Annotated in this window: 55 protein-coding genes and 2 pseudogenes; 22 read left to right on the forward strand and 35 right to left on the reverse strand. The window is 37.3% G+C overall.

Going from position 1 to position 57671, the window contains the following annotated elements:
• Window positions 1–529: 529 nt before the first annotated feature.
• Window positions 530–1477 carry a transaldolase gene (tal, locus tag BMX01_RS04060; RefSeq protein WP_064082248.1) on the forward strand — a complete coding sequence of 316 codons (948 nt, stop codon included), beginning with the start codon at window positions 530–532 and terminating at the stop codon, window positions 1475–1477.
• Between the two features lie 98 nt (window positions 1478–1575).
• Here tal and trmL read toward each other — a convergent pair whose 3' ends face one another.
• Both trmL and rlmKL read right to left on the reverse strand, forming a co-directional pair.
• The gene (trmL, locus tag BMX01_RS04065; RefSeq protein ID WP_064082249.1) at window positions 1576–2055 is read right to left on the reverse strand and encodes a tRNA (uridine(34)/cytosine(34)/5-carboxymethylaminomethyluridine(34)-2'-O)-methyltransferase TrmL; all 480 of its coding nucleotides are present in this window, start codon (window positions 2053–2055) and stop codon (window positions 1576–1578) included.
• A 36-nt stretch (window positions 2056–2091) separates the two neighbouring features.
• A complete protein-coding gene (gene rlmKL, locus BMX01_RS04070; protein ID WP_064082250.1) occupies window positions 2092–4230 on the reverse strand; it encodes a bifunctional 23S rRNA (guanine(2069)-N(7))-methyltransferase RlmK/23S rRNA (guanine(2445)-N(2))-methyltransferase RlmL in 2139 nt (712 codons plus the stop codon).
• A gap of 201 nt (window positions 4231–4431) precedes the next feature.
• Between rlmKL and BMX01_RS04075 the strand changes: the two genes are divergently transcribed.
• On the forward strand, window positions 4432–5073 hold the full coding sequence (locus BMX01_RS04075; protein WP_064082251.1) for a response regulator: 642 nt from the start codon (window positions 4432–4434) through the stop codon (window positions 5071–5073).
• 61 nt (window positions 5074–5134) lie between these two features.
• Complete coding sequence (locus tag BMX01_RS04080) at window positions 5135–5395, forward strand: YfhL family 4Fe-4S dicluster ferredoxin (protein WP_010944336.1); 261 nt, start codon at window positions 5135–5137, stop codon at window positions 5393–5395.
• Window positions 5396–5451: 56 nt separating this feature from the next.
• Here the strand turns inward: BMX01_RS04080 and ygfZ are convergent, their stop codons facing one another.
• Together ygfZ and BMX01_RS04090 are read right to left on the reverse strand one after the other, a co-directional pair.
• Complete coding sequence (ygfZ, locus tag BMX01_RS04085; protein WP_064082252.1) at window positions 5452–6339, reverse strand: CAF17-like 4Fe-4S cluster assembly/insertion protein YgfZ; 888 nt, start codon at window positions 6337–6339, stop codon at window positions 5452–5454.
• A gap of 7 nt (window positions 6340–6346) precedes the next feature.
• Complete coding sequence (locus BMX01_RS04090) at window positions 6347–7210, reverse strand: YicC/YloC family endoribonuclease (protein WP_064082253.1); 864 nt, start codon at window positions 7208–7210, stop codon at window positions 6347–6349.
• Window positions 7211–7360: 150 nt separating this feature from the next.
• On the opposite strand from BMX01_RS04090, the gene rph reads away from it, so the two are divergent.
• Window positions 7361–8077 carry a ribonuclease PH gene (rph, locus tag BMX01_RS04095; RefSeq protein WP_064082254.1) on the forward strand — a complete coding sequence of 239 codons (717 nt, stop codon included), beginning with the start codon at window positions 7361–7363 and terminating at the stop codon, window positions 8075–8077.
• Between the two features lie 39 nt (window positions 8078–8116).
• Here the strand turns inward: rph and BMX01_RS04100 are convergent, their stop codons facing one another.
• The 3 genes from BMX01_RS04100 to BMX01_RS04110 all read right to left on the reverse strand — a co-directional run bounded on the left by BMX01_RS04100 (window position 8117) and on the right by BMX01_RS04110 (window position 11234).
• Window positions 8117–8380, reverse strand: a complete 264-nt coding sequence (locus tag BMX01_RS04100; RefSeq protein WP_064082255.1) for a GrxA family glutaredoxin — start codon at window positions 8378–8380, stop codon at window positions 8117–8119.
• 118 nt (window positions 8381–8498) lie between these two features.
• Window positions 8499–10346: a translational GTPase TypA gene (typA, locus tag BMX01_RS04105; protein ID WP_064083414.1), complete on the reverse strand. Its 1848-nt coding sequence runs from the start codon at window positions 10344–10346 to the stop codon at window positions 8499–8501.
• Between the two features lie 183 nt (window positions 10347–10529).
• Window positions 10530–11234 (reverse strand): YggS family pyridoxal phosphate-dependent enzyme, encoded by a 705-nt coding sequence (locus BMX01_RS04110; RefSeq protein WP_064082257.1) that lies wholly within the window; start codon window positions 11232–11234, stop codon window positions 10530–10532.
• Between the two features lie 54 nt (window positions 11235–11288).
• Here BMX01_RS04110 and BMX01_RS04115 point away from each other — a divergent pair, with 54 nt between their 5' ends.
• Entirely contained in the window at window positions 11289–11825 is a 537-nt protein-coding gene (locus tag BMX01_RS04115) for a KdsC family phosphatase (protein ID WP_074647819.1), read from the forward strand.
• A gap of 348 nt (window positions 11826–12173) precedes the next feature.
• Here BMX01_RS04115 and BMX01_RS04120 read toward each other — a convergent pair whose 3' ends face one another.
• From BMX01_RS04120 to nadR, 13 genes and pseudogenes are all read right to left on the reverse strand, one after another.
• Complete coding sequence (locus BMX01_RS04120) at window positions 12174–12479, reverse strand: hypothetical protein (protein WP_231087421.1); 306 nt, start codon at window positions 12477–12479, stop codon at window positions 12174–12176.
• 54 nt (window positions 12480–12533) lie between these two features.
• Window positions 12534–12877: pseudogene (locus BMX01_RS07955) on the reverse strand (transposase); the annotation flags it as partial.
• Window positions 12878–13083: 206 nt separating this feature from the next.
• Window positions 13084–13512, reverse strand: coding sequence for a hypothetical protein (locus BMX01_RS04130; protein WP_064082259.1), 429 nt, complete (start codon window positions 13510–13512; stop codon window positions 13084–13086).
• A gap of 59 nt (window positions 13513–13571) precedes the next feature.
• Window positions 13572–14093, reverse strand: a complete 522-nt coding sequence (locus BMX01_RS04135; protein WP_064082260.1) for a fimbrial protein — start codon at window positions 14091–14093, stop codon at window positions 13572–13574.
• A 57-nt stretch (window positions 14094–14150) separates the two neighbouring features.
• Window positions 14151–14897 carry a fimbria/pilus periplasmic chaperone gene (locus BMX01_RS04140; protein ID WP_064082261.1) on the reverse strand — a complete coding sequence of 249 codons (747 nt, stop codon included), beginning with the start codon at window positions 14895–14897 and terminating at the stop codon, window positions 14151–14153.
• A gap of 51 nt (window positions 14898–14948) precedes the next feature.
• Window positions 14949–16772 (reverse strand): fimbria/pilus outer membrane usher protein, encoded by a 1824-nt coding sequence (locus tag BMX01_RS04145; protein ID WP_197719026.1) that lies wholly within the window; start codon window positions 16770–16772, stop codon window positions 14949–14951.
• Complete coding sequence (locus BMX01_RS07855) at window positions 16720–17451, reverse strand: FimD/PapC N-terminal domain-containing protein (protein WP_197719027.1); 732 nt, start codon at window positions 17449–17451, stop codon at window positions 16720–16722. The genes BMX01_RS04145 and BMX01_RS07855 overlap by 53 nt, the downstream gene beginning before the upstream one ends.
• 43 nt (window positions 17452–17494) lie before the next feature.
• Window positions 17495–17995 carry a fimbrial protein gene (locus BMX01_RS04150; protein WP_064083413.1) on the reverse strand — a complete coding sequence of 167 codons (501 nt, stop codon included), beginning with the start codon at window positions 17993–17995 and terminating at the stop codon, window positions 17495–17497.
• 38 nt (window positions 17996–18033) lie between these two features.
• A complete protein-coding gene (locus BMX01_RS04155; RefSeq protein ID WP_232008221.1) occupies window positions 18034–18546 on the reverse strand; it encodes a fimbrial protein in 513 nt (170 codons plus the stop codon).
• A gap of 735 nt (window positions 18547–19281) precedes the next feature.
• On the reverse strand, window positions 19282–19803 hold the full coding sequence (locus BMX01_RS04160; protein WP_064082264.1) for a porin family protein: 522 nt from the start codon (window positions 19801–19803) through the stop codon (window positions 19282–19284).
• A 135-nt stretch (window positions 19804–19938) separates the two neighbouring features.
• Window positions 19939–20652 (reverse strand): two-component system response regulator ArcA, encoded by a 714-nt coding sequence (gene arcA, locus BMX01_RS04165; RefSeq protein ID WP_064082265.1) that lies wholly within the window; start codon window positions 20650–20652, stop codon window positions 19939–19941.
• A 197-nt stretch (window positions 20653–20849) separates the two neighbouring features.
• Window positions 20850–21554 (reverse strand): annotated as a pseudogene (locus tag BMX01_RS04170) (metallophosphoesterase family protein).
• Window positions 21551–22834, reverse strand: coding sequence for a multifunctional transcriptional regulator/nicotinamide-nucleotide adenylyltransferase/ribosylnicotinamide kinase NadR (gene nadR / locus BMX01_RS04175; protein ID WP_064082266.1), 1284 nt, complete (start codon window positions 22832–22834; stop codon window positions 21551–21553). The pseudogene BMX01_RS04170 and the gene nadR overlap by 4 nt, the downstream one beginning before the upstream one ends.
• Before the next feature lie 320 nt (window positions 22835–23154).
• On the opposite strand from nadR, the gene ribF reads away from it, so the two are divergent.
• The 4 genes from ribF (at window position 23155) to rlmB (ending at window position 29204) form a co-directional block, all read left to right on the forward strand.
• Window positions 23155–24123, forward strand: a complete 969-nt coding sequence (gene ribF / locus BMX01_RS04180) for a bifunctional riboflavin kinase/FAD synthetase (protein WP_064082267.1) — start codon at window positions 23155–23157, stop codon at window positions 24121–24123.
• A 34-nt stretch (window positions 24124–24157) separates the two neighbouring features.
• Entirely contained in the window at window positions 24158–26965 is a 2808-nt protein-coding gene (gene ileS / locus BMX01_RS04185; RefSeq protein WP_074647825.1) for an isoleucine--tRNA ligase, read from the forward strand.
• A 101-nt stretch (window positions 26966–27066) separates the two neighbouring features.
• The gene (gene pssA, locus BMX01_RS04190; protein ID WP_064082269.1) at window positions 27067–28431 is read left to right on the forward strand and encodes a CDP-diacylglycerol--serine O-phosphatidyltransferase; all 1365 of its coding nucleotides are present in this window, start codon (window positions 27067–27069) and stop codon (window positions 28429–28431) included.
• A 32-nt stretch (window positions 28432–28463) separates the two neighbouring features.
• Window positions 28464–29204 carry a 23S rRNA (guanosine(2251)-2'-O)-methyltransferase RlmB gene (gene rlmB, locus BMX01_RS04195; protein ID WP_064083412.1) on the forward strand — a complete coding sequence of 247 codons (741 nt, stop codon included), beginning with the start codon at window positions 28464–28466 and terminating at the stop codon, window positions 29202–29204.
• 83 nt (window positions 29205–29287) lie between these two features.
• On the opposite strand, the gene cgtA is transcribed toward rlmB, so the two are convergent.
• Both cgtA and argS read right to left on the reverse strand, forming a co-directional pair.
• A complete protein-coding gene (cgtA, locus tag BMX01_RS04200; protein WP_064082271.1) occupies window positions 29288–30463 on the reverse strand; it encodes an Obg family GTPase CgtA in 1176 nt (391 codons plus the stop codon).
• Between the two features lie 106 nt (window positions 30464–30569).
• Entirely contained in the window at window positions 30570–32297 is a 1728-nt protein-coding gene (gene argS / locus BMX01_RS04205) for an arginine--tRNA ligase (RefSeq protein WP_064082272.1), read from the reverse strand.
• Window positions 32298–32396: 99 nt separating this feature from the next.
• On the opposite strand from argS, the gene BMX01_RS04210 reads away from it, so the two are divergent.
• Entirely contained in the window at window positions 32397–32993 is a 597-nt protein-coding gene (locus tag BMX01_RS04210) for a VOC family protein (RefSeq protein ID WP_064082273.1), read from the forward strand.
• A gap of 23 nt (window positions 32994–33016) precedes the next feature.
• Window positions 33017–33487, forward strand: coding sequence for an outer membrane lipoprotein (locus BMX01_RS04215; protein WP_064082274.1), 471 nt, complete (start codon window positions 33017–33019; stop codon window positions 33485–33487).
• Between the two features lie 68 nt (window positions 33488–33555).
• Here the strand turns inward: BMX01_RS04215 and mdh are convergent, their stop codons facing one another.
• The gene (gene mdh / locus BMX01_RS04220) at window positions 33556–34509 is read right to left on the reverse strand and encodes a malate dehydrogenase (RefSeq protein WP_064082275.1); all 954 of its coding nucleotides are present in this window, start codon (window positions 34507–34509) and stop codon (window positions 33556–33558) included.
• Between the two features lie 189 nt (window positions 34510–34698).
• Here mdh and argR point away from each other — a divergent pair, with 189 nt between their 5' ends.
• Window positions 34699–35160, forward strand: coding sequence for a transcriptional regulator ArgR (gene argR / locus BMX01_RS04225; protein ID WP_064082276.1), 462 nt, complete (start codon window positions 34699–34701; stop codon window positions 35158–35160).
• A complete protein-coding gene (locus tag BMX01_RS04230; protein ID WP_064082277.1) occupies window positions 35160–36053 on the forward strand; it encodes a TIGR01777 family oxidoreductase in 894 nt (297 codons plus the stop codon). Before argR ends, BMX01_RS04230 begins: the two co-directional genes overlap by 1 nt.
• Before the next feature lie 44 nt (window positions 36054–36097).
• Here BMX01_RS04230 and BMX01_RS04235 read toward each other — a convergent pair whose 3' ends face one another.
• A complete protein-coding gene (locus BMX01_RS04235; protein WP_064082278.1) occupies window positions 36098–37504 on the reverse strand; it encodes a DegQ family serine endoprotease in 1407 nt (468 codons plus the stop codon).
• A gap of 249 nt (window positions 37505–37753) precedes the next feature.
• Here BMX01_RS04235 and BMX01_RS04240 point away from each other — a divergent pair, with 249 nt between their 5' ends.
• From BMX01_RS04240 to murA, 7 genes are all read left to right on the forward strand, one after another.
• The gene (locus BMX01_RS04240) at window positions 37754–38557 is read left to right on the forward strand and encodes an ATP-binding cassette domain-containing protein (RefSeq protein ID WP_064082279.1); all 804 of its coding nucleotides are present in this window, start codon (window positions 37754–37756) and stop codon (window positions 38555–38557) included.
• Window positions 38550–39326: a lipid asymmetry maintenance ABC transporter permease subunit MlaE gene (gene mlaE, locus BMX01_RS04245; RefSeq protein WP_064082280.1), complete on the forward strand. Its 777-nt coding sequence runs from the start codon at window positions 38550–38552 to the stop codon at window positions 39324–39326. Before BMX01_RS04240 ends, mlaE begins: the two co-directional genes overlap by 8 nt.
• A gap of 20 nt (window positions 39327–39346) precedes the next feature.
• The gene (gene mlaD / locus BMX01_RS04250) at window positions 39347–39832 is read left to right on the forward strand and encodes an outer membrane lipid asymmetry maintenance protein MlaD (RefSeq protein ID WP_064082281.1); all 486 of its coding nucleotides are present in this window, start codon (window positions 39347–39349) and stop codon (window positions 39830–39832) included.
• A gap of 100 nt (window positions 39833–39932) precedes the next feature.
• Window positions 39933–40571, forward strand: coding sequence for a phospholipid-binding protein MlaC (gene mlaC, locus BMX01_RS04255; RefSeq protein ID WP_064082282.1), 639 nt, complete (start codon window positions 39933–39935; stop codon window positions 40569–40571).
• A gap of 8 nt (window positions 40572–40579) precedes the next feature.
• Window positions 40580–40921: an STAS domain-containing protein gene (locus BMX01_RS04260; RefSeq protein ID WP_064082283.1), complete on the forward strand. Its 342-nt coding sequence runs from the start codon at window positions 40580–40582 to the stop codon at window positions 40919–40921.
• Window positions 40922–40929: 8 nt separating this feature from the next.
• Entirely contained in the window at window positions 40930–41190 is a 261-nt protein-coding gene (locus BMX01_RS04265; protein ID WP_064082284.1) for a BolA family protein, read from the forward strand.
• 101 nt (window positions 41191–41291) lie between these two features.
• Window positions 41292–42560: a UDP-N-acetylglucosamine 1-carboxyvinyltransferase gene (gene murA, locus BMX01_RS04270; protein ID WP_064082285.1), complete on the forward strand. Its 1269-nt coding sequence runs from the start codon at window positions 41292–41294 to the stop codon at window positions 42558–42560.
• Window positions 42561–42677: 117 nt separating this feature from the next.
• Here the strand turns inward: murA and BMX01_RS04275 are convergent, their stop codons facing one another.
• Entirely contained in the window at window positions 42678–43535 is an 858-nt protein-coding gene (locus tag BMX01_RS04275) for a phosphoribosylaminoimidazolesuccinocarboxamide synthase (protein ID WP_064082286.1), read from the reverse strand.
• A 182-nt stretch (window positions 43536–43717) separates the two neighbouring features.
• On the opposite strand from BMX01_RS04275, the gene BMX01_RS04280 reads away from it, so the two are divergent.
• Together BMX01_RS04280 and map are read left to right on the forward strand one after the other, a co-directional pair.
• Window positions 43718–44383: a 7-cyano-7-deazaguanine/7-aminomethyl-7-deazaguanine transporter gene (locus BMX01_RS04280; RefSeq protein ID WP_064082287.1), complete on the forward strand. Its 666-nt coding sequence runs from the start codon at window positions 43718–43720 to the stop codon at window positions 44381–44383.
• An 88-nt stretch (window positions 44384–44471) separates the two neighbouring features.
• Window positions 44472–45278, forward strand: coding sequence for a type I methionyl aminopeptidase (map, locus tag BMX01_RS04285; RefSeq protein ID WP_064082288.1), 807 nt, complete (start codon window positions 44472–44474; stop codon window positions 45276–45278).
• 55 nt (window positions 45279–45333) lie between these two features.
• Here the strand turns inward: map and BMX01_RS04290 are convergent, their stop codons facing one another.
• The 10 genes from BMX01_RS04290 to BMX01_RS04335 all read right to left on the reverse strand — a co-directional run bounded on the left by BMX01_RS04290 (window position 45334) and on the right by BMX01_RS04335 (window position 57454).
• Window positions 45334–45828, reverse strand: a complete 495-nt coding sequence (locus tag BMX01_RS04290) for a thioredoxin family protein (RefSeq protein WP_064082289.1) — start codon at window positions 45826–45828, stop codon at window positions 45334–45336.
• 40 nt (window positions 45829–45868) lie between these two features.
• On the reverse strand, window positions 45869–47047 hold the full coding sequence (ftsW, locus tag BMX01_RS04295; protein ID WP_064083018.1) for a putative lipid II flippase FtsW: 1179 nt from the start codon (window positions 47045–47047) through the stop codon (window positions 45869–45871).
• Between the two features lie 18 nt (window positions 47048–47065).
• Window positions 47066–48370, reverse strand: a complete 1305-nt coding sequence (murD, locus tag BMX01_RS04300) for a UDP-N-acetylmuramoyl-L-alanine--D-glutamate ligase (RefSeq protein WP_074647827.1) — start codon at window positions 48368–48370, stop codon at window positions 47066–47068.
• Between the two features lie 82 nt (window positions 48371–48452).
• Window positions 48453–49535, reverse strand: a complete 1083-nt coding sequence (gene mraY, locus BMX01_RS04305) for a phospho-N-acetylmuramoyl-pentapeptide-transferase (protein ID WP_074647830.1) — start codon at window positions 49533–49535, stop codon at window positions 48453–48455.
• Entirely contained in the window at window positions 49535–50938 is a 1404-nt protein-coding gene (gene murF / locus BMX01_RS04310; RefSeq protein WP_064082291.1) for a UDP-N-acetylmuramoyl-tripeptide--D-alanyl-D-alanine ligase, read from the reverse strand. The genes mraY and murF overlap by 1 nt, the downstream gene beginning before the upstream one ends.
• A gap of 43 nt (window positions 50939–50981) precedes the next feature.
• Window positions 50982–52487 (reverse strand): UDP-N-acetylmuramoyl-L-alanyl-D-glutamate--2,6-diaminopimelate ligase, encoded by a 1506-nt coding sequence (murE, locus tag BMX01_RS04315; RefSeq protein ID WP_064082292.1) that lies wholly within the window; start codon window positions 52485–52487, stop codon window positions 50982–50984.
• A gap of 22 nt (window positions 52488–52509) precedes the next feature.
• Entirely contained in the window at window positions 52510–54555 is a 2046-nt protein-coding gene (locus BMX01_RS04320; RefSeq protein WP_064083410.1) for a penicillin-binding transpeptidase domain-containing protein, read from the reverse strand.
• Between the two features lie 5 nt (window positions 54556–54560).
• The gene (gene ftsL, locus BMX01_RS04325; RefSeq protein WP_064082294.1) at window positions 54561–54875 is read right to left on the reverse strand and encodes a cell division protein FtsL; all 315 of its coding nucleotides are present in this window, start codon (window positions 54873–54875) and stop codon (window positions 54561–54563) included.
• A gap of 12 nt (window positions 54876–54887) precedes the next feature.
• A complete protein-coding gene (rsmH, locus tag BMX01_RS04330; RefSeq protein WP_064082295.1) occupies window positions 54888–55829 on the reverse strand; it encodes a 16S rRNA (cytosine(1402)-N(4))-methyltransferase RsmH in 942 nt (313 codons plus the stop codon).
• 290 nt (window positions 55830–56119) lie between these two features.
• Window positions 56120–57454 (reverse strand): anaerobic C4-dicarboxylate transporter, encoded by a 1335-nt coding sequence (locus BMX01_RS04335; RefSeq protein WP_064082296.1) that lies wholly within the window; start codon window positions 57452–57454, stop codon window positions 56120–56122.
• Window positions 57455–57671: the final 217 nt, after the last annotated feature.

Below are 57671 nucleotides of genomic sequence, written 5' to 3' on the forward strand. Positions count from 1 at the left end.
CAAACTCTTCAATTTAAAAAGTTTAATCGCTCAATAACTGCTTAGCTTAGTTCACTTCTCTTCTCTTTCATTTCACTTGAAAGTAAAACAAAAGGAATTAAATTAATATGAATTTCTAGTTTAAGCACTTATTAAGACTTCAAGTTTTTATAAAACATATAAAATTAAGTCAATCAACAAGTGCCCACACAGATTGTCTGATTCGTTGTTAAAGAGCAAAATAAAACGACGCACCGCTCAATCTAGCTTAACAGCTCACAACGGTGCGTCGTTGTGTGTCGCCCATTATAGGATATCTTTCCCTTTTTGCAAATACTTTTTTTGAGAAAAATTAAAAAAATTGATTGCGTGCTTAAATAATCGACATTTTTTTAAATTTTTATTTAAAACATATAGATTTAAGGTCTATAAAGTGTGTGATAATTAGCGGTGTTAATCGTGCCATTTTCCTTTTTTGAATAAGTTATTATATTACTGTATGATAGTTCTATACCCTACACATTTTATCTAATAATTAAGAGGAAATTCTATGAATCAATTAGATGCTTTACGCGAAATGACTGTGGTTGTTGCTGATACTGGCGATATAGAAGCCATTAGACAATATCAGCCTCAAGATGCTACCACTAATCCCTCGTTAATTTTAAGTGCTTCTGCATTATCACAATATGCGCCTTTAATTGATGATGCAATTCGTTACGCAAAATCAAAAAGTGGCAATAAGGCTCAACAGTTAGTTGATGCTGAAGATAAGCTTGCAGTTAATATTGGTCTGGAAATTTTGAAAATTGTTCCCGGACGAATTTCAACTGAGGTAGATGCTAGATTTTCTTACGATACTGAAAAAACAATTGCTAAGGCACGTAAGTTGATTGGCTTATATAATGAAGCGGGTGTTGCTAATAATCGTATTTTGATCAAAATAGCGGCTACTTGGCAAGGTATCCGTGCTGCTGAAATATTAGAAAAAGAGGGAATTAATTGTAATTTAACATTATTATTCTCTCAAGCACAAGCCAGAGCCTGTGCTGAGGCGGGCGTTTACTTGATTTCACCATTTGTTGGGCGTATCTTAGACTGGTATAAAGCAAATGAGAAAAAGGAATATGCCGCGGCAGAAGATCCGGGCGTTATTTCGGTCACCACTATTTATAACTACTATAAGCAGTACAATTATAAGACTATTGTTATGGGAGCAAGCTTCCGAAATGTAGGTGAAATTACTGAAATTGCAGGCTGTGATCGTTTAACTATTGCTCCGCCATTATTAAAAGCATTAGCGGAAAGCAATGATACATTGGTGCGTAAGTTAGATTATCAAGGTGAGATTTTAGATCGCCCTGCGCCTTTAAGCGAAGCTGAATTTTATTGGCAACATAACCAAGATCCTATGGCCGTGGATAAATTAGCCGAAGGTATCCGTAAATTTGCGATTGACCAAGAAAAATTAGAAGAGATGCTTTCAGCAAAACTGTAATTTTATAAATATTTCAAATAATTAATCGTTGGGATTTTTATTTGTTTTCAGAAGCGGTCTTTTTTGCAAAAATAATCACAAAAAGACCACTTATTTATTTAAATGGCCTGTCTTGCTACAGCACCTTGATAACCAAATTGTCGCCAAGCTTCATACACGACTACTGCCACGGTATTTGATAAATTCATACTTCGACTATCTTTACACATAGGTACTCGGATTTTTTGTGACATTGGCAGAGTCTCTAAAATAGCGGTTGGAATTCCGCGACTTTCTGGACCAAACATCAAAAAATCGCCTTGTTCGTATTGTACTTGGCTATGATTTGCTTCACCTTTAGTAGTTAATGCAAATAAACGTTTAGGCTTTGCACGAGCAAGAAAATCATCAAAATGAGTATATTTTTGAATATCGACAAATTCATGATAATCCAAACCAGAACGTTTTAATTTTTTATCATCCCAAGTAAAACCAAAGGGTTCAATCATATGCAATCGAAAACCACAATTTGCACATAATCGAATAATATTCCCACTATTTTGTGGAATTTCAGGCTCAAATAACACAATATCTAACATTTTTTACCTTGTCATTTTTGATTACTATGTGTTCTGTTAATTTTCAATATGACGAATAATCCAACAATTATGAATATGTGGATTGCGTTCAAAATCTAACGGTAATGTTTTATATGAGATATTCTCTGCTACAAAGCCTAATGCTGTTAGCCCATTAAAATCCATTTTAAAACCACGTTTATTATTAGAAAATACAATCATACCGTCGGAGGTTAAAATACGTTTTAGCTGTGTCATTAATTTAATATGATCTCGCTGTACGTCCCAACTGTCTTCCATTCTTTTTGAATTTGAGAAGGTCGGCGGATCAACAAAAATCAATTCAAAACGTTCTCGACACTCTGCTAACCATTGTAAACAATCCGCTTGAAACAAACGATGGTTATGTGATTTCAATCCATTTAACTCAAGATTTTGCTCAGCCCAATTAAGGTAAGTATTTGACATATCTACAGATGTTGTTGCTTTAGCACCATTTAATGCAGCGTGGATCGTAGCAGATCCTGTATAGGCAAATAAGTTTAAAAACGTTTTACCTTTTGCCATTTGACCAACCATTTTACGAGTGCGCCGGTGATCTAAAAAGATGCCTGTATCAAGATAATCTGTCAAATTAACCCATAATTTTGCGCCGTATTCGTTAACATAGAAATACTCTCCTTTATTAGCTAATTTTTCGTATTGATTAGTTCCTTTCTGCTTTTGTCTTACTTTCAATACTAATTTATTAGTTTCAATACCTGTTACATGCAAAGTAGCTGTTACTGCGTCTAATAACCGTTGTCTGGCTTTATTTTGCTCAATACTTTTTGGTGCAGTATATTCTTGAATCACAATATGATCGCTATATCTATCTACTGCAAAATTATATTCAGGTAAATCTGCATCATATAAACGATAGGCATCAAGCTGCTGTTGCTTAGCCCATTTTTCAATCTTTTTGATATTTTTGGTTAACCGATTAGCGAAATCAGATGCAACTTGAGTATTTTGTGCAACGCTACTTTCTGAGATTTGTTGATTATGAATAGCATGCTCAGCTATTTGATAATTTTTTTGCAAACAATCAAGCGGTCCACTTTTGGCTTTAAATTGTCGTGTAGATCTTAAACGTAAACAGTTCAATAATGACGGTTCACCGCTAAAAATGGAAACATTCCAACCAGCAAATTGCTGTTTTAATCGTTGACCAAATACAGAATAAATCGCAATCAAGGCGGGCGTTGTGCCTAACCGTTCACCATATGGTGGATTAGATACCAATGTACCTTTCTGATCTAGGCACGGATTTTTTAACGCTGCAATATCCGCTTGTTGCCAATAAATCAAATGCGCTACGCCGGCATTTTGAGCATTCTGTTTTGCTTTAGCAAGGACGCGATGGTCCAAGTCAAAACCATAAAAAAGCGGGTCAATTTGGGTATTTTTCTGCGAATGTGCTTCTTCTAATACTTGTTGCCATGTCGCTTGCTGATGCCCTTTCCAAGCGTTGAACCCCCAATATTTACGCTGTAATTGTGGTGCGATACCCGCTTGCATTTGAGCTGCTTCAATCAATAGCGTGCCTGATCCACACATAGGATCAACTAATGGCGTTCCTTTTTGCCAACCTGAACGTAACACAATGATTGCAGCAAGGGTTTCACGTAATGGTGCTTTACCGCTATCTTCACGATAGCCTCGCATATGTAATGCTTCGCCACTTAAGTCTAGCGATACAATTAGCTTCTCACGATCTAAATAAACATGAATACGAATATCCGCCCGATCTTTATCTACAATAGGGCGAGCGAATCCTTTACGTTCAAAATAATCAACGATACCGTCTTTAACACGCATAGCTCCGAATTGCGTATTCCTAATTTCACGGTTAGTGCCATTGAAATCAACATAAAAAGTATCGCGTGGATCAAAAATGTCTGCCCAGTTAATAGCTATAATTGTGGCATAGAGATCTAAATCACTGAAAATTTTAGTGCTGACTAGCGGTAATAAAATACGTGAAGCCAAACGGCTATGTAATAATGCTTGATAGGCGCCTTTTTGATTAGTCGTAAAATGGACACCGCCTTGCACCACTTTACCGTCTGCGCCACAAATTTGTTCAAGCTCTATTTTAAGCATTTCTTCAAAACCACGTGCAGCGGTGGCAAAATAAGTTATTTGATTGCTCATGATCATCATTCTTTTAGCTAAAATTCATCGTTATTATAACGGAACAAGCGATCTAATAGTTGAAAAGTTTTACCACTGTGCATTAAATTTTACTCGCCAAATTTAGCTCGGAGCAAAAATCCGCTAAATTACTTAAAATAGGAGACTTGTTTCGCTAAAATGGTATAAGCAGAATTTTGGCTATTTTCAGTGGAGACACCAATGACCGAATCTTATAAAATCCTCTTAATTGATGATCACCCTTTAATGCGTCAAGGCATACGCCAAATTTTAGAATTAGAAGATAATTTTACGATTGTTGGTGAGGCAAGCAATGGGAATGATGGCATTGCATTAGCTCTTGATACAGATCCTAATTTGATTATTTTAGATCTAAATATGAAAGGCATTTCAGGTTTAGATACATTACGCGCATTAAGAAAACAGGGCGTTGATAGCCGTATTATTGTCTTAACTGTTTCAGATGAACAATCGGATATTTTTGCATTAATGGATGCAGGTGTTGATGGTTATTTATTAAAAGACAGTGATACCTCAGAGTTACGTGAAAACATTCGTAAAGCAGTACTCGGCGAAACCGTACTCAGCGATAGTATCCGAGCCCATTTATTAAATCGGCGTCCAGAAAATGATCCTTTAAGCATATTAACCGATCGTGAGCGTGATGTATTACAATGGATTGCAACCGGTATGTCTAATAAGCAAATTGCCGGCCAATTATTTATTTCTGAAGAAACGGTAAAAGTGCATATTCGTAATTTATTACGTAAATTAAATGTCCATTCACGTGTCGCGGCAACCATACTCTATTTAGAGCAACAACAGCTAAAGCAAGTAAAATAATGCCTATTTTTTAATTTGCCTGTATAATTGGTCACTTTTTAAAATCGAGCAATAGGAAATTATGGCACTACTGATTACTCATAAATGCACAAACTGTGATATGTGCTTACCTGAGTGTCCGAATGAAGCAATTTCAATCGGCGATGATGTGTATGTAATTGATCCGATATTATGCACTGAATGTGTTGGACATTATGAAAAACCCACTTGTCAAAAAGTTTGCCCGATCACGAATTGTATTATTGCTGATCCAGATCACCGCGAAAGCCAAGATGAATTATGGGAAAAATTTGTAATGATCCATCATCCCGATAAACTCTAAGCTCAATCACAAACGGAGATGGTTAGCCCCACTCCGTTTTTAGCTAGCGATCTTATTTACCCTTCTACAATTGAATAAGGTAAATCACACATTTTCAATTCAATACCATTAACACGAAAACGAGTATTTGTTTCAATATCTTTATTCATCACCACTTGCAACCACAGGCTATGTTGATGAACAACACTCATTAATATCCGACCTGTTGCCCGCCAATTTTCAGATAACAATATCTCTATAGATTCTGCAATTTGTGGTAATGCAACTTGCCCATCAAATACGCCCACTAGAGTAAACATAGCGCGTTTGTTTACGCCACGATATTTAGCTCTCGCAACCGTCTCTTGCCCCATGTAGCAACCTTTAGTAAAGGAAATTGCATTTTCAATTGCGTGTAAATTGACCGCTTGAGGAATAAATTCAAATTGGTTTGCTTTTAATAAAATAGGGATACCGTCTTGAATATCAATCAAATCCCAAAGTGAGCAATCACTATTAGTTACTAAATCTTCTCCCCAAATAATTGCGCGTTTTTGAGCTTGATTCAGTAACAAAGCGGTCGAATTTTCGCTTATTTTGGCTAATTGCTCATGACCTGTCACACCATATAACGGCGTAGTTAATGGGGTAAAGGCCACTTTTGAGAACACTGCATATTTTTTTAATTGCACCAAAGCTTCAGCGAGCAAATCATTATGTATAATCATAAAAAATTGTTGCTCGGAGGCGCGATATATACGAAATAACGCTCTTATTTTGCCTTTTGGATCGCAATGGCAAGTCAATGTATGTTCACCAATTGCTAATTTGAGCACATCACACGTCAACTGACCTTGCAAATATGACGCCGCATCAACACCGGCAATTTCAATTAAGCGATAATCACTCAGTTCAACACAAAGATTAGGGTAACTGTTACTCATTTTGCTACATTCACACGTCATAAAGCACCTACTCTAAATTCTGAATTTGTTCACGCATTTGCTCAATTAATACTTTTAATTCTACGGCAGAATTAGTCACGTCTGCATTAATCGATTTTGAAGCAAGTGTATTTGATTCTCGGTTCAATTCTTGCATCATAAAATCTAATTTACGCCCTACCGCACCACCTCGTTGCAAAATAGCCATCGTTTCTTTAACGTGCAATTGCAAGCGATCTAATTCTTCTGCCACATCAACACGCTGTGCCATTAATACTATTTCTTGTTCTAAACGTTGGGATTCAAGCTGTAAATTTAATTCATCAAAACGTTGTTGTAATTTCTCTTTTTGCCATTGCAAAATGGCCGGCATTTGTGCTTGCACTTGTGTTGCAATCTGACTAATTGAATCTAACCGCTGTTGAATTAATTGCTGTAAATTAGCGCCTTCACGAGCACGCATCGCAATAAAATCCGCTAGAATTTCCTCAAAACCTGCACATAAATCTTGGCCAATTTGATCCAAATCTTGTGTTTGGCTATCAACTACACCGGGATAACGTAACAAATCAACCAGATTAATCTGACCGCCACCGGCAAGTGTCTGCAACGTTTGCAAAGAGCCAATCACTTTTTCTGCATAATCTTTATTTAGCGAAAGTTCTTTATCCTGACTATTAGTCAATTCTATACGTAAACTACATTCTACTTTACCGCGTGTTAATGCTGAACGCAGGCGTTCACGTAGGCTCATTTCTAAATGGCGAAATTGTTCAGGTAAGCGAAAATAAGTTTCTAAAAAACGTTGATTGACTGAACGCATTTCCCATACTGCATTTCCCCATTCTTTTTTCAATTCTAAATGGGCAAAGGCTGTCATACTATAAATCATTTGAGGATCCTTTTTTATTTGTGGATATATATTAAAAGCTTAGTGCTATACTAACCTTTTATCAATTATATCAATCATTACAAAATGTCCCCATTGTACTGTTTTATTTGTTAGAATGGTGCAAAATTTTACTAAAAAGGAATAAAAACAATGCGTCCCAATCATCGCGAAAATAATCAAATTCGCCCGGTAAAAATTACACGCCATTATACTCGCTACGCCGAGGGATCGGTGTTAATTGAATTCGGTGAGCCCAAAGTATTATGCAATGCCAGCATAGAAGAATCTGTTCCACGCTTTCTGAAAGGACAACAGCAAGGTTGGGTAACTGCGGAATATGGTATGTTACCACGTGCTACCCACAGCAGAAACCAACGTGAAGCCGCTAAAGGGAAACAAAGTGGAAGAACCATGGAAATCCAACGCTTAATTGCCCGCGCTTTACGTGCCGTAGTAGATTTGGAAGCATTAGGTGAGCGGACTATCACCATCGATTGTGATGTTATTCAAGCAGATGGTGGCACACGTACTGCCGCTATTACCGGTGCTTGTGTCGCACTACAAGATGCAATTCATAAATTAATCGCTGATGGAGTACTGAAAACCAATCCACTGAAAGGATTAGTCGCTGCGATTTCTGTCGGTATTGTTGAAAATGAAGCTGTCTGCGATTTAGAATACGTAGAAGATGCTAAAGCGGAAACTGATATGAATGTTGTGATGGTGGAAGACGGTCGATTAGTTGAAGTACAAGGCACAGCTGAAGGCGAACCTTTTTCACATATGGAATTACTGCAATTATTAGATCTTGCTGATCAAGGTATCAATCAATTATTTGAGTTTCAACGCCAAGCATTAGCGGAATAAACCATTACGCAAAGGCGAGCATAAAACTCGCCTTATTCATTATAATTCAATATCAAATTTTTGTTTTACTAACTGCTGGAATTCAGTACAACCGCCAACAGCTTGATCATCTAAGAAAATTTGTGGTACCGTATCCACCGCTTTGCCAACACGAACGGATAAATCCTGCTTTGAAATGCCTTCTGCAATCATATCAATAAATTTAAACTCAAAATCAGCTAATTCAATTGCCATTTTTTCTGCTAACTGTTTAGCTCGAACACAATATGGGCAACTTAAACGACCATAAATTTCCACCAACATTATCCATTCCTCATCAAAAATAAATCGACTCTTTTATCCCCAAGCGGGCTAATTTCAGCCACTTTTTGTAAAAAAATAAAAAAATGCCCGCTTGCAACGGGCACTGATATCACTTTAATTAACGTGTACTTGTGCTACTAGTCGTACGACTTGCACGTTTACGATCATTCTCAGTTAATAGTCGTTTACGGATTCGCACAGATTGTGGCGTTACTTCTACTAACTCATCATCATCAATAAATTCTAATGCTTGTTCCAACGTCATTTTAACCGGTGTAGTTAACACAATCGCATCATCTTTGCCTGATGCGCGCATATTTGTTAGTTTTTTACCTTGTAAACAATTTACAGTTAGATCATTTGAACGGCTATGAATACCAATAATTTGGCCTTCATATATATCTACACCGTGCTCAATCATCAACTTACCACGTTCTTGTAAACCAAATAGCGCATAAGCTAACGCTTTACCGGTAGCATTTGAAATTAATACACCATTTTTACGCTGACCAATTTCACCTGGCTTAACATCATCATAATGGCTAAAACTTGAATAAAGTAAACCGGTTCCCGATGTCATTGTCATAAATTCATTACGGAAACCAATTAAACCACGGCTTGGAATCACATATTCTAAGCGAGTACGTCCCTTACCATCTGGGATCATATCTTTGACCTCACCTTTACGAATACCTAATGCTTCCATCACTGAACCTTGATGTTGTTCTTCAATATCAATCGTAACTTGCTCAAAAGGCTCTTGTTTCTTACCGTTTTCTTCTTTATAGATTACTTTGGGGCGTGATACGGCTAATTCATAGCCTTCACGGCGCATATTTTCAATTAATACCGATAAATGTAATTCACCACGGCCTGAAACACGGAACTCATCAGGGTTCGGAGTTTCTTCTACGCGTAATGCCACGTTATGCACTAGCTCTTTGTTCAAGCGCTCTAAAATTTGGCGAGAAGTGACAAATTTCCCTTCCTGACCACAGAATGGTGAAGTATTAACACAGAAGAACATTGTTACTGTTGGCTCATCAACCGTCAAGGCAGGTAGCATTTCAACATTATTAATATCACAAATCGTGTCTGAAATATTTAACTCACCTAAACCTGTAATGGCAATAATATCACCGGCAAAAGCTTCCGTGGCTTCATAACGTTGTAAACCTAAATGGCCTAACACTTGCCCTACTTTACCATTACGCGTTTTTCCATTTGCATCAATCACCGTAATAGTTTGATTCGGTTTAATTGAACCACGCTTAATACGGCCAATACCAATAACACCAACATAATTATTATAATCTAGTTGTGAAATTTGCATTTGGAATGGCGCATCTAATTCAACTGACGGGACTTGTACGTGTTTCACAATCGCTTCAAATAACGGCGTCATATCTTCCGCAAGTGCTTCGTATTCAAGGCCTGCTACGCCCATTAAGGCTGATGCATAAATAATCGGGAAGTCCAATTGCTCATCAGTTGCACCTAAGTTAACAAATAAATCAAATACTTGATCAACAACCCAATCTGGTCTAGCGCCTGGTCGGTCAACTTTATTGATCACCACAATAGGTTTTAGACCATGTGCAAACGCTTTTTGTGTTACAAACCGCGTCTGTGGCATTGGGCCATCAAAGGCATCTACCACCAATAACACTGAGTCTACCATTGAAAGTACACGTTCTACCTCACCACCAAAATCGGCGTGTCCCGGTGTATCTACAATATTGATACGGTAATCGTTCCAATTGATTGCCGTATTTTTCGCTAAAATTGTAATACCACGTTCTTTCTCAAGATCGTTACTGTCCATCACACGTTCATCAGCATCACCACGCGTTTCGCCTAATGTGCCTGACTGTTGTAAAAGTTTATCTACAAGGGTAGTTTTACCGTGATCGACGTGAGCAATAATTGCGATATTACGCAATTTATTAATATCTAAATGTTGCATTGAAATGTCTTAATTGAGTTGAATATAGAGTGTGCATTCTACACACCATGAAAATCTTAGGGGGGAGATTAGCTCACCCTGCATTGTGATCAAGATCACAATTTATGCAAAAGCAAGATTATACAGCCTTTTTTGTTTATTGACTATGATTTAAGCGGCCCAATTTAGTAAAAAACTTGCAAATCAAACCGCTTTCGCGGAATAATCGCGTACACCAAAAATTGCGGTGCCAATCCTTACCATTGTTGAACCACATTCAATTGCACTTAACATATCGTCACTCATCCCCATTGATAACGTATCTACTTGTGCAAACTTAGCTTTCAAGCAATCGAAAAGCTGTTGCATTTGCTGGAAAACGGCTTTTTGCTGAGCAATATCTACCGCTGGTTTAGGAATAGCCATTAAACCTCGTAAACATAAATGAGGCAATGCATTAATAGCTTCAGCAAAATTCATAATTTGCTGCGGTGTAATGCCCGCTTTAGAAGCTTCATCACTAATATTGATTTGAATTAATACATTTAATGGCGCCAAATCAGCAGGACGTTGTAAGTTTAGCCGTTCTGCGATTTTCAAACGATCTAAGGTTTGCAACCAATCAAAATTCTCAGCCACTAAGCGGGTTTTATTCGACTGTAAAGGACCAATAAAATGCCATTCTAATCGCTTGCTTTTATTCTGTTGGTTAAAATAACTTATTTTCTCAATCGCTTCTTGCACATAATTTTCGCCAAATGCCGTTTGTCCGGCTGCAATCGCGGCTTCGATAGCCTCGATGGACTTGGTTTTAGAAACTGCTAATAAGCGGACATTTTTACGCTCAAACTGCCGGCAAATTTGCTGAATTTGTTGTCGAACAGTAGATAAATTCTCAGAAACTGACATATTGCACCTCAATACGTTATAATAGCCAAATCATAGCATATTAAGGATCGAAAAATGGATTTAAGCAAGATTAAATTAGTGATTACTGATGTTGATGGCATATTAACCGACGGCGGTTTATATTACACCACAGAAGGGGAAATAATGAAGCGTTTTCACGTGCACGATGGTTTAGGAATAAAAATGCTACAAGCCTGTGGTATTCAAGTGGCAATCCTGTCTGGAGGCGATTCTACCTTGTTACGCAAACGCATTGAAGTATTAAAAGTCTCGCTATTTCAGCTCGGGAAAATGGAAAAACGCTCGGCTTGTTTTGAATTAATGCAACAAGCGGGTGTTATGCCTGAACAAACTGCATTTATTGGTGACGATACTTTAGATCTGCCCGCTTTTCAAGTATGCGGATTAGCAATTGCTACTCATAATGCGCATGACTATATCAAAAAGCAGGCTGATTGGATATTAACCAACGCCGGTGGAGAAGGTGCCTTTCGTGAGGTGTCAGACAGAATCCTCGAAGCACAAGGCTTTGCTGATATTTTTAATAGCGCTGAGGGTTTTCTAACGATCACCGAAAAAATGGCACAATAATTTCGAATAGCAGAGAAAGCGATCATTTTTGCAAAAAATTGCGGCGGTATTATGTAGCAGTTGCACAAAACCTAAATTCAACTTTAATCGCATAAAAAATACCTTTACCCATTTATACAGGTAAAGGTATTTTACTTTATTTTAAGCACTAAAATGAATTAAGTGCCAATATTAACTAAGTACTTCCAATTCCTCTTTAGTTAAAGGGGGAGCACTTCTTCTTTCCTTTTCTCGTCTTTCTCGAATTTTATTTCTTCCATAATGCAGGGGTAAGCACTTTCTGCGGAAGTGATATAGTCTTGTTGAGTAAGTTGTTTTCGGACTTTTTGCAGACAATTTAAATGTAGTTTATCTTCTGCAAAACCCATTGGAAGTGCGACCGATCGTTGTTTCATTAAACTGTAGTTCAAAAATAGCAATAACCACTTGTTTATTATCAATTTCAGATGCTCCATAAATAATATGGTATTCAAAAGGGCGTGTGGCTATCGCCTTACTGATTTTTTGTAAAGTATCATAAAGTAATGGGTAGCCATCATCTGATATATCGGAATACATTGTGGCTAATTCTTTCATAAAGCACTTAAATTCTTCATAATCCATTACAGCTAAATCCGTATTAATCTGTGAGTTTTCCATATTACGTATTTTCATTGTGTTACCTAGATTGTTATGCTGCGATTAAATAATGTGAATCGTTTAGAACGTTGATACTTCGTGAGAAAGCTCAATGGCAGATAATCCTTTTCTTTTAAGTGCAAAATAACGTAAGGCTTTTAATATCTTCCGCAGTGATAATTTAGCAAGGTGAAATATTGTGCCTGCAGTAATTGAAAAGCGATAGCAACAATGCTTACATTGCCATTGTTGGCGAGTATTAATGAAGTAGGCTTCGTGTCTAAAGTGACAATGCGGACATCCAATATCATTTATATTATCAGCATTGCCCCAACGAGAGTTTTCAGCAACGACAAAATTTCGACATCAGAAAGCTCGTCCATTTGTATAGACAAGTGGCGTGCCTTTGCCGATAGCGAAAAATGCTGCGCCATAGGAAACAAAATCCCCTCATTAAAACTCTTAAATTTTTAAACCTTTTATGGCTTAAAAAGTAAAAATCCTAATGAGGGGACTATTCTCTGTGGGCAAAAATGTAAAATAAAGAGAGGGGCTTGTCAAGCACTTTCTTTTGTCAAGTGTTTTTTTTAAAATTTTTGCATTTCCAATAAAGGTCAGTTTAAATAAGGTCTGAATGTTGTCAAGGAAAATTTTTCAATGTGTTTAATTGATTGTATTTTAAACAATATAAGGACGAGTTTTTCGAAATTTGATGTACACCAAAAGCACTCCAGCCTATATATATTTCATTACCATATTGCCCTGTACCGGAAAATTCACAGCCATATTTTTCATAAAATTTTGAATCAAGATTAAAACTAATACCTCCCTGTAATTGATAAGGTATTTCATAAATGATATGTTTTTTACCATCTGGCCCCTTACTATTAAAAGAAAATGAAGGCTTTCCAGAATCCACATACACTAGCGAAGCATTTATTCCGTAATCGGTAGGGGTAGATTGTCCTCCAAATCGGATATTATAAATGCCTCTCGATTGTATAGTCGCAGCAAATAAATAGTCTGAAGTGAATAATATCCATATAAAATAATTTTTTATAAATTTCATAAAAATCTCCGTTTAGGCACCACTTATAAAATAATAGGTTCAATATCACATACATAAACTTAATAATATTCAAGAACCATTGATGCCGAAGCAGTAAAAGGGCCTATATCCAATTTAGCATATTGATTAACTACAGGAACTACACTTAGTTTTTGCTTGCTATGTTCCGTAATAGTTGAAGAAAAATTAAACGGATAGGGGACTCCATTGCGTTTAATCATTAACCCCAAGTTGCTGTTGCTAGTCGCTAGTAAAGTAACTCCATATTCACTTGAAACAAAATCTGCTCCATTGTTTCTTCCAAAATATAACGAATATTGTGTATTAGCAGGATCATTACATTGCAAATCAAAAGGGATTACTTTCTCATAAGCTTTTCCATTAATATTTTTTGGGCTCATTTCACCAAAATTTATCTCTATAGCTTGGTTGTTATTCACGACACAACCTGTGCCTTGAATGGTTAAAACTACTTGTATATCAAAATGTTCGTTTTTTGCTAAGCTAGTTTTAGCTATTATTAGCACTCCAAATATCAACAGGATCAGGTTTCGTGATAAATTTCTTACACTAATATTCACATTGCTCCCTTCTATTCAGAATATTTATGGAAACCCAATTCATTTGGATGTCCCTTTTCAATTATTTGTCTCTTTATTAACAACACGGCATTCATTTCCATTACAATCAAATGATAACTCTTTAATACCACCATAATCATCAATATAAGTCAGACTAGGTTTAGCCCCTAACGTACTAACATTTACGCCTAATGGACTATCGCTAAAAGGCGCTAACATTACTGGATTAAACTGAATATCAGTCTGAGTTTTACCATTACTTGCATCAACTAATGTGACATAGTAAGCGGTTGGATTTTTTACCAAAAATGTATTTCCTTGTTTTTGTAAAATCAGTTTTTCTTGCCAAGGCGTACCCATTTTTTCGGGAAGAATTGCTTTCGGGCGATAAAATAATTTTACATGCGTTTGCAAGGCAATTTGTAATGTATTGGCTTTATTACTTTTAGGTGGGATTTCACGTAAATTAAAATAAAATAATGATTCCCTATCTTGCGGTAAACTGTTAATTGCTGGTAATGCTTCTATTTTCACTTGGCTTGATTTCTCAAGCTCTACTCGTTGAATAGGCGGCAACACAACAAACGGAGAGGTAATTTTTTTGCCATTAACATCTTCAATCCACGCTTGGGCAAGGTATGGTAACTGTTTGTTGTTATTAGAAATACCTAATGACATCGCTTTTTTGTCACCTTCAAAAACAACCCGAGTCCTATCTAATCCAATCACAGCTTGAGTTGCATTCGTAACAAATACTCCAACTATGATTCCTGTCACTGCTGACATATATTTATTTAATTTCATACCGCTATATCCTTTATTAAATGCTTAATCAAAATTATATATTGTTGTTATTTAATGCTTCACCATAGGTGTACATTGCAACAGTAAAGAAGGGATATTAACATCAATGGTTTTAGGAAATTTTATTTCGCATTTATCCTTATTACTCCATTGCACTGTCATTATTGATCCTGGTTCAACGCCAGTAATATACGCATTACCATTATCATCAACAATTCCTGTATTCTGCCCTTTCTTATTCATAACTTGTGCGCCAAATGGTATGGAATTACCATCAGCCGTTTGCAATGTTGTCATCACTTTTTGTCCAGAAACAACCGAAAATTTACGATAACCTACTGCGCCTTCAGTTAAGGTAGCTTGTACAACTGATTGCTGAACATCAATATCATCAGATAATGTGTTTAAATCAATTTGAACATTGTTACGATAATAACTACTCACATCACCTACAACAGCCTTACCAAATAAATTCGTTTTGACCGATGCACCAAATCCTCTAACAGGAACATTAGCAACACCATCTGTATCTAATAATAAACGTGTGCCACCCGGACTTCCCATTCTATGCATTGCTACACCTTCGGTTGTTAGTGTTACGCCCCCTGATGCGGCCATACTAAATGAACTTTGATTATTTGAGAAACTTGCACTCGTCGAAAAATGGGCAGTGTCCCCTTGGTAATTCAAATATGCACTACCGCTTTTATATTTACCGCTAGCATCTACACTCAATTGGTAATTGGTTCTTTCATCAAAAATATCACTATACGTTAACCGATTAGACGTTTCATAACGCGAATTACTCAACGAATAACTCATATTCCCACCATTGCTTAATGCAAATGATGTGGATAAATAAATGCTATTATCAATAACATTATTGTAGATGTTACGATTTATGGATAAGTTAACATTGACATTTTTTAATTTGCCAATATCAAATGCTTTAGAAAGAGTTAAACTATAAAAGTTGGTGCTTTCCTGATCCCAATATGTTTCATAGTTATAATTCAAAACCATTGACATTCCTATATTGTTAAAATTTTTACTCATAGAAACAACATATTGGTTTTTACTACTACCATAACGAATACCTGTATGATTAACCTCTAAAAAGTCTAATAGATTCATAAAGTTTTGTTCAGAAAAACGATAACTAGAAAACTGAATTTGGCTGTCTATAGAATCAAAGTATTTCGCATAGTTAACTCGATATGAGCTACCTCTAAGTTTTTTATTTTCCTCTGCCAAACGCGCAAAAGATTGTGTTATATCAAATGATAATGTCCCGAAAGCTAATAAATCACGTCCAATCCCGGCTGAAATAGCATGGTAGTTATTACTCACAATTGCACCGCCAAACAATGACCAGCCATTACCTCCGCCAAACGAAAGCTCTCCCATAGCAAAATTCTGACGCTGGTAATCACGCTCAACATTGGGTTGACCTAATGCTAATTTATATTGTATTTGGCCTGGCCTAGTTAAATAAGGCAAATTTGCAGTATCCACTTGATATTGCTGGACACTACCATCTTCTTCTTCGACTTTAACGTCTAGTTTTCCTCGAACTCCATCATATAAATTTTGAATACGAAAGGGCCCAGCGGCCACTTTTTCAGTATGAATAACATGTCCTTTTTGGCTAATGTTGACCGTCGCATTAGATTTTGCGATCCCCGTTATTTCTGGAGCATAGCCTCGTAAATTAGGAGGCAACATATTTAAATCAGATTCTAAGCCGGCACCAAGAAAACGAAATGAGTCAAATAGATTAGAATTAAGATAATCTTGACCTAAGGTTAATCTAGCGCTAAGGTTAGTTAATGCACGGAAAAGCATAGAAGCGATTCCATTGAATAACACGCTCATTATTCATTTGCTCAAAAACACTTGAATTATTATCTAAATGACCATACCAATCAGCTCTAAGTCGCCAAGCGCCTAAATTAAGCCCTAAAACACCCGTACCATTTAATGCATACCTTTTATCCTTACCAAAACGACTAATATTTCCATTAATATTATAATCAAGTAAAATCGCAGGAATGCCATTATCCCAACGAGAAGTTGGATCCCAATCAATAGCACTATATTCTAAATAAGCTTGTGGTATGCTGATATGTAATGAGGAAGACGCTAAGTCCGGTTTTGCTTGTATGCCAGGAAGACTATCAAAATTTAAACACTGATTATCATACCACCACGTCAACTGTTTTTGATATTTATCCGTAAGCCCTAGTTTATCGGTTAATTCTGGAGATAAACATGCAACACTATCTTTGGGATCATCTTCTGGTGCCAAGAATACGACTTCTTCCTCTGACAAATTATTATTATTGACCTTAATCTCTACGCTATAGGATCCGGGTATCAAATAATTAGCCCGCGAAAAATAACCTAAATTAATATTTTCTTTATCTTCTAGATCTAGTGTATCTGTATTAAATTCAATATCTTGCATAGCTAAAGCATTACTGCTTGTCATTAATAAAGGTAGCATTGAGAGCAATAAAAAAATAGCAAAGTAATCTTTTTTTGCAAAAGACAAAATATCCCCTTTTTTTAATATTCATTAAACTTGAAACTAAGGATTAGTAATAATCAAGGTTAAAATGAATTAAACTTTGATAATCACCAGCCTGAAATAATTTTGAGTTCGCAATTAAATGTACTCGGTACTTTAATAGCATACTAGGAGGGATGAAATTTTGCTCAAAAAATAATTTACTAGAAGAAAAAGGAGACTGCACTCTTCTTATATATATCAGATCCTTATCATTTTTAGTTAAGTCACTTTCAGAATTACGAAAGAGCATATGCAACATATGCAAATTAGGTTTAGGTTTGTGATACTGAGCTAAATTACAATTGACTAATTGAATTTCAAATTCCTTTTCTAAAGTTTGCTTTTCTAAAAGCAATACTTCAATATCTTGATAAGGTGAATCCATAGCGATGGTACAGGCAGCATCAACAACTCTACCATTCATTGATACGAAACCTGCACCATACCCTATAGCATGTAGTAAAGGAGAATCAAAACTCATAACAAGCAAAATAAACCATCTTTGTAATAATGCTTGCTTTAACATCTATCCTATTCCTCTATAACTAGCACACTATTTAATTTTTATTCATAACTCATAGTAAAGTTAACTAAAGAAGTAAATTCCCCAGCTACAATAGCTTTACCTTCTGGGCCTACTGGACCACCATCATCTCTACCAACAGCTGCCGTTGGGTAACCTTTAAGATAAGCAGAGAATTGTAATGAATTATCACCTTCTTGAATGGTTACATTAGTTTTTGAACCATCTAATTTTACTGGCTTACCATCAAGACCTGTAATTTGAATAGCAGCACCTTTTGCTTGACCAAGAATAGCTAAGCCATTCTCAACTTCTTTATCCATATTACCGGTAAAAGCAATATGTGCTTTTTTAGTTTTTCCGCCTGTTTCACAATCAACTAATTTAATTGTGAAAGGAGCAGGACGAGATGTTCCACCTTTTACTAATTTTGCTGCTGCAGTTTGCCCTAAATCAACAGTTTGATTAGTAAAACTAGGATCAACACTACAAGCAGCCTCAACGATTGTACCTTTAAAGTTAACAATACCTTCCCCTGCTGGAGGAGCAGCCATAGCTGATATACTTATTGTTCCCGATATTAGTGCTGCTAAAATACTTTTTTTCATTTTTACCTCTATAATTTAAGTTAATGATTAAACGAGACAGTAAAGTAAAAAATAGGATAAATGAGGTAACACAAGACTACTTACAAGTAAGGATTAATAAACTGTTTTCAAATACACACAACATAAAGAAATATGGTAACTTACACATTCATAATGTGAAGCCTAATCAATATTTATTTAGTGATTACTTGAAGTTCAAAATAGAACCGCTCATTCATAAAAACATTAAAATTTTATTAAAACGTCAACTTGATTAGAGTATTTGGCTGTTTATCAGATTTCCTATCATATACTTAACATCTCTTTTTTCGCAGCATCCAACTTTTTGTGAATGCTACACTATAGAATTATAGGTAGTTATCTGATCTTCTTTAAAATAACCTAGAGTAAAGCCTTTACATCAAATTACTAATATAAAATATCGGGCTATATCATTTAGATTTAGCATATAGTTTATTAATGATAAAAAAGCATTGCACTTTAATAAATTTACTTATAGAATAAAGTACATATCAACTTACTTACATATACAGTAAACAATATTAAAAGAGAAAAGCAAGGTTATCGATCTTTAGTAATTCTACTAAAAAACTACACTTAATATAGGAGTTTATTTCAGTAATAAACTCCTATCATAGGTATTTTTAGAATGGGAAACTTGCCTATAAATCTAATAGGAAGTTAAAAACGATAACCAACATGTGCAACTAATTCATTGCCTTTTAGCTTGTTACCATTTCTTTTGATATGACTATGTGTATATTCACCGCCAACTTCAATATTACTTGATACCGCATATTTCACACCTGCGCCATAACCATAACCACGATAATTCGTATCGCCAATTTTAGTTTGGCTAGCATCAATTTTAACATATGGCAATAAATCTGAACCTACACGGTAACCTTGTTGATAAGCAACCGTGTATTTATTTTTTTGAGTTAAATCATTTGCTATCTTTGTTCTATTCAATTTAGCCTTTGCTTGCACGATCCCCACTAAATTATTGCCATAGTCCATGCCATAATCTAAAACGATCATTGGGCTAGTCTTACGTTTGCCGTTTTGACCATGAGATGTATATTTTGCTGTGTCTAAATCAATACCTATTCCCATACCAGTAAAAGTTTGACCTACTGGTGCGGCAAATGCTGATACAGAGAATAAACCAACAAGCGTTAAGATTGCTACATTATTTTTCATAGAATACCTCTTTCCTGAACAAATACGTGGTACATTCTATAAAAAAAACCTTTAAAAGATATGCATTAGACAATCTTTTACCTTTACTTACTTGTTGGCTGAAAAGCATTAAAATATGACAATGCTAAAGTTTTTTTACTCTATCTGACCACAAAAACGGTAGCCTTCGCCATGAATAGTAACAATTATTTCGTGGGTATTGAGATGATCTTCAAAATGTTTACGAATACGGCGAATCGTCACATCTACTGTGCGATCATGAGGTTTCAATTCCCGACCGGTCATTTTCAATAATAAGTCTTCACGGGTCTGAATTTTACCCGGGTTTTCACAGAAGTGTAACAATGCTCGAAATTCACTGCGTGGTAATTTATTTATTTCACCTTCTGGTGTAATTAAACTTCGGCTATTAACATCAAGCGTCCAACCGTTAAAACGATAACTTTCTTGCTGTTCGCTATGACTCACTTTATCTTTTTCAAGCATCGTTCTATGTAAGAGATTACGTGCACGAATCGTCAATTCTCTTGGATTAAATGGTTTAGTAATGTAGTCGTCCGCCCCAATCTCTAAACCTAAAATTTTATCAACTTCATTGTCACGTCCCGTTAAAAACATTAAGGCCATTTTAGTATTTTCACGCAACTCACGTGCTAGCATTAAACCATTTTTACCGGGTAAGTTGATGTCCATAATCACGAGATTTATTGTTTGCTGCGCCAGAATAGTGTTCATTTCTGTGCCATCAGACGCTTCAAATACTCCATACCCTTCAGCTTCAAAAATACTTTTTAATGTATTACGGGTAACCAGTTCATCTTCAACAATCAAGATTTGTGGATTTTGCATTGTATTAGCCTTTTTTATTAATTTTAGATAATCTGTTATTGCAATCTGTTGAATTATTGTTGCAAAATTGTGCCAATTTTACCGTTCTTCTCCCTCACTAGAAAGGGTTAATCCACTTTTTATTATGCTAAATCAGTATTTAGATCAATAATTTCGTTTAAAAATGGCGGTAGATTGCCATATTCTTACTTTTATGCTTAACGATGTTCTTGATCATCAATGCCTATAATTAAATAATTACCATTTATATCCGCTAGACTTCTAAAGCCGATATTAAATAGCTCACAATGTTTATTGCGATTAATTGGTGCATAATCAAAGTTATCGTGATGGTGACCATGGAAGATCTTGCTCACGCCCATTTTTTTCGCCAGTTGATTAATCACCGCGAAACCTTGCGGATGAGGTCGTGGTGCTTCGTGGGTAATTAAAATATCCGCTTGCTGATTTGCCAAAGCTTCTATATCAGATGGAAAAATAGAAGAGCGATGTCTAAGCGGTAATCCTCCTCGCCAAATTCGTTCTTGCTGGCAATATTGACAATAATGGATTGGATCAAAAAACATTGGTCTATTAGGGGGCATCCATATATGGCCACGAAATACTCCACCTAATCCTGCAATCTTAATACCTTGAATTTCAACAACTCTGCCATGTAAATTTCTGGCTTTCCAATGTGAGTTCCAAAGCGTATCAAATGCCGTCACTGTTTTACTGTCATGATTACCATGAATAAACCAAATCTCGCAATATTCTGCTAATCGATCTAACGCTTCTGTTGAAGAAAGTTGTAGATCTCCTAAGATAATTAATGCCAGTTATTCTTTTGCTTTACCACATTGTTGTAAAAAAGTAGCAAGATGTTGGTAATTACCATGTGGGTCGCCTGCAAATAGAATCATGCTTCGCTTTCCATTTCTTGCTGAGCATATTGTTTACATACTAATGGAATCGGTTCATCTTTTAAAATGGCTTCGACTACTTCTTTAGTTTGATTGTAGCGATCTAAATAGCTTGGAGATTCAATTTCAATATAAGGTACATTATATTTTTCTAGTAATTTTTTCAGCAACTGCTGAAATTTCTGCCGATGTTTAGCAGATCCTAAACTACGTAAGCCATCATCTACCCATTTGGTATTGTTGGCTAATAAAATAGTTACATCAAATGGATATTCTTTAATCATTGTTTCTAAGAAAGGGTGCGCTTTTCCTTCATATTGTATACAAAATGCTTGGGTGGTAATGTAATCGGTATCAATAAATGCGACTTTATGGGCGTGTTTCATTGCATAATCAACATAACGTTGGTGGCCTAATGCAATTAATGGGTAATCAGAATATTGCATCGCCTGTTCATTACCGCCTAAACGTTCAAAAACAAATTCACGGCCGAATTCCCACGCTGAGGTGGTATTAAATACGTTCGCTAATTTACTGACTAATATTGACTTACCGCTACTTTCCCCGCCGACAATAGCAATTGTTTTAACAAAGAATGGCCGAACTTCCTTCGGGATAAAGCGCCAATATTTAAATGGATTATTGCGAATTTGCGTTGCTGAGATATTAAAAGATGTACGCTCAGGATCCATCAAACAGACTTCTAGATTCAAATATTGCTCATAAGATGTTTTATCTTGTTTTTCACTGGTAAACACTATTTTGGGCTGAATATTTTTCTCAGCAAATAATTCTTTAACGCGCTCACTCCAATCAATCCAACCATTTGGATAGCTAGGAATACCGTCTTCTTTTAAATGATGAATAACAATTTGCTTTTGTTGATATTTAAAAATTTGTTGTAACCAACGGAGACGATCTTCGTTAGTCGGCATACGTTTCATTTTACTATTTTTAAAGAGTTCAAGATCACGTTCAGTATCCGTGCACACGACCACATGTAATATATCCACTTTACTAAACGCTTCATAAATCATATTAATATGTCCGGTATGTACCGGGTAAAACTTGCCAAAGATAACTCCAACCCGCTGGTTCATATCTTCAACGATATTTAATACCTGATGTAATGCATTTAATTTATTAGCGCTTGGATTTTTAATTTTTCCACTAACCAATTGATTAAAATAGGCTCTAGTCACGCCCGCTTGTCCACAAACATCATTAACTTTCATCTTTAATTGTTTGCGTTTTTGTTGGAGATAAGCAAAATTTGTCATTCTTTAGTCCTCAAATAAAACGGCTATGATAAAAAAAAATGTAGCATTTGAGTATTAAATTATCCATTAAAATGGTTTTGTTATGCAATATTTTAATAAAATCGTTTGATGTTCCATTGCAAAAAGGTCATACCAGCCAAATAGAAAAAACTTTTTAAATTACAACAAAAATAATAAATAACTATCGAATACATTTAATTCTGTTTAATTAAGCATATTTTTTGCAAAAAATTGCAAGAATATGCGCGCTTTTTTTCCTTTATTTAGCGATAACCGTTATAATCAGAACAATTTTTTATTTATCTTTGGCAAACAACTTAATGCAATTAATCCGTGGCTTTCACAATTTAGCTAACTATGATGCACTAAAAAAAGGTTGTGTATTAACCATTGGCAATTTTGATGGTGTACACATAGGCCATCAAAATATTTTAGCCCGTTTATGCGATCAATCATTAGCTATCGGTTTACCTTCAGTGGTTATGCTATTTGAACCTCAACCGCGTGAATTTTTTGCTAAAAATAGCCAAAATCAGACCGCTAGCGCTGTACCAGCAAGGCTAATGCGTTTACACGATAAGCTGAAATATTTAGCTGAAATGGGGGTTGATTTTGTACTTTGTGTCAATTTCAATCAAAAATTTGCGAAATATTCGGCGGAAGATTTTATTACTGAATTATTGGTAAAAAAATTGAAAGTTCGTTATCTTAGTGTTGGCGATGATTTTCGTTTTGGTATTGAACGTCGTGGTAATTTTGAAATGCTACGAAATGCAGGCTTAACACATCGTTTTGCAGTTGAAGAAAGCCACACTCATCGCTTTGATACACTCAGAATTAGTAGTTCATTAATCCGACAAGCGTTACAACAAAATGACTTAGCCTTAGTAGAAAATTTACTTGGTAAACCTTATTCAATCAGTGGACGTGTTGCTCACGGCAATAAACTCGGTAGAACAATTGGCTTCCCAACTGCAAACATTATGCTGAATCGGTTAGTAACGCCGATTCAAGGCGTGTTCATTGTAGAAGTTCAAACCATTTACGGGCGCTTCAATGGCATTGCTAATGTAGGAAATAGGCCAACCATTAACGGCACAAAACCGTTATTAGAAGTACATATTTTTGACTTTAATAACGCTATTTATCATCAAATCATTGAAGTGATTTTTATAAAAAAACTCCGTGATGAACTAAAATTTGCTAGTTTTAGCTTACTAAAAGAGCAGATTGAAAAAGATTGTCAACAAGCGGTTGAATTTTTTAATCAATTACCCAAGACAAAATAACAACACATTAAATTTTATTAACAGGGAAACATAAATGACCGACTATAAAGATACATTAAACTTACCTGAAACAGGGTTTCCTATGCGTGGCGATCTTGCTAAACGCGAACCTGCAATGCTAAAGAATTGGTATGACAAAAATTTATACCAACAAATTCGCCAAACCTCTAAAGGCAAAAAAACCTTTATTCTGCATGATGGCCCTCCCTATGCAAATGGCAATCTCCACTTAGGTCACGCTGTTAATAAAATTTTAAAAGATATTATTATGAAGTCAAAAACCGCTTCTGGTTTTGACTCCCCTTATGTACCAGGCTGGGATTGCCATGGCTTACCGATTGAATTAAAAGTCGAAAGTATTGTGGGTAACCCTAATGAAAAAATCAGCGCTGCTGAATTCCGCCAAGCGTGTCGTGAATATGCGAATGAACAAGTCTATAGACAAAAAGCAGATTTTATTCGTATGGGCGTGTTAGGTGATTGGGATAATCCATATTTAACCATGAATTTTAACACTGAAGCGAACATTATCCGTACTTTGGCTAAAGTAATTGCTAACGGCCATTTATATAAAGGTTCTAAACCGGTGCATTGGTGTTTAGACTGCGGATCGTCTTTAGCCGAAGCCGAAGTAGAATATGAAGACAAAGTTTCACCTTCTATTTATGTTCGTTTTAAAGCCTGCGATGAAACTGCAATTGAAACCCTATTCAACGCCAAAGGGAAGGGGCCAATTTCAGCAATTATTTGGACAACAACACCTTGGACAATGCCATCTAACCGTGCTATTGCAATTCATCCCGAACTTCAATATGCGCTCGTTCAACTTGCTGATGAACGGGTAATTTTAGCAACTGAACTCGTTGAATCAGTAGCCAAGTCGATTGAAGCGGAATCCTTTGATATTTTAGCAACGGTCAAAGGCGAAACATTGCAATTATTACGTTTTCACCATCCATTCTATGCTTTTGATGTGCCGTTCATTTTTGGCGATCACGTGACTATTGAAGGTGGTACTGGTTTGGTACATACTGCGCCTGATCACGGTACAGATGACTTTATTATTGCACGTAAAAACAACATTGAAATGGCCGGTTTAATTGGCAACGATGGTAAATTCAAATCAGATGTTGAATTTTTTGCTGGACTAGCCGTATTTGAATCAAATGAGAAAGTCATTGAAAAATTAAAAGAAACAGGCGCATTATTAAAATTAGCCCGCATCAAACATAGCTATCCACATTGTTGGCGCCATAAAACACCGATCATATTCCGTGCTACGCCACAATGGTTTATTGGTATGGAAAAACAAGGCTTACGCGCTCAAGCGTTAGCTGAAATTAAAACAGTTCGTTGGATCCCAAGTTGGGGCGAAGCGCGGATTGATACTATGGTTGCTAACCGCCCTGATTGGTGTATTTCACGCCAGCGTACTTGGGGTGTACCTATGGCCATGTTCGTACATAATGAAACAGAAGAACTACATCCTCGCACATTAGACATTCTCGAATTAGTGGCGCAACGTGTTGAACAACAAGGAATCCAAGCTTGGTGGGATTTAGATCCTACCGAAGTATTAGGTGAAGATGCACAACATTATCACAAAGTACCAGACACTTTAGACGTATGGTTTGATTCTGGTTCAACTTATGCCTCTGTAGTAGAACAACGCCCAGAATTTAACGGTCAAACAGCCGATATGTATCTTGAAGGTTCAGATCAACATCGTGGTTGGTTTATGTCTTCATTAATGCTTGCCAGTGCAACAAATGGCAAAGCACCGTATCAGCAAGTATTAACACATGGCTTTGTGGTTGATGAAAAAGGTCGCAAAATGTCAAAATCGATCGGTAACGTTATTGTACCATCAGAAGTATGGAACAAAAACGGAGCAGATATTTTACGCCTATGGGTTGCCTCAACCGATTACACCGCTGAAATGAAAGTATCACACGGTATCTTAAACAGTGCTGGAGATGCTTATCGCCGTATTCGTAACACCGCTCGGTTTTTATTATCTAATTTAAATGGCTTCATTCCAGCACGTGACGAAGTCAAGCCAAATGAGATGATTGCTTTAGATCGTTGGGCAGTGAGTTGTGCATTGGAAGCACAAAACGATATTATCGAAGCCTATGAGCATTATCAATTCCACACTGTGGTGCAACGCCTAATGCGTTTTTGCTCAATCGAAATGGGATCATTCTACTTAGATATTATTAAAGACCGCCAATATACAACCAAAGCGGATAGTCTTGCACGCCGCAGTTGCCAAACGGCACTATGGCATATTGCTGAAGCGCTTGTACGTTGGATTGCACCTATTCTTTCATTTACTGCTGATGAAATTTGGAGCCATTTACCGACGGTAGAAGGCAGATCTGAATTTGTCTTTACCGAACAATTTTATAGCCAATTATTTACCCTAAACTGCCACGATAAATTAGATGATAATTACTGGCAACAATTAATTAATATTCGAGCAGAAGTTAATAGGGTTTTAGAACAAGCACGTAATGAAAAAACTATCGGTGCAGGTTTAGAAGCAAAAGTAATAGTTTATGCTAACGATGAAATGCTACCATTATTACACCAATTAGGTAATGAACTTCGTTTTGTATTAATTACCTCACAAGCCATTGTCAAACCACTAAGTGAGGCTGATGTTGCAGAAGGTGAATTAGCAGGTTTAGCAGTCAAGGTGGAACGCGCAGAAGGTGAGAAATGCCCACGTTGTTGGCATTTTGCGACAGATATCGGCACACACGCTGAACATAACGCAATATGTGGACGCTGTGTAGAAAACGTAGCAGGCAAAGGTGAAGTCCGCCGTTTTGCATAATTAACTTTTGCTTTTTAAAGGCACCACAAGCAGTCTATTTGTAACTTATCTGACAAAACAGACTGCTTAACACAGACTAAGTTCGAAATAGGAATAGTAGAATGCTTATTATAAATAAACTTAACCATGCTCAAAAACAGCTAGCGAAACTCAACTTTATCCCTCAGCAAGCAGACAAAGTTGATTTCCTAGCAAGTAGTAGCGAGTTTAAAGCACGCATTTTACAGCTTATCAACACCGCAAAATCTCGCATTTATTTGACCGCTTTATACTTTGAACAAGATGAAGCAGGTCAACAAATTTTAGCGGCATTATATCAAGCAAAATTAGCTAATCCCGCATTAGATATCCAAATTTTAGTAGATTGGCACCGAGCACAAAGAGGGCGTATTGGTGAAAAAACCACCTTCTCAAACGCTGATTGGTACGCGAATATGAAACAGCAATATAATCTTCCGCCCGAACAAGAAATTGCTGTCTGGGGCGTTCCAATTAATGGCAGAGAAATCTTTGGTGTACTCCATTTAAAAGGTTTTATCTTTGACGATACCATTCTATATAGCGGTGCTAGCATTAATAACGTCTATTTACAACAATTCGACCGCTACCGTTACGATCGCTATCATACCCTTGAAAATAAAGTATTAGCTGACAGCTTAGTCACCTTTTTACAGCAACATATTTTGACTGATCACGCCGTTAATCGGTTGGATAATATGCAACGACCTGTAACGGCGAATATTCGTCCCGCCATTAAAGCGTTCCGTAAACAATTAACTAAACAACAATATCAATTTGCTGAACAGCCAGAAAGTAACGGATTAATGCTTTCGCCTATTGCAGGGCTTGGACGTAAAAATCAATTAAACAAGACCATTGAAGCGTTATTCTATAAAACACAAAACAAGCTCACAATTTGTACACCATATTTCAATTTTCCACGTTCATTAATCACTCGGATAAAATGGTTACTTGAAAATGGAAAACAAGTGGAAATTATTGCGGGTAATAAAAAAGCGAATGATTTTTACACGCCACCAGACAAAAAATTTACTATGGCGGCAGCATTGCCTTATCTATATGAAAAAAATTTAAGAGCGTTTGCAAAGCGTTTTGACAGTTACATACAGAATAAACTATTGACTATACGTTTATGGAAAGACGGTGAAAATACTTACCATCTAAAAGGATTATGGGTAGATAACCGCTATATTTTATTGACCGGTAATAATTTAAACCCTCGTGCGTGGGGCTTAGATGCTGAGAATGGAATTTTACTTGATGATCCAAAAGCAGAGTTAGCTGAAAAAGCCGCCCTTGAATTAACACAAATCCGTACATTTACTCAAGAGCTTAGCCATTATAGCAACTTAGAAACGATTAAAGATTATCCGCTTGAAGTTCAAAAACTATTAAAAAAATTTGGTCGAGTCAAATTAGATAAAATCATCAAAATGTTATTGTAATAACATTCATCCGCTTTTGTTAAGGAAATCCAATGAGTGAACAAATTTACGGCATTCACGCCGTAAACGCATTTTTAGCTAATGCACCTGAACGTCTGATTGAAGTATTTGTATTAAAAGGCCGAGAAGACAAACGCCTTAATCCATTATTAGATGAATTACAACGTCTAAGCATTTCAGTTCAACAAGTTAACCGCCAAACATTAGATAACAAAGCGCAAGACGAAGTACATCAAGGTATTATTGCCAGAATTATTCCGCAAAAAGAATTAAATGAATATGATCTTGATGAGCTTCTTCAACACAAAAGCAATCCTTTGTTACTTATTTTAGATGGTGTCACTGATCCGCATAATTTGGGCGCTTGCTTACGTACTGCCGATGCTGCGGGTGTAGATGCGGTGATTGTGCCCAAAGATAAGTCCGCAACATTAACGGCTATAGCACGAAAAGTAGCTTGTGGTGCAGCAGAAACTATGCCCTTAATCCGAGTTACCAACCTTGCTAGAACAATACGTGAATTACAAGACAAACATCAAATTTGGATTGTTGGCACCGCTGGTGAAGCAACTACTGATATTTATACTAGCCAATTAACAGGTGCTATTGCCTTAGTTATGGGCGCAGAGGGTGACGGTATGCGACGCTTAACACGAGAACACTGTGACCAACTAGTCAGTATTCCAATGGCTGGTTCAGTTTCATCTTTGAACGTTTCAGTCGCAACAGGCGTCTGTTTATTTGAAATCGTTCGTCAAAAGTTAAGTAGATAAAAAAGCGGTCGAATTTGCAAAATTTTTGCCAAAAACAACCGCTTCTACCATAAAAAAGCGAGTTTTAACCCTCGCTTTTTTGATTAGCCTCGTTCATAAATAATTTCAACGCCTTCTTCGTCTTCTTCTGACCATTCATCATCAAAATCACTCCAATCTTCTTCGACAGGATGTTGCATTGCTTGTTGGTGATAGTCATCCCATTTAAATTTAACTTCATCAACGGCTTTATTTTCCTCGATTATTTGTCGAGGGTTTGCTTCAATAAAGTCCATTATATCACGAGTTAATTGTTGGACATTTTGCCCGGTTGCGGCAGAAATTAAGTAATAGTCTCCTTGCCAACCGATCTGCTCTGCGATGTTTTTAGCTTGCTCAGCAGCAATCTCTTCACCAATAGTATCAATTTTATTGAAAACCAACCACGTTGGTTTATCTGCTAGTTTTTCACTATATTGATAGAGCTCAGATTCAATCACTGTGATGTTTTGTGCCGGATCGCTTTCATCTATCGGCATAATATCCACCAAATGAATCAGCACACGACAGCGTTCTAAATGTTTTAAAAAGCGTATTCCTAAGCCTGCACCTTCTGCCGCACCTTCAATTAAGCCTGGAATATCTGCCACGACAAAACTACGATCTGAACCCACTCGTGCCATACCTAAGCTTGGCACTAAGGTAGTAAATGGATAATCAGCAACCTTTGGTTTTGCTGCTGATACACTACGGATAAACGTCGATTTACCTGCATTCGGTAACCCTAACATTCCCACATCTGCTAGTAACATTAATTCAAGTAATAAGTCACGTTTTTCACCCGCCGTACCATTGGTTTTTTGGCGTGGTGCTCGGTTCACTGAGGATTTAAAGCGCGTGTTACCTAAACCGTGATAGCCACCTTTAGCCACTAGCATTTTCATACCGTGTTGAGTGAGATCACCAATAACTTCTTTTGTATCATTATCAATCGCTCGTGTACCAACAGGCACTCTTAACGTAATATCATTGCCTCGATGCCCCGTACAACCAGCACTTCGCCCATTTTCTCCACGACCTGCTGCATAATGTTTTTCAAAACGGTAATCAATTAAGGTGTTAAGATTTTCGTCCGCAATTAAATAAACATCACCACCATCACCACCATCACCGCCATCAGGGCCACCTTTAGGGATATATTTTTCACGGCGGAAACTCACACAACCATTACCACCATCGCCTGCTTCTACGCGAATCAGTGCTTCATCAATAAATTTCATTTTTTTCTCCTGATTCTTATCTTAGCAAAGTAAACATTAAAAAAGCGGACTAAAGCGGTTCAATTCTAAGCATATTTTAACCATTTACTAGATAAAAATCTTAATATTACATTTTTTCTACTGTTTTAATACCAAGTAAATCTAAACCTTGTTTTAATGTTTTCGCCGTTAAACTAGCCAAACGTAAACGACTATGCTTAATCGCTTCGTCTGCATTTAACATTGGGCAAGCTTCATAGAAACTTGAGAAAATCCCCGCTAATTCATATAAATATTGGCAAAGAATATGTGGCATTCCCTCTTTAGCCACGGCAGTTAATGCTTCCTCGAATTGCAATAATTTAAGCGCTAATGTACGTTCTTTTTCTTCGGTTAATTGCATTTCGCCAGTAAGTGTATCTGGATCAATCTCAGCACGGGCAAAAATTGAACGAATACGCGTATAAGCATACTGCATATAAGGGGCCGTGTTACCTTCAAAAGTCAACATATTATCCCAATCAAAAACATAGTCTGTCGTGCGATTTTTGGATAAATCGGAATACTTAACTGAGCCAATTGCGACCGCTTCTACTACCGCGCTTTTTTCTGCTACAGTTAAATTAGTCGATCGTGCTGAAATTAATTTATCTGCGCGTTCTACTGCTTCATCTAATAAATCTTTTAATTTAACCGTGCCACCTGAACGCGTTTTAAATGGTTTGCCATCTTTACCTAACATCATACCAAAAAATGGATGTTCAAGACTAAATGATGCAGGTACATAACCTGCTTTACGGGTGATTAACCACGCTTGTTGCATATGTTGTGCTTGGCGAGAATCAGAGAAAACCAAAGCACGATCGGCCTTTAATGTTTCATAACGATATTTAGCTGCGGCAATGTCAGTCGTGGTATACAAAAAACCACCATCACTTTTTTGTACAATCACACCCATCGGGTCGCCATCTTTATTTTTAAATTCATCTAAGAAAACAACAACAGCGCCATTATCTTCAACCGCTAATCCTTTGGCTTTTAGGTCTGCAACAATTTCAGGCAACATCGGATTATATAAACTTTCACCCATAACGTCTCTTTCTGTCAAGGTTACATTTAAGCGGTCGTAATTTTCTTGATTATGGTGCATAGTAATATCGACTAACTTTTTCCACATTGTCCGACAATATTCATCACCACTTTGTAGTTTAACGACATAATTACGGGCTTTTTCAGCAAAAATCTGATCGCTATCATAAGATTCCTTAGCCGCCCGATAAAATGCTTCTAGATCACTTAATTGCATCTCACTGGCTTGCTCATTTTCCATTTTCTCAAGATAAGCAATTAACATACCAAATTGGGTTCCCCAATCACCAACGTGATTAGCACGGATCACATTATTGCCTAAAAATTCAAGCGTACGAACGACCGCATCACCGATAATCGTTGAACGTAAATGACCAACGTGCATTTCTTTTGCTACATTTGGCGAAGAGTAATCAATCAAAATGGTTTGTGGTTGAGCCGTTTTAATACCAAAATTAACCGCTTGCAATGCAGAATTAGCCTGTTTTGCTAACCAACTTGGCTTTAAGAAAATATTGATAAAACCAGGCCCAGCAATTTCTAATTTATCAACCATATCACTTACATCAAGGCTATCTAAAATCTTTTGTGCAAACTCTCGCGGATTCATTGCTAATTTTTTAGCGGCTGCCATTGCACCATTTGCCTGATAATCACCAAATTCTGGCTTACTAGATTGGCGAACAAGTGGCTCAACATTTGCTTCAGCCCCAGCAATCATCATTGCTTGTTTTATTTTGTCTGATAAAATTTGTTGAATATTCACGAATTTATGACCTTTAATTTGTAGGATGCGCCGCAGCACACCAATAAGATATTCATTATGTTGATAGTGTGCTTAAACACACCCTACGGAAAACACGTTATGATACAAGAAAATACAACATTTTTCGAGAAAATGGCCGCTTGTTTTGGTGATTTATTTTTATTCTCACAACAAATTGAACAAATAGCAAATTTAGCGCAAATAGCACTCGATCAATTTCAAATAGATCATTTAGCCGTTCGGATGAACACCATTGAAACCGCACAACAATGGCGAATGCTACTTGAACAACATGGCGAACTATTAACCGAAAATCAAGTAAATGGCCGCCCAATTTGCTTATTTTCGCTTAAGCAAGCGGTCAACTTTTTGGGGCAAACAGTCAATGTGATTGAATTACCGTTCCCTAAAGGCAAAACTTATCTGACTGAAGGTTGGGAACATATTGAAATTGTGGTCGCAATGCAAGAAGCTGAATCGGTTGAACAGTGGATTACACGCTGTTTAACTCAATTTAAATTAGTAGAAAATGAGGCACTAAAAATTAAAATAAGCCAACCGCTTGTTATGGGCGAAAACTTACCCAATCCAACTATTGCAATTTCATTAAAAAATGCAACTTATTGCAATCCATATTGCCTAAAACTGCATCCCTATGATATAAAACAAATCGTTCACTCAGAAAATTTTATATGAGCAATTATTAACCGGAGAAAAATATGAAAAAATGTAGTTTAGCTGCAGCGTTAATGTCTAGCTTAATTTTATCAGGTTGTGCAAATACTGATATTTTTAGCGGCAGCGTTTATTCAGCGGAGCAAGCAAAAGAAGCTCGTGCAATTAGTTATGGTACCATCGTTTCAATTCGTGAAGTAAAAATTCAAGCACAAACCGCTGATGAAGGTTTATTAGGTGCTGTTGGCGGCGGTGTACTTGGTGGTGTTGCAGGCAGTGCAATCGGCGGTGGTACTGGACGTGCCTTATCCACCGCAGTTGGCGCAGTAGCCGGTGCAGTCATTGGTAATACTGTCGAACAAAAAGCAAATCAAGTTACTTCTTTAGAAATAGTTATTCGTAAAGATAATGGCCAAGAGATTGTAGTTGTACAGAAAAAAGAAGCGGGCTTTTTACCGGGTAAACGTGTAAGAATCGTGGGTTCAAATGCTTCGTTAAATGTATCATTATTATAATTAACCAATACGACTCACATAAAAAAAGAGTTGGTATAACCAACTCTTTTTTAACTTTAAAGATCCATTTATGGATTAACGAATTTCTTACCCAATTCAATATCCGCCTCTAATATAGGCTTAAGTTCTTCAAACTGCGTTTGTTCATATTCATTTAATGGCGCAATCGGCAGAATTTCTTCAATACCTTTTAAACCAAAGCGGACAGGATGTGCAAAAAACTCCGGATATCCTGAGCCTTCTTTACTTTGGACATAAGCATAACGCACGCAATCTTCTCCTAATAGTGCTTTAAAGACAGCTAGCGCAAAACGTGCACCTGACTCTGCCATTGACAGCGTTGCCGAACCGCCACCAGCTTTAGCCTCCACCACTTCAGTCCCTGCATTTTTGATCCGCTGAGTAAGCGACTCAATTTCTGTTTGTGAAAAATCTAATAACCGACCTTCCGCTAAGGCTTGCGAAAGAAGCGGTAAAATAGTTGTCCCTGAATGCCCCCCCACGACTGGCACAGTGACTGTTTCAACATTTTTGTGTTTTAATTCTGATACAAATGTTTTAGCACGCACAACGTCTAACGTTGTTACACCGAATAATTTACTTTTATCATATACCCCCGCTTTACGTAATACTTCAGCAGCAATCGGCACCAATGTATTAACCGGATTAGTCACAATGCCAATGCAAGCCGTTGGGCAAACCTCAGCAACTTTCTCAACTAAATCTTTCACAATACCGGCATTAATATTAAATAAATCAGCACGAGTCATACCCGGTTTACGTGCAATACCTGCGGTAATGATCACCAAATTGGTATCTTTTAGCGCGACGGACAGATCTTCACCCGCATACCCTATCGCATTGACCGAGGTTGGAATATGGCTAATATCAACTGCAATGCCCGGCGTAGCCGGCGAAATATCATATAGTGCTAAATCTGCCCCCGCCGGTAACCGAAGCTTTAATAACAGAGATAACGTTTGCCCTATCCCACCTGCAGCACCTAATACAGTAACTTTCATAGTAACTCCTAATCATAAATGGTTATAAAATGAAACTAAAGCAAGTGTATCAAATACTCCTTTAAATTAATGTGAAATAAAGCAAATTCTTCACAAAAATATCGCGAATAATTGATTTAGATTGGCTTTTTTAAGATAATTTCGCCCAAATTACCGTAGATTTAGCGAAAATCAGTTCAAAGAGGATATATGGAAAAATTAGACCGCTTGTCAGAAGCTTTTAAAATGCTACTAAAGCAAGAAAAATGTAGTTCACAAAGTGAAATTGTAATCGCACTGCAAGCGCTCGGTTTTAAAAATATTAATCAATCTAAAGTATCGCGAATGCTTTCTAAATTTGGTGCAATCAGAACACGTAATACCAAAATGGAAATGGTCTATCAATTGCCGACTGAATTGAGCATTCCAACTACATCTAGCCTGTTAAAAAATTTAGTGTTAGATATTGATTATAATGAAGTGTTGATCGTAGTAAAAACTAGCCCGGGTGCTGCGCAACTAATTGCGAGGTTATTAGATTCGATGGGCAAGAGTGAAGGAATTCTAGGCACCATTGCCGGCGATGATACGATTTTTATCACGCCGACATGCTCCACGCCGATGAAAACATTAATCAAAAATATCACTACCCTTTTCGAGTCTTCATTTTAATGCATATTTTACTCACCGGTGGCACAGGCTTCATAGGAAAAGCATTAACAAAAGCACTTCTCCAAGCAGGGCATCAGTTGACGATTCTCACTCGTCAAGCGCAATTAACCTCAAGCTTACCAGCGGTGACTTTTTGTCAAAAACTGACAGATTGGCATCACTTAGATCACGTTGATGCGGTCATTAATCTAGCAGGTGAGCCTATTTTTGATAAGGCTTGGACGAGCAAACAAAAACAACGATTATTAACCAGTCGCGTCAATTTGACTCATCAATTAGTTAATTTGATCAATGCGGGGCAAAATCCACCGCATACTTTTATTTCAGGATCAGCCTGTGGCTATTACGGCAATTTAGCGCATTCCAACCATTTCTATGATGAATCAACCCCTGCAGGCACGCACTTTAGTGCAAAGATCTGTCTTGAATGGGAAAAAGCCGCGTTAAATGCGCAAAGTCAGCAGACAAGAGTTTGCTTAATCCGGACTGGAATGGTATTAAACCAAAAGGGCGGCGCTTTAAAAAAAATGTTACCGCTTTACCGTTTGAATTTAGCGGGTCAATTAGGATCAGGCGCGCAATATTGGCCTTGGATTTGCTTAGCTGACCATATTCAGGCAATATTATTTTTGTTGAAAAACACAAACTGTAGTGGCGCGTTTAATTTGGTTGCACCTGAGCCTATTACTAATGCCGTTTTCAATCAGCGACTGGCTAAAAGCCTCAAACGTTATGCGGTCTTTAATCTGCCCGCATTCCTCTTACACTTATTATTAGGCGAGCGTTCGCAACTATTACTCGATAATCAACCGCTTGTGCCTAAACGCTTATTAGCGGCAGGTTTTACTTTCCAACAGCCTCAATTAGATTTTTCTCGTATATTCGCCGAATAAAAAAGCCCATCAAACAAGATGAGCTTTTGGGGTTAATGATACAATTATTGTATGATAAGGTAGAAATTAGAACCACCACGCATAATATTTAATGCAATAACTGCAGGTTTCTTATCCAACACTTCACGCAATTGTTTAATGTTTTCAATCAATACTCGGTTAACGCCAACAATCACGTCACCTTCTGCCAAGCCACGGTATTCTGCCATTGATCCTTTTTGAATTTTGACAATTTCAACACCTTTGACGCCATTTTTATTGATATTAGCAAACTCAGCACCTTTTAAACCGGCAATTAAATCTTTATTTTTGCCATTTTTACCACTGTTATCTGCTTCTAACATTACTTTAGCTTTTTGTTCTTTACCATCGCGTAAGTAAGTCAATTCAATCTCTTTGCCTACACCTGAAGTAGCAACTTTTGCGCGTAATTCACCAAAGCCATTAATACGTTTACCATTCAAGCCGATAATCACATCACCTGCTTTTAAGCCCGCTTTTGCTGCCGCAGAATCAGTTAACACTTCACTCACAAAGGCACCTTGTTGAGCATCAATTTTAAATTCTTTGGCTAAATCAGAATTTAATTCACCGCCTTTAATGCCCAACATACCACGTTGTACTTCGCCGTGTTCAATAATTTGTTGTACTAAACTGTTTGCCATATTTGATGGAATAGCAAAAGCGATCCCTGCATTACCACCACTTGGTGAAATAATAGCCGTATTAATACCGATTAATTCACCATTTAAATCAAGTAATGGACCACCTGAATTACCTTGGTTAACCGCAGCATCTGTTTGAATGAAATTTTCATAACTTTCATCAGAATTGCCGGTCGAACGGCCTAATGCGGAAATAATACCAGATGTCACCGTTTGCCCTAAACCAAAAGGATTACCAATTGCAACACTATAATCACCTACACGTAATTTATCCGAATCCGCAAATTTAAGTTCCGTTAAATTTTTAGGATTCTCAATTTGCACTAGCGCAACGTCCGATAACGCATCTGAACCGATTAATTTCGCTTTAAATTCTCGCCCATCTTCTAATTTAATGGTGATTTTTTCTGCATCTTTAATGACATGATTATTAGTAATCACATAGCCTTTTTCAGCATTAATAATTGCGCCTGATCCTTGGCCTCGGAAATTACGTGGCACATTACGTTGTTCAGCAAAACGCTCGCCAAAAATATCTGGGCCAAAGAAAAATTGAAGTTCTTCCGGAAGTTCACGTTTATATTGTGCATTTTCAACTTTAGTTTTACCTTCAATAGCAATACTGACTACTGCCGGGCGAACCTTTTCAATCATAGGTGCTAAACTTGGTAATGCTTGACCGCCTAATATTGTCGGTAATACCGCTTGGCTCATAGTAGGTACTGAAAGTACACTTAAACCTAAGACTAATGAAGATAAAATTGATTTTTTCATGACTTTATTCATTCGTATCATCCTTGTATATGCTCTAATTTATAAAATAAGTGTCAAATTAACTGTGTTATTTACGACAGTGTAATTAAACAACGGTTCACTAAAAACAAAATAACTGTTGATAAAATAAACGAACTATAGCGTTCTGTCTTTTACAGGTAAGCGGTGAATTTTTCACCATAATTTAAAAATCCTTTGACTTTAATAACGACTTGATAGAGTATTGCCAACTATTTTTATACTCTAACGAAGAAAATTCCAATGCGTGATAAGAGAGACTTGGTTGAAATAAAAAACCTTACCTTTAAACGTGGCAAGCGGGTAATTTATGAAAACCTTAATTTGCGTGTGCAAAAAGGAAAAATTACTGCCATTATGGGGCCATCGGGAATCGGTAAAACAACGTTATTACGTTTAATTTGCGGTCAAATTATGCCTGAAATAGGACAAATCCTATTTGATGGCCAAGATATTTGCCAAGTTTCCAATCACACGCTTTATAAGCTTCGTAAGCGCATGGGAATGCTATTTCAATCCGGTGCTTTATTTACCGATCTTAACACTTTCGACAATATTGCATTTCCTATTCGGGAACACACTCAACTTCCTGAAGCGTTAGTCCATAAACTGGTGCTAATGAAGTTGGAAGCGGTCGGATTACGCGGCGCAGCGACACTTATGCCCGTAGAATTATCGGGCGGTATGGCGCGTCGTGCCGCATTAGCACGCGCTATCGCACTTGATCCTGAATTAATTATGTATGACGAACCTTTTACTGGTCAGGATCCGATTAGTATGGGCGTCATCGTTGAATTAATTCAAAAATTAAACCAAGCATTAAACCTTACTTCCATCGTTGTTTCACACGATGTGACTGAAATTCTAAGCATTGCAGATTATGCTTATATTATTGCCGATAAGCACGTGATTGCAGAAGGAACGCCACACACACTATTAGCAAGCCAAGATCCTCGCGTGATACAATTTTTGGCTGGCAAATCCGATGGTCCGGTACATTTCCACTACCCTGCTAAAAACTATATAGAGGAGTTATTCGGTGCTTAATTTTATCAATCCCTTAGGTGAGCATTGCATACAGCTAGTGAAAACTTTTGTGCGTGCAACACTGATGTTATGGGGTGCATTAATTGGCAAACCGCAATTTAGTAAACATACGCCTTTATTAATCAAACAACTGTACATCTTAGGCGTACAGTCATTATTGATTATTATACTGTCTGGCTTATTTATTGGCATGGTATTAGCCTTACAAGGCTATGTTGTGTTAGTCGATTTTGCAGCCGAATCAAGTTTAGGCACGTTAATATCACTGTCATTATTACGCGAATTAGGCCCTGTAGTCACGGCTTTATTATTCGTAGGACGTGCCGGCTCCGCCTTAACGGCTGAGATTGCACTAATGAAAGCAACAGAACAGCTATCAAGCCTAGAAATGATGGCGGTGGATCCATTAAGACGAGTCATAGCGCCTCGCTTTTGGGCAGGGGTTATTTCAATGCCAATTTTAGCGGTCATTTTTACCGCTATTGGTATTTGGGGCGGTTCATTAGTTGGTGTGGACTGGAAAGGCGTTGATAGCGGCAGTTTTTGGTCAGTCATGCAACACTCTGTAAATGGACAAGACTTGATCAATGGTTTTATTAAAAGCATCATTTTTGCTATTGCTGTTGTTTGGATCGCATTATTTAATGGCTATGATTCAACTGCTACATCAGAAGGTATTAGCCAAGCCACTACACGTACGGTGGTACATGCATCATTAATCGTGTTAGGCTTAGATTTTATTTTAACTGCCATGATGTTTGGCGGTTAACTCAAGAAAGGAAATAAAAAATGCGTCAATCAATCAAGTACGAATTTTGGGTCGGTTTATTTGTCTTATTTGGCTTAGCTTCTTTAGTGTTTTTAGGCTTACGTGTTGCTAATGTACAAGGCTTTACCACTGAAAAAACATATACGCTATATGCAACTTTTAATAACATTGGCGGACTAAAGAACCATTCACCGATTAAAGTTGGTGGAGTTGTAATTGGTCGAGTTTCAAACATCGATTTAGATCCTCAAACCTATACTCCTAGAGTCACTTTAGCAATAAACCAAGCTTTTAATAAAATTCCTGATACGAGTTCGCTTTCAATTAAAACTTCAGGCTTATTAGGTGAGCAATATATTGCATTAAATGTTGGCTTTATGCTAGAAGGCGAAACGGAATATATGATAGAAGGAAATAGCTTTGCCGATACCAATTCAGCGATTGTCTTAGAAGATTTAATTGGGCAATTCTTATATGGCGATAAAAAATCAGCAACCACTGAATAATAAGAAGTAGAGTAAATTAAAACACGACACTATTTAAACACAACGAGATATTCGTTGATGATTAAAAGTGACCGATTCATTTTATCATTTGGAGATTTACATGTTAAAACAGCTTAAAAAAGTTATTATTACCACGGCGATTGCATTAGCTACACTATGCTCAACACAAGCATTTGCTGAAACTAACCCATATCTATTAATGCAAAAAACTGCGGATAAATTATTCACTAATATTAAAAACAATCAAACTAAAATCAAAGCGAATCCTGAATATTTACGTGATATCGTACGTGAAGACTTAATGTCATACGTACACATCAGATATGCTGGACAATTAGTGTTAGGTAAATCACTTTCTTCTGTATCAGAGCCACAACGCGAAAAGTTTTTCAATGCTTTTGGTAAATTTATCGAACAAGCATATGCGCAAATCTTAACACAGTATGAAGATCAACAAATACAAATTGAAAATGAAAAACCACTTGGCGATAAATCTATTGTCAGTATCCGCGTAAATGTTTTATCTTCTGGTAGCACACCACCCATTAAATTAGATTTTAAATGGCGTAAAAACAGCAAAACAGGTGAATGGCAAGCATATGATATGGCTGCAGAAGGAGTCAGTATGGTTGCCACCAAACAAAATGAATGGAGTAATATCTTACGTCAACAAGGTATTGATGCATTAACTAATCAAGTAGAAAAATCGGCTAAACAACCTATCACTTTAAATAAATAATTTATTTTATGATGCCAGAAAAAACATTACAATTCGGTATTCAAGAGCAAAATGGAAGCCTTTTTGTAACATTATCAGGTGAATTAACTCGAGACACGTTGCTACCCTTATGGAAGCAACGTGCTTCTTTTTTATCTAACCCACATAATGAAACAATTTATTGGGATTTAAACCATCTGCTACGAATCGATTCCGCTGGTTTTGCATTACTCATAGAATTGCTAAACCACTACCAAAAACAAAGCACAAATTATTTAATCAATGTACCAGATGTTATCTTAACATTGGCAGGTTTATTTGGCTTACAAGATTGGTTAGACTCATTTTTAACAAAAAGTAAAACAGACTAAGGATTAAAATGGAACCTACACAATTAGCAGAAATTTTACGTAATGCCCTACCAAATGCGGTTGAAATTCACGCACAAGGTGAAAACTCACATTATGGCGTTATTGTTGTAAGTGATGAACTTGCTCAATTATCAAAAGTAAAACAGCAACAAGCGGTTTATGCTCCACTGAGCGAATATTTTGCTACAAATGCAATCCACGCATTAACGATCAAAGTCTTTTCAACGGAACAATGGAGAAAAGAACGATTTTTGAATGTTGCTAGCTAATTGCCATAAGAAATACGTGACCATCACCTACACCTAAGCGGTCTAAATATTCATTTTTTTGCAAAAAGCTGACTATTTATCAATTTTTAAGGATTTTAATAATGGAAAAATTTCGTGTTCACGGCCCTTATAAATTATCGGGTACGGTTGATATCTCAGGTGCTAAAAATGCAGCCCTACCTATCTTGTTTGCAACTATTTTAGCAGAGGAGCCTATCAGCTTAACTAATGTACCCGATTTAAAAGATGTGGACACTACCTTTAAAATCCTACGCAAATTAGGTGTGGTTATTGAACGTGATGCAAACGGCGTAGTACAAATTGATGCAAGTCATATTCAACATTATGTAGCGCCTTATGAATTGGTTAAAACAATGCGCGCATCAATTTGGGCATTAGCACCGCTTGTTGCACGCTTTCACCAAGGGCAAGTTTCATTACCAGGCGGCTGCACTATAGGCGCACGTCCGGTTGATATGCATATTACTAGCCTCGAAAAAATGGGGGCAATTATTGAGCTTGACGAAGGCTATGTCAAAGCAACTGCCAATGGTCGCTTACAAGGTGCACGTATCTATATGGATAAAGTCAGCGTAGGAGCAACCCTATCAGTTATGATGGCAGCAACCCTCGCAGAAGGTTCAACTATCATTGAAAATGCCGCACGTGAACCTGAAATTGTCGATACTGCTCATTTTTTAAATGCAATGGGAGCAGAAATCTCAGGTGCAGGAACAGATACGATCACAATTAAAGGTAAGGAACGCTTAACCGGTTGTCAGCATCATATCGTGGCAGATCGTATTGAGACCGGCACATTTTTAGTTGCCGCGGCAATATCAGGCGGCAAAATTACTTGCCAAGGCACAAAAGCAGACACATTAGATGCCGTTATTGAGAAATTACGTGAAGCCGGTATGGAAGTGACTGTAACCGAAAATAGCATTACGCTAGACACTAAAGGTCAACGACCTAAAGCGGTCAATATCCGCACTATGCCACACCCCGGTTTTCCTACTGATATGCAAGCACAATTTACTTTGTTGAATGCGGTAGCAGAAGGCACAAGCCGAATCACCGAAACCATTTTTGAAAACCGTTTTATGCATATCCCAGAATTAAATCGTATGGGAGCGAAAGCGGAAATAGAGGGCAATACAGCCATTTGTCAGGGCGTTGAGCAATTAAAGCCGGCTGAAGTAATGGCAACTGACTTACGTGCATCAATCAGTTTAGTATTAGCCGGTTGTATTGCATCAGGTGAAACCATTGTGGATCGGATCTACCATATTGATCGCGGTTATGAACATATTGAAGAAAAGTTACGTCGCATTGGCGCTAAAATAGAACGTTTTAGAGAATCTGCCTAGTAGCAGCGGATAATGCTGAATAATAAGCGGTAAATATTACTCATAACGTCCCATCAATAATAAGGCGGATATTAATAGAAATTAATATCCGCTTACTCATTATAAGATCATATTTGATTACTTAGTCAATAGATCCAATGCTTCTTGATATTTAGCCACCGTTTTCTCAATTACATCAATAGGAATTTTAGGAGAAGGTGCCTGTTTATTCCAACCACTATTTGCGAGCCAATCACGGACAAATTGTTTATCGAATGATGGTGGATTTATCCCTTCTTGATAAGTTTCGACCGACCAAAAACGGCTTGAATCTGGCGTTAGCACTTCATCCATCAACGTTAATACACCATTCTCATCTAATCCAAATTCAAATTTAGTATCACAAATAATAATTCCTTTTGTTAAGGCATATTTAGCCGCTTCGGTATAAAGATCAATCGCAGCAGTGCGTATTTGAGCAGCTAAATCTGCGCCTATTTCACGCTCACACTCTTCGTATGAAATATTCACATCGTGATCACCCACTTCAGCTTTACTAGACGGCGTAAAAATAGGTTGTGGTAATTTACTCGCTTCAACTAACCCGGCAGGTAATGCTAAACCACAAATACTACCGGTTTGTTGATAATCTTTTAAGCCTGAACCGGTCAAATAACCCCGCACAATGGATTCAATTTTCACAGGTGTTAAACGTTTACAAACCACTGCGCGATGTTGAATAGCCTCAGCTTCTTCTTTAGCTAACACATCGAAAACAGAATCACCCGTAAAATGATTTGGCATAATATGCTCAAGTTTTTTAAACCAAAAATTGGAGATTTGCGTCAAGATTTCACCTTTAGCAGGAATTGGATCCGCTAAAATAACATCAAAGGCTGACAAACGATCTGTTGCAACCATTAACATCCGCTTATCATCAATTTCATATAAATCACGCACTTTGCCTGAATAAATTTTCTTTAAACTAATTTGCATTTTTGAATTCCTTCCCTTAAAAATTGCTGGATATTATATGCGATAACGCAAACGATTACGATAAGCTTCAGCAAAAGTTATTTACGATAAAATTATCTTTTATCGTTTTATTTCCGTATAATAGCCCCCTTATTTTATTGTCGAGTTCCCTTACCTCGACTCACGTTATAAAAAGGAACAATATGGTCACTCAAATTGATTTTTCAGATGCACAAAAGCGTCGTTCATTAATATTACTTTCATCTTTTCATATCTTTATCATCTCACTCAGTAATTATTTGGTACAAATTACCTTTGAGATCAAGTTCCCTTTTACTGAGAGTGTAATTCCTACCACCTGGGGAACCTTTACTTTTCCATTTATTTTCTTAGCAACGGACCTCACCGTTCGCGTGTTTGGAGCAAACCTAGCACGTAAAATTATTTTTATCGGAATGTTGCCGGCATTATTGATTAGTTACCTTATTTCAGTACTCTTCTTTGAAACCCAATTTCAGGGATTTGCTGCCATAGCTAACTTTAATCTATTTGTTTTCCGCATTGCATTAGCGAGTTTTTCAGCCTACGTGATCGGGCAATTGCTTGATATTTTAGTATTTAACCGCTTACGGCAAGGCAATCGTTGGTGGTTAGCACCAATGTGTTCAACTATTTTTGGCACGTTAATTGATACCATTACGTTCTTTGCCGTTGCTTTTTACCAAAGCAGTGATCGCTATATGGCAGAGCATTGGTTCACTATTGCAACTATCGATTATGCTTTCAAACTGTTTGTAAGTTTATTGCTATTTTTACCTTTATATGGCGTATTACTAAACGTCTTATTGAATAAACTTAAACTAAAATAAACCTGTTGGGGATTATGCTGAAAAAAGGTATAATCCCTCACTTTTTTCAGCCGAAAACAGCAGATTAATTCAAGTAAGAGAGTATCAAATGAGTAAAATTCCATTAAGAAATGCAGATGAAATTCAAAAAATTCGTGAAGCCTGTAAATTAGCTTCCGAAGTATTAGTGATGATTGGGCCTTATGTAAAAGAAAATATCACAACCGGTGAATTAGACCGTATTTGCCATGAATACATTGTCAATCAGCAACAAGCTATTTCAGCTTGCTTAGGTTATCATGGTTTCCCAAAATCAGTTTGTATCTCTGTCAATGAAGTTGTCTGCCACGGTATTCCAAGCGATGATAAAAAGCTAAAAAAAGGCGATATTGTAAATATTGATGTAACTGTGATTAAAGATGGCTATTTTGGGGACAACTCAAAAATGTATGTCGTTGGAGAAGCTAATATTCGTGATAAACGCCTATTAGAAGTAACTCAAGAAGCGCTTTACATTGGTATTCGCACCGTCAAAGCAGGTATTCGCTTAAAAGAGATTGGCAAACAAATTCAACGATATGTAGAAAAACAAGGCTTTTCAGTGGTGAGAGAATATTGCGGACACGGCATTGGCACTGAATTCCACTGTGATCCACAAGTATTGCACTATCACTCTGATGATGGTGGTGTCGTTTTACAAGCTGGTATGGTATTTACGATTGAACCGATGGTGAATGCTGGCAAAAAAGAAATCAGACTAATGAATGATGGTTGGACAGTTAAAACTAAAGATCGTAGCCATTCAGCACAATATGAACACCAAATTGTTGTAACTCAAGACGGCTGTGAAATTATGACGATTCGTGAAGAAGAAATTGCCTCAGGCCGAGTAAGTCGTATTATGCATAATAACTAAACCAAACAAAAAAGCCCTCTTATACTTAAGAAGCGGGCTTTTTTGCCTTATATGTTCAACTAACGCGTAAAATCTCGACTAACTCTGCTTCAAGCTGTTTACCAAATTTGCCCATTCGGAAATCTGCCTTTAATGCATCAAATTGCATGGGATGCTCTGCCATTTCAGCTTTTAAAAACGCTGGAAATTCTGCCAACACTAACTCAGTTTCAGCTGAACTAATATTAAAAATAGCTGGAATTTTTTCTACCGCAATTACCGCTTGTTGCTGTCTATCACTATCAAAATAATGCCGTTGTGTATTATCTTTATGAGCAACATATTTCACATTGATCGCCGGATTCAGTTGACTAATCCGCTGAAAATAAGCGACAACTTCTACACAATCAGGACAATAAGGTTCCGCCATAATTAACCACTCACTGGCTGTTTCTAATGCTTTTATTTTTGCAATGGTATCCGCTTCAAGTTGTACGCCAACATAAACATATAATTGATGTTCACGATCTTCATCACGGTTAAATTCTAAATATTCATAAAAATGTGGCATAACACTTCCTTTATTTTCTTGTTGCGCCTAGCGGTCAGCATTATGGCTCTTTTATCTGTGCGTGACCAACTCTCGTTAAGCGATTTTCATAATCAATCCGCAATAATATAGCGATAGCGACCGACATAATTACTAAACTTGATCCGCCATAACTGACCAATGGAAAAGTTAACCCTTTAGTCGGCAATGCGCCTGAGGCAACGCCTAAATTAACTGAACCTTGTAAAAATACCCAAATTGCCACCCCAAATGCAAAAAAACCGCGAAAACGGGCTTCTAGTTTAAGCGCATCTCGGCTAATTTTTATCGCACGAAATGATAAACAAAGTAGCAAAACCACCATAAAGATAATGCCGATAAACCCAAATTCTTCAGCAACAACTGCCATTACAAAATCGGTATGTGCTTCTGGCAAATACTCTAATTTTTGGACTGAATTACCTAAACCTTGTCCCAATAGCTGACCTTGCCCAAATGCCATCTGTGCATTAGAAAGCTGGAAACCATCCCCATAAGCATCTGCAAAGGGATCTAAAAAAGAAGTAACGCGTTTTAACCGGTATTCTGAAGTTAAGACTAATAAGATGAACGAGACAGAAGCCGTCACTATGAGTAATAAAAACTGCATCACTTTCGCGCCCATAATAAATAGCATAGTAAAAGTCAACACAAACAATACCACTACACTACCCAAATCTGGCTGTAATAATAATAAAGAGCTAAAAAGAAATAGAATAACCATCGGGCGAATAACACTAGCCGATCTATTACGCATCTCATCATACTTACGTACATAAAAACTGGAGAAATAACAAATAATCGCTAACTTAGATAATTCAGCTGGCTGAAAATTGATCGGACCTAATTGAATCCAACGAATCGATCCATTCACACTACGCCCAAAGATAAGCACAGAGGCTAAAAATAGTAGGGAAAGTAAGAACAAGGGTACATTATATTTTTCCCAATTCCGCATAGGAATTTTTACCACAAAAGCAAATGCCAACAATGAACACGCTAAGTAGATACTATCTCGTATGGAAAAATGAAAAGGATCATTATTTAAACGAGTGCTGACCGGAATAGAGGCCGAGGTCACCATAATGAAACCTATCATCAACAAGCTGAGAAACAACCAAACCAACGTGCGATCATACAATGAATTTTTAGGGGTTAAACACGCCCACTTATCATACTCTAACTTAATTTTCTCTAACATTTCTAAACCATACATTACTTAAACTGCTTGTTGCGCTAATCGTACAAACATATCGCCACGCTCTTCAAAATTATTAAATTGATCTAAACTGGCACACGCTGGTGATAACAAAACCATATCCCCTTGCTTAACAAGCGGACGAATTTGCTCAATTGCTTGTTGCATGGTATCCACCAACACACTATTAGTCGTTAATTCAGCTAATGATTTTCCATCTTTACCAAAGCAATAACACACAATATGTGGCTGATTAACTAATGCTTTTAACATTGAAAAATCCGCCCCTTTTCCATCACCACCCAATAATAAATAAAGAGTACCTGATAGCTGTAAGCCATTTAACGCAGCCACTGCACTACCAACATTCGTTGCTTTTGAATCATTCACCCAACATACACCATCATTCGTTGGCACCCGTTGAAAGCGGTGAGCTAATCCACCATAACAGCGTAATCCATTGATAATGCCCGCTCGATTAATGCCCGCTGCCTCTGCCAAAGCAATAGCAGCCAAAGCATTCAATTGATTATGGCGACCTGTTAATGACATTTGATCAATATTAATCACCGCTTGATCACCACTGCAAAGCTGATCATACTTTATAGCATACTGTGCATCATGTTCCGCAAAATGGCGCAAGTTACCCACCGATTGTGACGGCAGTGGATAAGTGAGTGGATCGTTATCATTCACAATCACATATTCAGCATTTTCATAAATACGCAATTTCGCTTGCCGATAATGCTCACCTGAAGCATAGCGATCCATATGGTCTTGGCTAACATTCAGAATAGTTGCGGCCTTTGCTTTTAAAGAATAGGTCGTTTCTAACTGAAAACTAGAAAGTTCCAGCACAAACAGCTCATATCCTTTATTTAACAAACTTAAGGCGGGAATACCAATATTACCACCCATACCGACTTTTATGCCCGCTTGTTGTGCCATTTCACTCACTAGCGTGGTCACTGTACTTTTACCATTTGAACCAGTAATCGCAATAATCGGTGCTTTAGCCTCACGGACAAATAATTCAATATCACCAACAACTTCAATACCAGCCTGAATAGCGGTTTGAATTTCAGGCGTGGCTAATGCTAAACCGGGGCTAATTACAATTAAATCTGACGCTAATAGCCACTCTAGGTTTAGGCTGCCGGTATGCAATGCGACATTGGCTGATAAATGCTCAATTCCTGCAGGTTGTTCTCGTGTATCAATCACTTGTATTGTAGCTTGTTTTTCTGCAAAGAATGCCACACAAGAAAGGCCCGTCTTACCTAAACCGACAATCGTAATTATTTTGCCTTGATATTGATTTTGCATCATAAAATCTCTTATCTATTAATGATATTTACCAAATAAAGCTAACCGCTTACCGCACAAGATAACTAAATCAAAGCAATGCTTAACGTAATTTTAAGGTGACTAAACCGACCAAGACTAAAACTAATGTAATGATCCAAAAACGAACAATCACTCGTGGCTCCGGCCAACCTTTTAATTCAAAATGATGATGAATAGGTGCCATTCGGAAAATCCGTTTCTGACGAAGTTTATAAGAGCCTACTTGTAAAATCACCGACAGCGCTTCCACAACAAAAACCCCGCCCATTACAAGCAGTAACAACTCTTGGCGGACCAAAACGGCAATTACACCCAATGCACCGCCTAGTGATAATGAACCTACATCACCCATAAATACTTGTGCAGGATAAGTGTTGTACCATAAGAAACCCAAGCCCGCACCAACAATAGCGGTACACATAATCGCTAATTCACCACTATGTCTAATATAAGGAATATATAAATATTCAGCGGCATGTATATTGCCCGTAGCCCAAGCAATTAAAGCAAATGCAGCCGCTACCATAATAGTCGGTACAATCGCTAAGCCATCTAACCCATCTGTTAAATTAACCGCATTACTGGTTCCAACAATTACAAAATAGGCTAAAATAATATAAAAAAGGCCTAATTGAGGCATAACTTCTTTAAAAAATGGCACGACTAATTGTGTTGCAGCCGTATCTTTACCCATAGCATACATACTAAAAGCGGCAATAAATGCAATAAAAGATAACCAAAAATATTTCCAATGAGCGACTAAGCCCTCTGTATTTTTACGTGCAATTTTCCAATAGTCATCAACAAACCCCACAATGCCATAACCAAATAATACAAATAAAGTAAACCAAACATAAGGATTACGTAAATCTGCCCATAGCAATGAACTCACACCAATAGATACCAAAATCATAATACCCCCCATAGTAGGTGTACCACGTTTTTTAAAATGGCTTTCTGGCCCATCATTACGGACTTCTTGACCAAACTTGAGAATTTGCAAACGATTAATAACTTTAGGACCAATCCATAAGCCTATTGCCATCGCGGTTAATAACGCCATAATTGAACGAAAAGAGATATAAGATACTACATTAAATGCAGTGTTATATTTGAGAAGGTATTCCGCAAACCAAACTAACATTATTTGTCCTTAAAAGAAAAATGAAGAGAAGAACATAAACTAGAAATCAACGTTTCCATTTTTTGACTACGAGAGCCTTTAGCTAACAACACTAGCGGTTGCTTTTCTGCAATTTTTTGCATAATGATCGGCATTAAGAAATTATGCATTGCTTGTTTATCGGTAAAATGATGCGTTGACTGGTTACTGATTACCGCACTCTCTTTGCCAAAGCTGACGACCAAATCAAGCTCAGCTTTCCGCACAAAATCAGCAACCTCTTGATGACAAGCAACACTATCTTTACCTAATTCGCCCATATCTGCCACGGCAAAGATACGAAATGCCTGATAATTTTTTAACACTTGCACAGCAGATTTCATTGAATCAACATTTGCATTATAAGTATCATCAATCAATAAACAATAGCGATTTATTGGCAGTGGGCAAAGCCGCCCCTTAACCGCTACAGGCTGTTCTAAGCCCGCCTTTATCGCGGCCAAATCGGCACCAACAGCCATAACTAATGCACTAGCCGCTAATGCATTATTAACATTATGCTCACCTAAATAAGGCAAATTAATCTCAATCTCACCTTGTGGAGAATGGAGCGTAAATATTGAACCATTTAAATGTAGATGTACATTTTCCGCTGAAAAATCAACCGGTTTATGCTCTGCTGACGGATAAAGCGCAAAAGATTGCACTTTACGTGAACCAATCTCAGTTTGCCAAGCGGATGAATAACTCGCTTGATTAATAATGGCGATCCCCTCTGGGGGCAAACCACGATAAATTTCACCTTTTGCTTGTGCAACACCCGCCAAGGATCCAAATCCTTCCAAATGAGCTGCGGCAACATTATTAACTACACACACATCCGGTTGAGTTATTGAGGTAGTATAAGCAATCTCACCAAGATGATTAGCACCTAACTCAATAACCGCAAATTTATGCTGTTCAGTTAACCGCAATAAGGTTAAAGGTACACCTAAATCATTGTTCAAATTACCCGAAGTATAAAGCACTTCATCAGCACAAGCAGTCACCTTTTGCAAAATTTTTGCCGCCATTTCTTTAACGGTTGTTTTACCAGATGAACCGGTAATTGCAATCGTTTTTGGGTTCAATTTCGCTTTTAACCACTTTGCCAACTCACCTAATGCTAAACGGGTATCTGCAACAATAATTTGCGGTGCATTAATCGGCATCCGTTGCTCCACGACTAAAGTTATACAGCCTTGAGCAATTGCTTGATCTACATAATGATGTGCATCAAAATGATTGCCTTTCAAAGCAAAAAATAAACCATTTTCGACCGCTTGGCGAGTGTCAGTATTCACTGCTTCCACCACTAAATGCTCATCTCCGATCAACTGGCCATTCAAAATTTGTGCAACTTGTTTAATCGTTAATTTGATCATGTTATTCTTGCAAGGTAATGATAATAAGAACGCGACAATAAAATCATTGTGAGAGATACTTACTCGCTATTTCTTGATCCGAAAAATGATGTTTTATTGTGCCTATAATTTGATAATTTTCGTGACCTTTACCCGCAATCAAAATCAGATCTGCTGATGAAGCGTGCTTAATCGCGTGTTGAATTGCTTGTTCTCGATCATAAATGACAAGGATATTATTAGGCTTTGCAAAGCCTTGCATAATCTCCGCCACAATCTTGTGTTGATCTTCTGTGCGAGGATTATCATTGGTCACAATCACGCCATCCGCCAATTCTTCTGCAATAGTCGCCATCAATGGACGCTTACCACAATCACGATCACCACCACAACCAAATACACAAAACAATTTACCTTTAGTGTGTAAACGCGCTGCCTGCAATGCTTTTTGCAAAGCATCAGGCGTATGGGCATAATCCACTAATACAAGCGGTTGATTTTTATCTGTTATAGCAGAAATCTTTTGCATTCGACCCGTTACTGAGCGTAATTGGGAAGCCGTTGCGACTAATTTAGCTAAATCATAGCCTAAAGTTAATAAACCAGCTAATGCCAACAAAATATTGGTAACATTAAATGCTCCACTCAATTGACTATGAAATTGACCATTTCCCCAGCTTGATTCAAACTCAATATAAGCACCTTGTAAGCTAAAATTAACCTTAGTAGCCTTAACAAATTGATGTTCACTGGTAAAGTTTGGATCACAACTCACTAGCACAGCATTAGGCAACATAGATAACCAATTTTGCGCAACTTGATCATCTGCATTTAAAACCTGTGCTTTAGTCTGTAAAGCATTAAATAGACGGAATTTAGCCGCTTCATATGTGGCAATTGAGTGGTGATAATCAAGATGATCACGACTTAAATTAGTAAATATAGCGAGATCATATTGCAACGCCTCTACTCGATATTGTGCTAAACCGTGAGATGACACTTCCATTACACAAAAATCAGCCCCCTGTTCAACAAAGCGGGCTAAATTTTGTTGTACTTCAATAGCAGAACCGGTGGTATTGATCGCTTCTTGTTCCTGTCCATATAAACCATTACCAATGGTTCCCATTACGGCAGAATGCCCGCCTAATAAGTTATGCCATTGCGCTAACAATTGAGCGGTAGTTGTTTTACCATTGGTGCCGGTAATGCCAATTAACTTCAATCTTGCTGATGGGCTAGCGTAAAAACTATCTGCAATCGCTGATAATCTTTCCGCTAATCGTGGAACAGTAATGACCTTACAGGCTCGGCGATCTAAATTATAACGCGCAAATTGGCTATCTAACTCAATTTCATCTTGATCATTTTCTGCTTCCGCCAAAATAATTGCCGCACCTTGTTTAATCGCATTTTGAATAAACTGACGCCCATCACACTGATGACCTTTTAAAGCAATAAAAAGATCGCCTTCTGTCACTTGGCGTGAATCTAAAGTCATCTGCTTAAGTGGAATTAATTGTTCGACCCAAGCCTCAAGGTCTGTTAAAAATGGCAATAAACGTTTCATATTTTCTCTAATTCATCTGTATTTATGGCTGTAATTTAATCTCACGCACTGCATTAGTATTTTCTTGTAGATTATCAGGCTTAATATTACGGGCTTTTAACGTATAGCCCATAATACTTGAGAATAATGGCGCCGAAACTGAACCACCGTAATAAACGCCCGCTTTAGGTTCATTAATTAGCACGACTAATGCAAAACGTGGATTACTAGCAGGCGCCACACCTGCCGTATATGCTAAATATTTCTCAACATATTTACCATTCTCTAGCTTACGTGCCGTCCCCGTTTTTACTGCCACACGATAACCATCTACAGCCGCTTTGTGCCCGCCCTCACCCTTTTGTGCGACACTTTCCATCATTTGCACCACCTGACGGGTGACTTTCTCAGATAACACACGTTCACCCAACACTGGCGGATCGACTTTAGTAATTGAAAGCGGCCGATAAATACCAAAACTACCTAACGTTACATAAGCACGCGCTAATTGCAAAGGCGTAACATTCAACCCATAACCATAAGCCACTGTTGCTCGCTCAATATCAGACCAACGTTTGCGATTGCCATTTGAGCCTTTTTGCTCACCTAAACCTAAACCTGTATCTTTACCAAATCCCACTTTACTATACGTATCCATCAATGCCGAGGCAGGCATACGTAACGCTAAACGGCTGACGCCGACATTACTTGATTTTTGTAAAATACCGGTAATACTCAATTGATCACGAGGTGCAACATCTTTAATCGTATGACCATTAACGACAAAAGGACGCGTATTAAGCACTTCATCTACTACAGCAGCTCCATTTTGCAAGGCGGTTAAAACCACTAACGGTTTTACTGTCGAACCGGGCTCAAAGGTATCGGTAATCGCCCGATTGCGCATTAATTCAGGTCTGAAACTATCACGTTTATTCGGGTTAAACGAAGGCGCATTTGCCATCGCTAAAATTTCGCCTGTTTTAATATCAACTAAGACCGCTGTACCTGATTCAGCATTATTCGCAATCACTGCGGCTTTAATCTTTTTATACACTTCTGACTGCAATTCTTCGTCAATACTCAGCATAACATCTTGTGGATCATACTGTTTTTCATCACGAATATTTTCGATCACATTACCACGAGCGTCTTTACGAATAATCTGCTTACCATTTTTACCGACTAACAACGAGTTAAAGCTACGCTCTAATCCTTCTGAGCCTTGTTGATCATCAACATCAGTAAAGCCGATTAATTGTGATGCTTCCTCAGCAAGCGGATAAAAACGACGTGATTCCGCCTTTAACACCATACCATCAATCTTCAATGCTTGAGCATAATAAGCAATATTTTCTGACCGATGCCGTGCAATATAAATAAAACGTTGGAGAGCAGTTTTATATAAGCGATCCATTAAATTGTTATATTTTTCACCGTTTGCTTTAGCAAGCGCTTCCAGCTTTGAACGTTCTAATTGCGCATTTGCAACCTCTCGTGCCACAAATTGTGAGTTTGGGTTATGCCGTACTTTTTGCACTAATGCATTGTATTCTAATCCGCTAATTTGCGCTAATAAATGCCAATAACCATCACTTGCAATATCAAAAATCACTCGATGATCAATTGCAATTTTCTCTTTCGATTTATTCTTTTTCTCAATAAAATTACTGACGTTTTTCTCTATCTTACCTTTAGACGTCTCCATTTCCATCGCTAATAATTTCCAATGATCTGATGAGCGTCTTAATTTACTATCGAAATATTCTCGTGGATCAATCGTCAATGAATACATTGGCACGCTAATTGATAAAAAACGCCCATGTCGATCTAAAATTCTACCGCGCGTAAATGGCAATTCTTTGGTTCTAAGTGAGCGATTATTTGCTTCATTAATAAACCATTCAGATTCAACTAATTGTATCTGTATTGCTTTCGATATTAAAAAAGCGGTTAACACTAACATAAAAAATATGACTATCCTAAATCGATAGGGAAGATAACTCACTTGATCTTTACTATCTTTAGCCTGAACCTGCTTTATAACCGCAGGATCTACTTTCTTTTTTAATTTTACTGATTTAGCCATTTATCTTATTCAACCAAAATAATTTCTTGTTCTTTTTTGATCGGCTGTAAACCAAAACTTGCCGCAGCAGCCTCTACTCGAGATTTTTGGCTTTTCGCACTTTCTTCTAATTGCAAATTAACATACTGATTCTCTAATTTACGCTGTTCTTGTATCAACTTACCTTGTTCGGCGGTTAACAAGCGTGTTTGATGCGTGACCCATACCGTGCCCACGGCGGTTAATACAATTAAAAATAATAACAAGAGGGCAAATTTATTATGTTCTGTCAGATCATTTAAAATTATTTGTTGCAATGGATAACGTTCATTATTTACCATCTATACCTCCAATTATCTTTTTGCCGCAATACGTAATACTGCACTACGGGAACGAGCATTAACCACAATTTCGGCCTCACTTGGCATAATTGCTTTGCCAATGATATTAAGCGGGATATTTTTATTTAATTCTGCTTCTAATATAGGCAGACCTTTTGGTACCACTTCACCTTTACTATTTTTCTTCATAAACTGTTTTACCATTCGATCTTCCAACGAATGGAAACTAATAATAGATAAACGCCCTTCCGGTGCTAATACCCGCAACGCATTGGTTAATGCTTTCTCAAGTTCATCTAATTCACGGTTAATAAAGATCCGAATCGCTTGAAATGAACGGGTCGCGGGGTGCTTATGTTTATCTTTGAAAGGCACTGCATCGGCGATAATTTTGGCTAATTGTAAGGTTCTAGTGATCTTTTCACTGTTAGTTTTATTATAAGATACAACCGCTTGTGCAATACGTTTTGCAAAACGCTCTTCACCAAATGTCTTTAATGCCCAGGCCAAATCTTCTATCGAAACCTGTGCAAGCCACTCGGCAGCAGACAAGCCCTTTGTGGTATCCATTCGCATATCTAGAGGCCCATCACGCATAAAACTAAAACCACGTTCTGCATCATCTAGTTGTGGTGAAGAAACACCAAGATCAAGCAAAATTCCGTCAATTTTACCCATTAATCCCAAGCTTTCACACACTTCAGGAATGGCAGAAAAAGCGGTGTGAATAATCTGAAAACGAGCATCGCTAATTGTGTTTGCCTCCGCAATCGCACGAGGATCACGATCAATGGCAATTAAACGACCGTTTGTCGCTAAGCGGGAAAGAATAAGCCGTGAATGACCACCACGCCCAAATGTACCATCAATATAAATACCATTCGGTTTAATCGCTAAACCATCAACTGCTTCATGCAATAAGACGGTAATATGTTTATAGTCTGTTTCATTCATACTATTTTTCAATTTAATTCGTTTTCAAGCGTAGTGATTAAGATATGAGCATGCTGAAAAAAGTGTTATTTCAATGGACAGATGTTTAGCTTATTTTTACGAAAAATAGCTAATAATCACGATAAAATACTCTATTTCAGCGACTAACGCGCTGAATTTTATAGATTAGTCAAGTAGTGGGCAAGCTGTTTTGTCAATTTATTGAGTAAAGATAGGTAGAAAAAAGCAAGCGGTCTAACTTTGCAAAAAACTTGCAATTTTAAACCGCTTGCTTGGGCAATATTCATTCGCTAAATAAGTACTTCAGCTAAGGCTAGACCAACTAAACAAGCGGTAGTCACCCCCACTAAGCCAGGTGCCGTAAAGCTATGATTGAAATAGTATTTACCAATTTTAGTGGTGCCAGTCACATCAAAATTAACCGTTGCAATATCTGATGGATAATTAGGAATAAAGAAATAGGCATAGGTAGCGGGCATTAATCCAACTAATAATGGTACCGGTAAGCCAATCGCAATCCCAACCGGTAATAACATTTTAGCGGTTACCGCTTGGCTATTGACCACAACAGAAACCGCAAATAAAGCAAAAGCAAAGGTCCAAGGTTGTGCTTTTATCATTTCTGTTACGCCCGCTTTAAATGAAGGCATTGCATAACTAAAATAGGTGTCACTCATCCAGGCGATGCCAAAAATAGCAATTGTCGCCACCATTCCAGATTTAAACACCATGCCATTGGGTACTTTTTTCACATCGATTTTAGTTAACACTAAAATTAACCCGCCAAACATTAACATCACAATTTGAATAATTTTATCCATTCCTGCCACTTTACCATTTTCAGCTAAAACAGGTTTAAGACTTGGCATCATAGCAATCATCACAATAGTGGCAATTGCCATTAAGAATAAATAAACCGAATATTTTGCACTTGCAGATAATTGCTCATTTAATGAAGTTGAACTCGTTTCTTCAATCTGTTTACGCAATACAGGATCTTGCATACGGCGTTGATATTCTGGATCATCTTCCAATTCCTTACCTCTGCGTAAACTGTATAATGACATCGCAAGCACACCTAAAAAAGTGGCTGACATAGTCACTGCCACAATATTTAACAGCGTTACCCCTTCAAACCCAGGTAAGTGAGTAATTTCAGTTAAATAATACGCGACTGCAGCAGAAAGAGGGCTACCTGTAATACCTAATTGTGAAGCAACAGAAGCCGCTGCCATTGGCCGTTCTGGACGAATCTTATTTTTTAGCGCAATATCGCCAATAATAGGCATAATTGAATAAACTGAATGGCCTGTACCTAACATTAACGTCATCACATAAGTGACTATCGGGCCAAGAATAGTAATTCTTTTGGGATTACTGCGTAAAATACGTTCCGCAATTTGTAACATAAATTTTAAGCCCCCCGCAGCTTCAAGCACGGATGCACAAGTCACTACCGCCAAAATAACTAACATTACATCAATCGGTGCTTTTGACAGTGGCATACCTAAAACAAAAACTTCTACAAATAGGCCGATACCAGACACAACGCCTAATCCAATACCGCCATAACGGCTACCTACATATAAAAATGCCAATAACAACAAAAATTCTGCATATAGCATATTAACCTCAAAAATAAAAAATAATCACTAATCGCAGTTTACTCCCACCATTATATTGATTCTTTGCACTTGATTAAACATACCTCAAGAGAGGTAATTCATTTCATCGTTAATGTTAATTTGCTTAAAAAAACAGAGCGCTTATCCGGTTTTGCCTGCTATTAATACACATCCTCAGCACTTAATAAACAACGCATTTTTCAACCGCTTTTAGCGG

The sequence above is a fragment of the [Haemophilus] ducreyi genome, assembly GCF_900109315.1.
In the GTDB taxonomy this organism is placed as follows: Bacteria; Pseudomonadota; Gammaproteobacteria; order Enterobacterales; family Pasteurellaceae; genus Haemophilus_B; species Haemophilus_B ducreyi.

What these genes read in the sequence shown, in the direction of transcription:
- tal (WP_064082248.1), top strand. Translation starts at nt 530, where the DNA reads ATGAATCAATTAGATGCTTTACGCGAAATGACTGTGGTTGTTGCTGAT.
- trmL (WP_064082249.1), bottom strand. Translation starts at nt 2,055, where the DNA reads ATGTTAGATATTGTGTTATTTGAGCCTGAAATTCCACAAAATAGTGGG.
- rlmKL (WP_064082250.1), bottom strand. Translation starts at nt 4,230, where the DNA reads ATGAGCAATCAAATAACTTATTTTGCCACCGCTGCACGTGGTTTTGAA.
- BMX01_RS04075 (WP_064082251.1), top strand. Translation starts at nt 4,432, where the DNA reads ATGACCGAATCTTATAAAATCCTCTTAATTGATGATCACCCTTTAATG.
- BMX01_RS04080 (WP_010944336.1), top strand. Translation starts at nt 5,135, where the DNA reads ATGGCACTACTGATTACTCATAAATGCACAAACTGTGATATGTGCTTA.
- ygfZ (WP_064082252.1), bottom strand. Translation starts at nt 6,339, where the DNA reads ATGACGTGTGAATGTAGCAAAATGAGTAACAGTTACCCTAATCTTTGT.
- BMX01_RS04090 (WP_064082253.1), bottom strand. Translation starts at nt 7,210, where the DNA reads ATGATTTATAGTATGACAGCCTTTGCCCATTTAGAATTGAAAAAAGAA.
- rph (WP_064082254.1), top strand. Translation starts at nt 7,361, where the DNA reads ATGCGTCCCAATCATCGCGAAAATAATCAAATTCGCCCGGTAAAAATT.
- BMX01_RS04100 (WP_064082255.1), bottom strand. Translation starts at nt 8,380, where the DNA reads ATGTTGGTGGAAATTTATGGTCGTTTAAGTTGCCCATATTGTGTTCGA.
- typA (WP_064083414.1), bottom strand. Translation starts at nt 10,346, where the DNA reads ATGCAACATTTAGATATTAATAAATTGCGTAATATCGCAATTATTGCT.
- BMX01_RS04110 (WP_064082257.1), bottom strand. Translation starts at nt 11,234, where the DNA reads ATGTCAGTTTCTGAGAATTTATCTACTGTTCGACAACAAATTCAGCAA.
- BMX01_RS04115 (WP_074647819.1), top strand. Translation starts at nt 11,289, where the DNA reads ATGGATTTAAGCAAGATTAAATTAGTGATTACTGATGTTGATGGCATA.
- BMX01_RS04120 (WP_231087421.1), bottom strand. Translation starts at nt 12,479, where the DNA reads ATGAAAATACGTAATATGGAAAACTCACAGATTAATACGGATTTAGCT.
- BMX01_RS04130 (WP_064082259.1), bottom strand. Translation starts at nt 13,512, where the DNA reads ATGAAATTTATAAAAAATTATTTTATATGGATATTATTCACTTCAGAC.
- BMX01_RS04140 (WP_064082261.1), bottom strand. Translation starts at nt 14,897, where the DNA reads ATGAAATTAAATAAATATATGTCAGCAGTGACAGGAATCATAGTTGGA.
- BMX01_RS04145 (WP_197719026.1), bottom strand. Translation starts at nt 16,772, where the DNA reads ATGAGCGTGTTATTCAATGGAATCGCTTCTATGCTTTTCCGTGCATTA.
- BMX01_RS04150 (WP_064083413.1), bottom strand. Translation starts at nt 17,995, where the DNA reads ATGTTAAAGCAAGCATTATTACAAAGATGGTTTATTTTGCTTGTTATG.
- BMX01_RS04155 (WP_232008221.1), bottom strand. Translation starts at nt 18,546, where the DNA reads ATGGCTGCTCCTCCAGCAGGGGAAGGTATTGTTAACTTTAAAGGTACA.
- BMX01_RS04160 (WP_064082264.1), bottom strand. Translation starts at nt 19,803, where the DNA reads ATGAAAAATAATGTAGCAATCTTAACGCTTGTTGGTTTATTCTCTGTA.
- arcA (WP_064082265.1), bottom strand. Translation starts at nt 20,652, where the DNA reads ATGCAAAATCCACAAATCTTGATTGTTGAAGATGAACTGGTTACCCGT.
- nadR (WP_064082266.1), bottom strand. Translation starts at nt 22,834, where the DNA reads ATGACAAATTTTGCTTATCTCCAACAAAAACGCAAACAATTAAAGATG.
- ribF (WP_064082267.1), top strand. Translation starts at nt 23,155, where the DNA reads ATGCAATTAATCCGTGGCTTTCACAATTTAGCTAACTATGATGCACTA.
- ileS (WP_074647825.1), top strand. Translation starts at nt 24,158, where the DNA reads ATGACCGACTATAAAGATACATTAAACTTACCTGAAACAGGGTTTCCT.
- pssA (WP_064082269.1), top strand. Translation starts at nt 27,067, where the DNA reads ATGCTTATTATAAATAAACTTAACCATGCTCAAAAACAGCTAGCGAAA.
- rlmB (WP_064083412.1), top strand. Translation starts at nt 28,464, where the DNA reads ATGAGTGAACAAATTTACGGCATTCACGCCGTAAACGCATTTTTAGCT.
- cgtA (WP_064082271.1), bottom strand. Translation starts at nt 30,463, where the DNA reads ATGAAATTTATTGATGAAGCACTGATTCGCGTAGAAGCAGGCGATGGT.
- BMX01_RS04210 (WP_064082273.1), top strand. Translation starts at nt 32,397, where the DNA reads ATGATACAAGAAAATACAACATTTTTCGAGAAAATGGCCGCTTGTTTT.
- BMX01_RS04215 (WP_064082274.1), top strand. Translation starts at nt 33,017, where the DNA reads ATGAAAAAATGTAGTTTAGCTGCAGCGTTAATGTCTAGCTTAATTTTA.
- mdh (WP_064082275.1), bottom strand. Translation starts at nt 34,509, where the DNA reads ATGAAAGTTACTGTATTAGGTGCTGCAGGTGGGATAGGGCAAACGTTA.
- argR (WP_064082276.1), top strand. Translation starts at nt 34,699, where the DNA reads ATGGAAAAATTAGACCGCTTGTCAGAAGCTTTTAAAATGCTACTAAAG.
- BMX01_RS04230 (WP_064082277.1), top strand. Translation starts at nt 35,160, where the DNA reads ATGCATATTTTACTCACCGGTGGCACAGGCTTCATAGGAAAAGCATTA.
- BMX01_RS04235 (WP_064082278.1), bottom strand. Translation starts at nt 37,504, where the DNA reads ATGAATAAAGTCATGAAAAAATCAATTTTATCTTCATTAGTCTTAGGT.
- BMX01_RS04240 (WP_064082279.1), top strand. Translation starts at nt 37,754, where the DNA reads ATGCGTGATAAGAGAGACTTGGTTGAAATAAAAAACCTTACCTTTAAA.
- mlaD (WP_064082281.1), top strand. Translation starts at nt 39,347, where the DNA reads ATGCGTCAATCAATCAAGTACGAATTTTGGGTCGGTTTATTTGTCTTA.
- mlaC (WP_064082282.1), top strand. Translation starts at nt 39,933, where the DNA reads ATGTTAAAACAGCTTAAAAAAGTTATTATTACCACGGCGATTGCATTA.
- BMX01_RS04260 (WP_064082283.1), top strand. Translation starts at nt 40,580, where the DNA reads ATGATGCCAGAAAAAACATTACAATTCGGTATTCAAGAGCAAAATGGA.
- BMX01_RS04265 (WP_064082284.1), top strand. Translation starts at nt 40,930, where the DNA reads ATGGAACCTACACAATTAGCAGAAATTTTACGTAATGCCCTACCAAAT.
- murA (WP_064082285.1), top strand. Translation starts at nt 41,292, where the DNA reads ATGGAAAAATTTCGTGTTCACGGCCCTTATAAATTATCGGGTACGGTT.
- BMX01_RS04275 (WP_064082286.1), bottom strand. Translation starts at nt 43,535, where the DNA reads ATGCAAATTAGTTTAAAGAAAATTTATTCAGGCAAAGTGCGTGATTTA.
- BMX01_RS04280 (WP_064082287.1), top strand. Translation starts at nt 43,718, where the DNA reads ATGGTCACTCAAATTGATTTTTCAGATGCACAAAAGCGTCGTTCATTA.
- map (WP_064082288.1), top strand. Translation starts at nt 44,472, where the DNA reads ATGAGTAAAATTCCATTAAGAAATGCAGATGAAATTCAAAAAATTCGT.
- BMX01_RS04290 (WP_064082289.1), bottom strand. Translation starts at nt 45,828, where the DNA reads ATGCCACATTTTTATGAATATTTAGAATTTAACCGTGATGAAGATCGT.
- ftsW (WP_064083018.1), bottom strand. Translation starts at nt 47,047, where the DNA reads ATGTTAGAGAAAATTAAGTTAGAGTATGATAAGTGGGCGTGTTTAACC.
- murD (WP_074647827.1), bottom strand. Translation starts at nt 48,370, where the DNA reads ATGCAAAATCAATATCAAGGCAAAATAATTACGATTGTCGGTTTAGGT.
- mraY (WP_074647830.1), bottom strand. Translation starts at nt 49,535, where the DNA reads ATGTTAGTTTGGTTTGCGGAATACCTTCTCAAATATAACACTGCATTT.
- murF (WP_064082291.1), bottom strand. Translation starts at nt 50,938, where the DNA reads ATGATCAAATTAACGATTAAACAAGTTGCACAAATTTTGAATGGCCAG.
- murE (WP_064082292.1), bottom strand. Translation starts at nt 52,487, where the DNA reads ATGAAACGTTTATTGCCATTTTTAACAGACCTTGAGGCTTGGGTCGAA.
- BMX01_RS04320 (WP_064083410.1), bottom strand. Translation starts at nt 54,555, where the DNA reads ATGGCTAAATCAGTAAAATTAAAAAAGAAAGTAGATCCTGCGGTTATA.
- ftsL (WP_064082294.1), bottom strand. Translation starts at nt 54,875, where the DNA reads ATGGTAAATAATGAACGTTATCCATTGCAACAAATAATTTTAAATGAT.
- rsmH (WP_064082295.1), bottom strand. Translation starts at nt 55,829, where the DNA reads ATGAATGAAACAGACTATAAACATATTACCGTCTTATTGCATGAAGCA.
- BMX01_RS04335 (WP_064082296.1), bottom strand. Translation starts at nt 57,454, where the DNA reads ATGCTATATGCAGAATTTTTGTTGTTATTGGCATTTTTATATGTAGGT.